Source organism: Pseudomonas sp. Seg1, assembly GCF_018326005.1.
Lineage (GTDB): Bacteria > Pseudomonadota > Gammaproteobacteria > Pseudomonadales > Pseudomonadaceae > Aquipseudomonas.
Genome location: NZ_AP021903.1, coordinates 114,216 through 171,886, shown reverse-complemented (window position 1 = coordinate 171,886; position 57,671 = coordinate 114,216). Strand labels below are relative to the sequence as shown.

The following is a 57,671-nucleotide window of genomic DNA, read 5'->3' as shown; positions in this document are numbered from 1 at the left end:
TCAGCGTGCCGTGGTTGACGTCGAATTTGTGTTGCGGCTGGGCGAAGAAGACTTTGCCGGTGTAATCGTCGGCCAGCAGTTCGCGGCTGACCACGGACTCGCCACCATCGCTTTCGCTGAGCAGCACCCGCGCTTCGTTTTCACCTTGCCAGCCCAACAGGACGGCACTGCGACCATCCTTGAGCAGCAACAGCGCCGGCATCGCAATCGGCGGAATCTCCTCCAGCTTGCGCTGCAGCACCCGACCTTGCAGGCCGGCGCGAGCCGCCGCGCGGGGCAGCAACTCGACACTCAAACGTTGTTTGGGCAGCGGCAGGCCGGTGGTCAGCATCGCCGCGCTGGCGGGTTTCTGGTGCAGCATGCAAAGGGCGAGCAGACCATCCAGTAACGGATCGTCGTGCAACGCGCGTGGATCATGACTGAGATGAACTCGACTGACTTCTGATTCCACGCTCGACACTCTTTGACAGTTGAAAAGGGATAACTCAATTCATCCCAGGCAGCTGGACCTTGGGCTTCACGTCGTTCTGCACAACGGATGCCAACGGTGCGACCACTCCCTGGCTTCTGAGCAACTCGCCCATGGTCGCCTTGATTCGATACTGAGTAAATAACTGAATGTTTTTGATTTCAGCCAGACGCCGCGAAGCGGTGAACAACTCGTTTTCGCTGTCGAGCAAATCGAGCAGGGTGCGCTCGCCGAGGCTGAACTGGCGCTGGTACGCGGTGCGCACCGAGGTGCTGTGATCGACGTACTGCTGAGCGATCGGCACTTGCGCATTGGCGTTGTTCAAGGCGTTCCAGGCCAGACCCAGCTCTTCGTTCAACTGACGCAGGGCGTTGTTGCGGATGTCCAGCGCCTGGTTCGACAGGTACGACTTGGATTCCAGATCGGCCTTGTTGCTGCCGCCGGAATACAGGTTGAAGCGCATGCGCAGCATGGCCTGCCATTCGTTGTTGTGACCGTTCTGGCCGTCGAGATCGTTATCGGCGGTGCGGCCCAATTCAGCATCGAAACGCGGGTAGAAGGTCGACTTGGCGGTTTCGTACTGCTTTTCGGCAGCGGCGATGTCGGACTCGGCCGAACGCAGGATCGGGCTGTTTTCCAGCATCTGCTGGCGCGCTTCATTGAGGTTGGCCGGCATCATCGCCATGAACGGCGCCGGACGCTCGAGCTGGTCAGGCATCTGGCCAACAGCGCTGAGGAAGTTGGTTTCCGAGTCGGCCAGATTGGTCTGTTCGGTGATCAGATTGTTGCGGGCCTGGGCCATCCGCGCTTCGGCCTGATCGAGGTCGGCACCGCTGCCGACGCCGCGCTGGGTGCGCAACTGGATCTGGTCGTAGATGCGCTGGTGGCTCTTGAGGTTTTCTTCGGCCAGACGCACGAATTCACGGCGAGTCAGCACGTCGAGGTACACCTGGGCGACGGTCAGCGCGGTGCGCTCGGAAGTGCCGAGCAGCGAGTAGGCGCGGGAGTTAACGGTGGCTTGTTGACGCCCGACCTCGCTGGACGTCGCAAAACCGTCAAAGACCATTTGCGAGAGACGTAAACTTGACTCGCTGCGGTTCAGGGTTTCCCAGTGATTGCCGCCGCCATTGGCGCGGGTGGTCACGCTGTCGGTGCCTTCACGGCCGTAACCGCCGAGCAGATCGACCTTGGGCAGGTATCCACCTTTTGCAGCCTTTAACTGATAATCCGCGGCCAAACGACTGTTGACCCCTGCCTGGATTTCCGGATGGACATCCAAGGCCTGTTGCATGGCTTCTGGTAAGGATTGTGCTTGTGCGAATGAAGCGGCGAGAGCGAAAGGTAGAGCCTTGAACAAATACGAACGCATGGTAACGATTTCCCAGAACTACTTGTCTTGAATCACAGCAAAACGTGGTGCTGCGGCGGATGATGGCAACCGGAATGACCGTATGTCGGAAAGTTCAAAACAGGAACTGGATCACACGCTGAAGGACAGGTCGCCGCGGAAATATCAATGTGACATTAGTGGGGCGATTGTTTAGGATGGCACCCAGAAGGTCAATAGTTTGGCATAAAGTTAATAGCGAAAGAATCTAGCCAAATTATTGACGAAGAGACGCGTCAAACTTGATTCGCAAATTTTTAAAGTACGTCCAGACTGAATCGGCGCCGAGCCATCAGGCAATGGAAGTCAACTGAACGTAACACCCGGAGAGTCTTCAATGAGCAGTGTTGTTGCCATCGTCAAAAGCATTGTCGGTCAGGTATTCGTGGTCTCCCCTGAGGGTGTACGCCGCGTGCTCGTTGAAGGCGATCGTCTGTTCGTCGGCGACCAGATCGACACCGGCCTCTCCGGCGCCGTGTCGCTGGAACTGGCTGATGGCCGCACTCTGGATCTGGGTCGCGAAACTCAGTGGAGCGCCAACGCGCCCGACTCCAGCACTGACCTGGCCGAAGCCACCGCGCAGGCTGCGCCGTCGGTAGCAGAATTGCAGCAAGCGATTGCCGCGGGTGTCGACCCGACTACTGCTCTTGAAGCCACCGCTGCCGGCCCTTCAGCTGCGGGTACTGGCGGTGCGGCTGGCGGCGGCCACAGCTTCGTGATGCTCGATGCCACGGCGGGTCGCGTTGATCCGACCATTGGCTTCCCGACGGAGGGGATCAACTCCGGCGCGCAAGCGGCGCAAAACATCACTGGTGGACAGACCACCGACACCACCACCAACGCCCTGCGTGAGTCGACCCTGAGCCTCAGTGCTACGCCGACCATCACCGAGGCCGGCGGCGTGCTGGTGTACACCGCGACCCTGACCCAGGCGCCGCTGACCGACCTGACCATCACCCTGTCCAACGGCGCGGTGATCGTGATTCCGGCCGGTTCCACCACCGGCACCGTCAACGTGCCGCTGGCACCGAACGACACCGTTTATAACGACCCGACCCAGATTGACGTGACCGTCACCGGTACCACCGGCGGCAACGGCATCACCGTGACCACTCCGACCACTCCGGCCACGACTCAGGTCACCGACACCATCGACACCACCACCGTCACCCTGACGGCGGGCCCGAGCGTCACCGAAGGCGGCCAGATCACCTACACCGCGACCCTGACCAACCCGGCGCAAACCCCGGTGACCGTCACCCTGTCGAACGGCTCGACCATCACCATCGGCGCCGGCCAGACCACTGGCACCGTCAACGTGCCGACGCCGGCCAACGACGTCTATAACAACGGCAGCACGGTCACCACGACCATCACCGGTGCCACCGGCGGCAACTTCGAAAACCTGGTGCCGAACCCGACTCCGGCGGTGACCACCATCACCGATTCGATCGATAACACCGGCCTGACCCTGACCGCCACCGGCACCGTGGTCGAAGGTGGCCAGATCACCTACACCGCGACCCTGACCAACCCGGCGCAGACGCCGGTCACCGTCACCCTGTCGAACGGTTCGACCATCACCATTGAAGCCGGCCAGACCACCGGCACCGTCAACGTGCCGACCGCACCGAACGACGTCTACAACAATGGCGGCACCGTCAGCACCACCATTACCGGTGCAACCGGCGGCAACTTCGAGAACCTGGTTCCGAACACGACGCCAGCGACCACCACCGTGACCGACTCGATCGACACCACCAGCGTGAGCCTCACCGCCACCGGCACTGTTGTCGAAGGCGGGCAGATCACTTACACCGCGACCCTGACCAACCCGGCGCAAACCCCGGTGACCGTCACCCTGTCGAACGGTTCGACCATCACCATTGAAGCCGGCCAGACCACTGGCACCGTCAACGTGCCGACGGCGGCCAACGACGTCTATAACAACGGCAGCACCGTCAGCACCACGATTACTGACGCTACCGGCGGTAATTTCGAAAACCTGGTGCCAAACCCGACGCCCGCGACTACTACCATTACCGACTCGATCGACACCACCAATCTGTCGTTGAGCGCGACCGGTTCGGTGGCCGAAGGTGGTTCGATCGTTTACACCGCGACCCTGACCAACGCCGCGCAAACCCCCGTCACCGTGACCCTGAGCAACGGTTCGGTGATCACCATCGAAGCGGGCAAGACCACCGGCACCGTGACCGTTCCAGCGCCTGCCGATGACGTCTACAAAGACGCCGGCAAAGTCGAAGTCTCTATCACGGACGCCAGCGGCGGTAACTTCGAGAACCTCGTTCCGAGCACCACGCCAGCTGTGACCGAAGTGACCGACACCATCGACACTTCGACCGTGAAACTGAGCGCCGATACGTCGGTGGCTGAAGGTGGCACTGTTACCTACACCGCCACCGTTGGCGCGCCAGTGACCGGTTCGCCTGTCGTGGTAACGCTGGCCAATGGTCAGAACATCACCATCGAAGTCGGTAAAACCACCGGCAGCGTGACCTTCACCGCACCGAACGATGCGCTGACCGGTAACGCACCACTGACCAACTCGATCACTGGCGTGACTGGCGGCAACTACGAAGATCTCGTGGCCGACAAGACCGCGGTTTCAACCACCGTTACCGATACCGTCGACACCACCAACCTGTCGCTGAGCGCGACCGGCTCTGTGGCCGAGGGTGGCCAGATTACCTACACCGCCACGCTGACCAATGCGGCAGGCTCGCCAGTCACCGTAACGCTGAGCAACGGCTCAGTCATCACCATCGAAGCAGGCAAAACCACCGGCACCGTGACGGTTCCGGCGCCAGCCGATGATGTTTACAAAGACGCCGGCAAAGTCGAAGTGACCATCGACAAGGCCACGGGCGGCAATTTCGAGAACCTGGTGCCGAGCACCGTTCCAGCCGTGACCGACGTCACCGACACCATCGATACTTCGACCGTCAAACTGACGGCTGATATTTCGGTCGCTGAAGGTGGCACCGTCACTTACACCGCCACCGTCGGCGCCCCGGTGACCGGCTCGCCGGTTGTGGTGTCTTTGGCCAACGGCCAGAGCATCACCATCGAAGTGGGTCAAACCACCGGCACCGTGACCACCACTGCGCCGAACGATGCGCTGGTTGGCCAGGCCCCGCTGACCAACTCGATCACCAACGTCACGGGCGGCAATTACGAGAACCTCGTAGCGGACAAAACCCCGGTCAGCACCACGGTGACTGACACCACCGACACCACCAACCTGTCGCTCAGCGCGACCGGTTCCGTGGCCGAGGGTGGCCAGATCACTTACACCGCGACCCTGACCAACGCTGCCGGCTCGCCGGTCACCGTGACCCTGTCGAACGGTTCGGTGATCACCATCGAGGCTGGCAAAACCACAGGCACCGTGACCGTTGCTGCGCCAGCCGATGACGTCTATAAAGACGCCGGCAAAGTCGAAGTGAACATCGATAAGGCCACGGGCGGCAATTTCGAGAACCTGGTACCAAGCACCGTTCCGGCCGTTACCGACGTCACCGACACCATCGATACTTCGACCGTCAAACTGACGGCTGATACTTCGGTCGCTGAAGGTGGCACTGTCACCTACACCGCGACCGTTGGCGCTCCAGTGACGGGTTCGCCTGTTGTGGTGACTCTGGCAAACGGCCAGAACATCACCATCGAAGTCGGTAAAACCACGGGCACCGTAACCTTCACTGCACCGAACGATGCATTGGTTGGCCAAGCCCCGGTCACCAACTCGATCACCAACGTGACGGGTGGCAACTACGAAAATCTCGTAGCGGACAAAACCCCGGTCAGCACTACGGTGACCGACACCACCGACACCACCAACCTGTCGCTCAGCGCGACCGGTTCCGTGGCCGAGGGTGGCCAGATCACTTACACCGCGACCCTGACCAATGCCGCCGGTTCGCCAGTGACGGTGACCCTGAGCAACGGCTCGGTGATCACCATCGAGGCTGGCAAAACCACTGGCACCGTGACAGTTCCGGCGCCAGCCGATGATGTTTACAAAGACGCCGGCAAAGTCGAAGTGACCATCACGGACGCTACCGGCGGTAACTTCGAAAATCTCGTTCCGAGCACCGTCCCAGCGGTGACCGATGTCACTGACACCATCGACACCTCAACCGTGAAACTGACGGCTGACACTTCCGTGGCAGAGGGTGGCACCGTCACCTACACCGCCACTGTTGGTGCGCCAGTCACTGGTTCGCCGGTTGTCGTGTCCCTGGCCAACGGCCAGAGCATCACCATCGAAGTGGGCAAAACCACGGGCACCGTGACCTTCACCGCACCGAACGATGCGCTGACCGGTCACGCGCCGCTGAGTAACTCGATCACCGACGTGAGCGGCGGCAATTACGAGAATCTCGTTGCCGACAAAACCCCGGTCAGCACCACCGTGACCGACACCGTCGACACCACCAACCTGTCGCTGAGCGCGACCGGTTCCGTGGCTGAAGGCGGTTCGATCGTTTACACCGCGACCCTGACCAATGCGGCTGGCTCGCCGGTCACAGTGACCCTGAGCAACGGCGCAGTCATCACCATCGAGGCTGGCAAAACCAGCGGCACCGTGACCGTTCCGGCTCCGGCGGATGACGTTTACAAAGACGCGGGCAAGGTCGAAGCGACCATTTCCACTGCCACTGGCGGCAATTTCGAGAACCTGGTGCCGAGCACCGTTCCGGCCGTTACCGAAGTCAGCGATACCATCGACACTTCGACCGTGAAACTGACCGCCGACAGCACCGTGGCTGAAGGTGGCACCGTCACTTATACCGCCACCGTTGGTGCGCCAGTCACTGGTTCGTCGGTTGTCGTGACCCTGGCCAACGGCCAGAGCATCACCATCGAAGTGGGTAAAACCACTGGCACCGTAACCACCACTGCGCCGAACGACGCACTGGTCGGCCAGGCACCACTGAGCAACTCGATTACTGGCGTTACCGGCGGCAACTACGAAAACCTCGTCGCCGACAAAACCCCGGTCAGCACCAGCGTGACCGACACCACCGACACCACCAACCTGACGCTGAGTGCGACCGGAACTGTGGTTGAGGGCGGCTCGATCGTTTACACCGCGACCCTGACCAATCCGGCCGGCACGCCGGTGACCGTGACCCTGAGCAATGGCTCGGTGATCACCATCGAGGCGGGCAAAACCACCGGTACTGTGACTGTTCCGGCCCCCGCCGATGACGTCTACAAGGACGCCGGCAAAGTCGAAGTGACCATCCAGGATGCGTCCGGCGGCAACTTCGAGAATCTGGTGCCGAGCACCGTTCCGGCCGTCACCGATGTCACCGACACTATCGACACCTCGACCGTCAAACTGACCGCCGACACCACCGTGGCTGAAGGCGGCACCGTTACTTACACCGCTACCGTTGGTGCACCAGTCACCGGTTCGCCGGTTGTGGTGACGTTGGCCAACGGTCAGCAGATCACCATTGAAGTCGGCAAAACCACTGGCACCGTTACCACCACCGCGCCAAACGACGCTTTGGTTGGCCAGGCACCACTGAGCAACTCGATCACCGGTGTGACGGGCGGCAACTACGAAAATCTCGTAGCAGACAAAACCCCGGTCAGCACCAGCGTGACGGACACCACCGACACCACCAACCTGTCGCTCAGCGCCACCAACTCGGTCGCCGAGGGCGGTTCGATCACGTACACCGCGACACTGACCAACGCCGCTGGCTCGCCAGTGACCGTAACCCTGTCGAACGGCGCCGTGATCACCATCGAAGCTGGCAAAACCACCGGCACCGTGACCGTTCCAGCCCCGGCTGATGACGTTTACAAAGACGCAGGCAAAGTCGAAGCGACCATTTCGACTGCCACGGGCGGCAATTTCGAGAACCTGGTGCCGAGCACCGTTCCGGCTGTCACCGAAGTCACCGATACCATCGACACCACCACCGTCAAACTGACCGCCACCGAATCGGCATCTGAAGGTGGCACCGTTACTTACACCGCGACCGTTGGCGCGCCAGTGACCGGTTCGCCTGTGGTTGTGACCCTGGCCAATGGTCAGAACATCACCATCGAAGTCGGCAAAACCACTGGCACCGTCACCACCACCGCACCGAACGACGCGTTGACCGGCCACGCGCCGCTGACCAACGCGATCACTGACGTGAGCGGCGGCAATTACGAAAATCTGGTTGCCGACAAGACGCCGGTTTCGACCAACGTCACCGACACTGTCGACACCACCAACCTGTCGCTGACGGCGACCGGTACTGTGGCTGAAGGCGGCTCGATTGTTTACACCGCGACGCTGACCAACGCGGCAGGTTCGCCGGTCACCGTAACGCTTTCGAATGGTTCGGTAATCACCATCGAGGCAGGCAAAACAACGGGCACCCTGACCGTTCCGGCACCTGCCGATGACGTCTACAAAGACGCCGGCAAAGTCGAAGTGACGATCAAGGAGGCAACCGGCGGCAACTTCGAGAACCTCGTTCCGAGCACCACGCCAGCGGTGACTGACGTCACCGACACCATCGACACCTCGACCGTCAAACTGACGGCCACCGAGTCGGCAGCCGAGGGTGGCACTGTCACCTACACCGCCACCGTTGGCGCGCCAGTCACTGGCTCGCCGGTTGTCGTAACGTTGGCCAACGGCCAGAACATCACCATCGAAGTGGGTAAAACCACCGGTACCGTCACCACCACCGCGCCAAACGACGCGTTGACCGGTCACGCGCCGCTGACCAACTCGATCACTGACGTCACCGGCGGCAACTACGAAAACCTCGTGGCCGACAAAACCCCAGTCAGCACCACCGTGACCGACACCGTCGACACCACCAACCTGTCGCTCAGCGCCACTGGCACGGTGAACGAAGGTGGCCAGATCACCTACACCGCCACCTTGACCAACGCGGCCGGCAGCCCGGTCACCGTGACGTTGAGCAATGGCGCGACCATCACCATCGAGGCCGGCAAAACCACCGGCACCGTGACCGTCGACGCACCGAAGGACGACGTCTACAAAGACGCCGGCACTGTTGAAGCGACCATCAAGGGCGCGACCGGTGGCGACTTCGAAAACCTCGTCACCAATACGACTCCGGCGGTCACCACCGTCAACGACACCATCGACACGTCCACCGTGTCGCTGACCGCCACGGCCAACGTCGCCGAAGGCGAAACCGTGGTCTACACCGCGACCGTCACTGCGCCTGTGACCGGTTCGCCGGTTGTCGTGACCCTGTCCAACGGCCAGACCATCACCATCGCTGTCGGTGAAACCAGCGGTACCGTGAATTTCGTTGCGCCGAACAGCCCATTGGCGGGCGGCAGCTCGTTGAGCGTGACCATCGACGGCGCGACTGGCGGCAACTACGAAAAACTGGTGACCGACGGCAAGTCGGCCGACACCACGGTTACGGACACCACCGACACCACTAATCTGAACCTGACCGCGACCGATTCGGTGGCTGAGGGCGGTTCGATCGTTTACACCGCAACGCTGACCAACCCGGCCGGCACACCGGTGACTGTGACCCTGTCAAACGGCGCCGTAATCACCATCGACGCGGGTAAAACCACTGGCACCGTCACTGTCCCGGCTCCGGCTGATGACGTTTACAAAGACGCGGGCAAAGTTGAAGCGACCATTTCGACTGCCACCGGCGGCAACTTCGAAAACCTGGTGCCGAGCACTGTTCCGGCCGTGACCAACGTCACCGACACCATCGACACCACCACCGTCAAACTGACCGCGACCGAGTCGGCGGCTGAGGGTGGCACCGTTACTTACACCGCAACTGTCGGTGCTCCTGTGACCGGTTCGCCGGTCACCGTGACCCTGGCCAATGGTCAGAACATCACCATCGAAGTGGGTAAAACCACCGGCACCGTGACCTTCACTGCGCCGAACGATGCGTTGACCGGCCACGCGCCGCTGACCAACGCGATCACCGACGTGAGCGGCGGCAATTACGAGAACCTGGTCGCCGACAAGACGCCGGTTTCGACCACAGTTACCGATACCGTCGACACCACCAACCTGTCGCTGAGTGCGACCGGCACCGTGGCCGAAGGTGGCCAGATCATCTACACCGCGACCCTGACCAACGCTGCTGGCTCGCCAGTGACCGTGACCTTGTCGAACGGCGCCGTGATCACCATCGAAGCGGGCAAAACCACTGGCACCGTGACCGTTCCAGCTCCGGCTGACGACGTTTACAAAGACGCCGGCAAAGTCGAAGCGACCATTTCCACCGCGACGGGCGGCAACTTCGAGAATCTGGTGCCGAGCACCGCTCCAGCCGTTACCGAAGTGACTGACACCATCGACACTTCGACCGTGAAACTCACGGCGACCGAGACCGCCGCTGAAGGTGGCGCGGTTGTTTACACCGCGACCGTGGGTGCGCCAGTCACTGGCTCTCCAGTTGTGGTGACGCTGGCCAATGGTCAGAACATCACCATCGAAGTGGGTAAAACCACTGGCACCGTGACCTTCACTGCACCGAACGATGCATTGACCGGCCACGCACCGATTACCAACTCGATCACCGGTGTAACCGGCGGCAACTACGAGAATCTGGTTGCCGACAAGACCCCGGTTTCGACCAACGTCACCGATACCGTCGACACCACCAATCTGTCGTTGAGCGCCACCGGTTCTGTCGCTGAGGGCGGTTCGATTGTTTACACCGCGACCCTGACCAACGCTGCTGGCTCGCCAGTGACCGTGACCTTGTCGAACGGCGCTGTAATCACCATCGAGGCGGGTAAAACCACTGGCACTGTGACCGTTCCGGCACCGGCCGATGACGTCTACAAAGATGCAGGAAAAGTCGAAGCGACCATTTCGACCGCTACTGGCGGTAACTTCGAAAACCTGGTGCCGAGCACTGTTCCGGCCGTGACCGAAGTGACCGACACCATCGACACTTCGACGGTGAAACTGACTGCCGATACGTCCGTGGCTGAAGGCGGCACTGTCACTTACACCGCCACTGTTGGCGCTCCCGTGACCGGTTCTCCGGTCGTGGTGACATTGGCCAACGGTCAGCAGATCACCATTGAGGTCGGCAAAACCACTGGCACCGTGGCCACCACTGCGCCAAACGATGCATTGACCGGCCATGCGCCGCTGACCAACTCGATCACCAACGTAGACGGCGGCAACTACGAGAACCTCGTTGCCGACAAGACCCCGGTCAGCACCACCGTGACCGATACCGTCGACACCACCAATCTGTCGTTGAGCGCTACCAACTCGGTCGCCGAAGGTGGCTCGATCGTTTACACCGCCACGCTGACCAACGCCGCTGGCTCGCCAGTGACCGTGACGTTGTCGAACGGTGCTGTGATCACCATCGAGGCTGGCAAAACCACTGGCACCGTCACTGTTCCGGCTCCGGCTGATGACGTTTACAAAGACGCGGGCAAGGTTGAAGCGACCATTTCCACCGCGACTGGCGGCAACTTCGAAAATCTGGTGCCGAGCACTGTTCCGGCAGTCACCAGCGTCACCGACACCATCGACACCACCACGGTCAAACTGACCGCGACCGAGTCGGCTGCTGAGGGTGGCACCGTTACCTACACCGCGACGGTTGGTGCCCCTGTTACCGGTTCGCCGGTGGTCGTGACGCTGGCCAATGGTCAGAACATCACCATCGAGATGGGTAAAACCACCGGCACCGTGACCACGACTGCGCCTAACGATGCGTTGACCGGTCACGCACCGCTGACCAACGCCATTACCGACGTAACCGGCGGCAACTACGAGAACCTCGTCGCCGACAAGACCCCGGTCAGCACCACCGTGACCGACACTGTCGACACCACCAACCTGTCGTTGAGCGCTACCCCATCGGTCGCTGAAGGCGGTTCGATTGTTTACACCGCCACGCTGACCAACGCCGCTGGCTCGCCAGTGACCGTAACCCTGTCGAACGGCGCCGTCATTACGATTGAGGCGGGCAAAACGACTGGCACCGTGACCGTTCCAGCTCCGGCTGATGACGTTTACAAAGACGCGGGCAAGGTCGAAGCGACCATTTCCACCGCGACTGGCGGCAACTTCGAAAATCTGGTGCCGAGCACTGTTCCGGCAGTCACCAACGTGACCGACACCATCGATACCACCACCGTCAAACTGACCGCGACCGAGTCGGCGGCTGAGGGTGGCACCGTTACCTACACCGCGACGGTTGGTGCTCCTGTCACCGGTTCACCGGTTGTCGTGACCCTGGCCAACGGTCAGAACATCACCATCGAAGTGGGCAAAACCACCGGCGCCGTGACCACCACCGCACCGAACGATGCGTTGACCGGCCACGCGCCGATTACCAACTCGATCACCGACGTGAGCGGCGGCAATTACGAGAATCTGGTTGCCGACAAAACGCCGGTTTCGACCACTGTCACTGACACCGTCGACACCACCAATCTGTCGCTGTCCGCAACCGGCACCGTGGCCGAAGGTGGCCAGATCACCTACACCGCGACCCTGACCAACGCAGCTGGTTCGCCAGTGACCGTTAATCTGTCGAACGGCTCGGTGATCACCATCGAAGCCGGCAAAACCACCGGCACCGTGACCGTCCCGGCTCCGGCTGACGACGTCTACAAAGACGCCGGCACCGTGCAGGCTACGATCAGCAACGCCACCGGCGGCAGCTTCGAGAAACTGGTGACCAGCAACACCCCAGCGGTCACCAGCGTCACCGACACCATCGACACCACCACCGTCAAACTGACCGCGACCGAGTCGGCGGCTGAGGGTGGCACCGTTACTTACACCGCAACTGTCGGTGCTCCTGTGACCGGTTCGCCGGTCACCGTGACCCTGGCCAATGGTCAGAACATCACCATCGAGGTGGGTAAAACCACCGGCACCGTGACCACGACTGCGCCTAACGATGCGTTGACCGGTCACGCACCGCTGACCAACGCCATTACCGACGTAACCGGCGGCAACTACGAGAACCTCGTCGCCGACAAGACCCCGGTCAGCACCACCGTGACCGACACTGTCGACACCACCAACCTGTCGTTGAGCGCTACCCCATCGGTCGCTGAAGGCGGTTCGATTGTCTACACCGCCACGCTGACCAACGCCGCTGGCTCGCCAGTCACCGTGACCCTGTCGAACGGCGCCGTTATCACCATCGACGCTGGTAAAACCACCGGCACCGTGACCGTTCCTGCACCAGCGGACGACGTCTACAAAGACGCCGGCACCGTGCAGGCAACCATCAGCAACGCCACCGGTGGCAACTTCGAGAACCTGGTGCCGAGCACTGTGCCGGCAGTCACCAGCGTCACCGACACCATCGACACCACCACCGTCAAACTGACCGCGACCGAGTCGGCTGCTGAGGGTGGCACCGTTACCTACACCGCGACGGTTGGTGCTCCTGTTACCGGTTCACCGGTCACCGTGACACTGGCCAACGGTCAGAACATCACCATCGAAGTGGGTAAAACCACTGGCACCGTGACCACCACCGCGCCGAACGACGTGTTGACCGGCCACGCGCCGTTGACCAACGCGATCACCAACGTCAGCGGCGGTAACTACGAGAATCTGGTTGCCGACAAAACGCCGGTTTCGACCACTGTCACTGACACCGTCGACACCACCAATCTGTCGCTGTCCGCAACCGGCACCGTGGCCGAAGGTGGCCAGATCACCTACACCGCGACCCTGACCAACGCCGCTGGTTCGCCAGTGACCGTTACTCTGTCGAACGGCTCGGTGATCACCATCGAAGCCGGCAAAACCACCGGCACCGTGACCGTCCCGGCTCCGGCTGACGACGTCTACAAAGACGCCGGCACCGTGCAGGCTACGATCAGCAACGCCACCGGCGGCAGCTTCGAGAAACTGGTGACCAGCAACACCCCAGCGGTCACCAGCGTCACTGACACCATCGACACCACCACGGTCAAACTGACCGCCACCGGCACGGCGGCTGAGGGCGGTACCGTCACCTATACCGCCACGGTCGGTGCGCCAGTCACCGGCTCGCCGGTCACCGTGACCCTGGCCAACGGTCAGAACATCACCATCGAAGTGGGCAAAACCACTGGCACCGTGACCACCACCGCGCCGAACGACGTGTTGACCGGCCACGCACCGCTGACCAATTCGATCACCGGCGTAACCGGTGGCAACTACGAAAACCTCGTTGCGGACAAGACTCCGGTCAGCACCACCGTGACCGACACCGTCGACACCACCAACCTGTCCCTGAGTGCCACCAACTCGGTCGCCGAGGGCGGTTCGATCGTTTACACCGCCACGCTGACCAACGCTGCTGGCTCGCCAGTCACCGTGACCCTGTCGAACGGTGCAGTCATCACCATCGAAGCCGGCAAAACCACCGGCACCGTCACCGTTCCAGCGCCAGCCGACGACGTCTACAAAGACGCCGGTACCGTGCAGGCGACGATCAGCAACGCCACCGGTGGCAACTTCGAAAACCTGGTGCCGAGCACGACGCCGGCCGTGACCAGCGTGACCGACACCATCGACACCACCACCGTGAAGCTGAGCGCAACCGGCACAGCGGCCGAGGGCGGCAATGTCGTCTACACCGCCACCGTCGGCGCACCTGTGACCGGCTCGCCTGTCGTCGTGACCCTGGCCAACGGTCAGAACATCACCATCGAAGTGGGCAAAACCACTGGCACCGTGACCACCACCGCGCCGAACGACGTGTTGACCGGCCACGCGCCGTTGACCAACGCGATCACCAACGTCAGCGGCGGTAACTACGAGAATCTGGTTGCCGACAAAACGCCGGTTTCGACCACTGTCACCGATACCGTCGACACCACCAACCTGTCGCTGTCCGCGAGCGGCACCGTGGCCGAAGGTGGCCAGATCACCTACACCGCGACCCTGACCAACGCCGCTGGTTCGCCAGTCACCGTAACGCTGTCGAACGGCTCGGTGATCACCATCGAAGCCGGCAAAACCACTGGCACCGTGACCGTTCCGGCACCGGCTGACGACGTCTACAAAGACGCCGGCACCGTGCAGGCAACCATCAGCAACGCCACCGGTGGCAACTTCGAAAACCTGGTGCCAAGCACAACACCGGCCGTGACCAGCGTGACCGACACCATCGACACCACCACCGTGAAGCTGAGCGCAACCGGCACAGCGGCCGAGGGCGGCAACGTCGTCTACACCGCCACCGTCGGCGCGCCAGTGACCGGCTCGCCTGTCGTCGTGACCCTGGCCAACGGTCAGAACATCACCATCGACATCGGCAAAACCACCGGCACCGTGACCACCACCGCACCGAACGATGCGCTGACTGGCCATGCTCCGCTGACCAACTCGATCACCAACGTCACCGGCGGCAACTACGAAAACCTCGTAGCCGACAAGACTCCGGTCAGCACCACCGTGACCGACACCATCGACACCACCAACCTTTCGCTCAGCGCGACCGGCACCGTGGCCGAAGGTGGCCAGATCACTTACACCGCGACCCTGACCAACGCCGCTGGCTCGCCAGTGACCGTAACTCTGTCGAACGGCTCGGTGATCACCATCGAAGCCGGCAAAACCACCGGCACCGTGACTGTTCCTGCTCCGGCTGACGACGTCTACAAAGACGCCGGCACCGTGCAGGCCACCATCACTGGCACCAGCGGCGGCAGCTTCGAGAACCTGGTGACCAACAACACACCAGCGGTGACCAACGTCACTGACACCATCGACACCACCACGGTCAGCATCACCGGCAGCACCTCGGTGACCGAAGGCCAGACCGCCAGCTATACCGTCAGCCTGAACCACCCGGCGCAAACCGAAGTGACCCTGAAAATCGTCTACAGCGGCACTGCCGCCGACGGTTCCGACTTCACCGGTGTGTACACCGTGAAGATCCCGGCAGGTGCGAGCAGCGCGCAGTTCAACGTCGCCACCATCGATGACAAGATCACCGAAGGCACCGAGAACTTCGTGGTCAAGATCGACTCGGCCACGGGCGGCAACTTCGAGAACCTCGCGGTCAGCAGCACCAACGGCAGCGTCAGCACCTCGATCATCGACAACGATGCGCCGCCGGTCATCGACCTCGATGCCAACAACTCCAGCGGGGCGACCGGTGCCGACTACAAGGTGACCTTCACCGAAAACACCCCGGGTGCCGGCGTGTCGATTGCTGATACCGACATCAGCATCACTGACCCGGACAGCACCATGCTGACCGGCGCCACCGTGGTGCTGACCAACCGTCAGGACGGCGATGCGTTGAACCTGGGCAACAGCGTCAACGGCATCACCATCAATGCCAACAGCACCAACGGCACCGTGACGCTGACCCTGTCGGGCAATGCAACGCTGGCCGACTACATGCAGGCCATCAAGAACATCAGCTTCACCAACGGCAGTGAAAACCCGAGCACCGTGCCGCGGATCATCACCGTGACTGTGACCGATGGCGGCAACTACTCCAACACCGCGACCACCACGGTCAACGTGGTGGCGGTCAACGACGCACCGGTCGCCGCACCGAGCAACGTCACTGGCACCGAAGACACCCCGCTGGTACTCGGCTGGTCGACCTTCGGTGTGACCGACGTGGACAGCCCGGCCAGCAGCCTGGGCATCAAAATCACCCAGCTGCCGGGCGAAGGCAAACTGCAGTACCTCGACGGTTCGACCTGGAAAGACGTCGCCAACAACCAGACCTTCACCAAGGCAGATATCGACGCCGGCAAACTGCGCTTCATGCCGGATGCCAACGAGTCGGGCGTGAACGGTTACGGCGGTACTGGCATGGGCAACAACCAGGCTGACTACGCGCAGATCAAATTCCAGCCAACCGACGGCCAACTGCTGGGCAACACCGGCACGGTGAAGATCGACATCACGCCAGTGGCGGATGCCCCGACCGTGAGCGTGGCCGACAACAGCGTGAAGTCCACCGGCCTGATCAAGGAAGTCTGGACCGGCCTGTCGGGCCTGGGCACCAGTGGCAACGGCGCAGATTCGACCACGTTGAAAAACGTGATCGACGGTGCCGGTACGCCGAACTCCAGCGGTAGCGTGACCAACGTGCAATCCGACGGCAGCGTGGCAGCAGGCACAGCGTCGAAGACGTCCGGCCTGATCTATCTGGAAGCCGGCAAGACCTACACCTTCAGCGGCGTCGCCGATGACAGTCTGCTGATCACCATCGGCGGTAAAAACGTGGCGTCGGGTACCTGGGGCGCGGGCGGCGCGATCAATGGATCGTTCACCCCGACCACCAGCGGCTACTACACCCTGGACATCTACCACCACAACCAGAGCGGCCCGGGCAGCTACGACGTCAACCTGTCGGTCAACGGCAGCGCGCCGATCGACCTGAGCAGCGCTGGCGTACCGATCTACACCGGTGTGCAAGATCTGGTGAACTCCGGCGTGACTGTCTCCGATCTGCACGGCACTAATGGCGAAGGCTATTACGACGGCTACAAACTCAACACCGGCGCCGAAGGCACCACGGTGAAACTGTCGGCGATCAGCACCGCGCTGACCGACACCGACGGCTCGGAAACCCTGAGCGTGAAGATCAGCGGCGCGCCGGTCGGCTCGGTGCTGAGCGACGGCGCAGGCCACACATTCACCGTCACCGCGAGCAATGGCGAAGCCAACGTCACCGGCTGGAACCTCGGCAGCCTGACCGTGACCCCGCCGACCTACTACAACGGCCAGTTCAACCTGACCGTGACCTCGACCTCCACCGAATACGTGGGCGGTTCGGCCAGCAGCACCGCGACCATTCCGGTCACCGTGGTGCCGGCGGTCTATACCGCTTCGGTCGCCACTTCCGGCGATGACACCTTCAACGGCACCGATGGCAACGACATCATGGTCGCCGACATTGGCGGTCTGACCGTGGTGCCGGGCACCAACTACAACATCGCGTTCATGGTCGACAGCTCGGGCAGTATGAGCACTTCGTCGCTGAACGCCGCGAAAGACTCGCTGACCTCGGTGTTCAACACCCTCAAGCAGAGTCTGGGCGGCAGCAACTCGGGCACGGTGAACATCTTCCTGGTGGACTTCGATACTCAGGTCAAACAGTCGGTGTCGGTGAACCTCAACGACCCGAACGCGCTGACCAAGCTCAAGGCTGTGCTGGACTCCATGACGTCCGGGGGCGGCACCAACTACGAGGACGTGTTCAAAACCACCGCCAACTTCTTCCAGAGCGCTGAAGCGGTGGCCAACACCGGTGCGAAGAACCTCACGTACTTCATCACCGACGGCCAGCCGACCTACTATCAGACCGGCGAGTCGACCAACCCGTACCTGTACGGCAACAAAACCCTCGATAGCCTGATCACCACCACCAACTACAAGTTGGGGACAGCCGTCAGCCTGTATCCGGACAGCTCGCACCAGATCGATATCAGCGCGAACGGCTCGGTGACGGTCTGGACCAAATCGGGCGGTAACTGGACGTACCAGAACTTCGGCACGCTGCACGCCCAGGGCGACGGTACCTACGAGTTCTCTGGCCTGGCGGGCAGCGGTAGCAGCACCGATTACTACACCACCACCAACGCCAACAGCAGCTTCGCATTGCTCAGCGGTCTGTCGAACGTGGAAGCCATCGGCCTCAACAGCGGCGTCAGCCTCAACGACCTGAAGCCGTACGACTCGGACAAGACGCCGCAGACCAACATCGATCCGAAGGATCTGGCCAACTCGATCATCGGCCACACCGAAGCAACGATGCCGGGCAACGATATCGTCAGCGGTGGCGACGGCAACGACATCCTGTTCGGCGACCTGGTGAGCTTCAACGGTATTGCCGGCGAGGGTTACCAGGCGATGCAGGCGTTCGTTGCGCAGCAGACCGGCGTCGACGTCAGCAAAGTCACCACCAGCAACGTGCACCAGTACATCACCGAGCACTATCAGGCGTTCGATGTCTCCGGTGCACATGACGGCAACGACACACTGTTGGGCGGTGCGGGCAATGACATCCTGTTCGGCTCCGGCGGCAATGACTTGCTCGATGGCGGCAAAGGTAATGACATCCTGCTCGGCGGCACCGGCAACGACACGCTGATCGGCGGTCAGGGCAACGACATCCTGATTGGCGGCTCGGGTGCCGACACCTTCGTCTGGAAGTCGGGCGACACCGGCAACGATGTGATCAAGGACTTCAATGCCAGCCAGGGTGATCGCATCGACCTGCGTGACCTGTTGCAGGGCGAGACCGGCAGCACCATCGACAACTTCCTGAAGATCACCACGGTCGACGGCGTGTCGTCGCTGCAAGTCAGCTCGGGCGGCAAGTTCAACTCCGGCGACGCCGCCGCTGCCACGCCTGACGTGACGATCAAACTGGAAGGCAACAACTGGTCGAGCGCCAACATCCACAACCTGATCGCCGGCAGCGACCCGACCATCAAGGTTGACCACAACAACAGCTGATCCGTGAACAAACGGCCGCCCCTCTGGGGCGGTCGTCACATTCAGCGCCAGCGCACCGGTGACGATTGCGTCACCGCACCGCATACTTGCGCGCAGTTGGCTATGCTGCTGACAGCATGACGCTGGTTCATTTCCGAGGGATGCTCAATGTTTTACGTGCAACGCGATGCGCAAGGCCAGTTGATTCGCGTGGAAGCTGCGGCGTACGCCGAGGCCACGGAAACGCTGCCGGCCGACCACCACGAAATCCAGGCGTGGTACGCCAACGAAGCCGTGGAAAACAGCCTCAAACAGCTCAAGCAGAGCGACTTTGAAATGATTCGGGTACTCGACGACCTGATTCAGGTGCTGACCCAGAAAGGCGTGATCCGCGTCACCGACCTGCCGCCGGCAGCGCAGGCCAAGCTGATGGACCGTACCCAGGCACGGGAAGCGTTGGGCGGGTTGAGTCAGTTGATTGATGATGAAGAGACCGGGTTGATCTGATGTTCCAGGGCTGATCGCTCCCACGCTCCGCGTGGGAATGCATCAAGGGACGCTCTGCGTTCCGGCCGCACCGCTCAACTACCTTTGTGACGCAGAGCGTCACGGGCTGCATTCCCACGCGGAGCGTGGGAACGATCAGTTCCAGGGCTTCGGCTCACCGAACAACTGCCCCTGAACCCCATACAAGCCCATCTCGCGAATCACCGACAACTCCCCTTCCGTCTCCACCCGCTCGGCAATCAGCGGCAGGTCAATGCTGTGCGCCGCGCGCTGGATCGCTTCGATGAACAGACGCTTGTCGCTCTCCTGATCAATCGCGCGAATATAGCTGCCGTCGATCTTCAGGTAAGCCAGCCCCAGTCGCGCCAGATTGCCGATCATGCTGAAGCGTCCGCCAAAGCGTTGCAGGCTCAGCGAGAAACCCAGTTCACGCAGACGTCGGGTCAACTGCTCCAGCACCGCTTGCTCCGGCAATTGCTCTTCGCCGATTTCCAGGGTCAGGCGTGGGCCAAGGTTGGAATGCGCGCGCAGGATCTCGAAGACTTTGTTCAGCGCCTGCGTATCGGCCAGGGTCGCCGAGGACAGGTTCAGCGCCAGCGAATCCTCATGCGCTTTCATCTGCTCCAGTACACGTTCGAGCATCAAGCGATCCAGGCGCGCGGTCCAGCCGAAACGCTCCAGCCATGGCAGAAAACGCCCGGCCGGAATGGTCTGGCCCTGCTCATCGAGCAAACGCGACAGCACTTTGTAATGCAGCACCAGTTGCGTGTCCTGTGCGGCCACCACCGGCTGGAAATACAGCTCGAAACGTTGCTGACTCAACGCCTGATCCAGCAGGCGATGCCAGGCATGGTGATCGTCACCGACATCCGCCGTCAGGCTCTGATCGATGCACGCCCAGTTCTGCTCGCCCTGCCCCTCGGCCTGCGCCAGCGCTTGATCGCCAAGGGTCAGCACGGCTTGCGGCGAGTCGCCGTGGGCGAACGGCGCGAGGCCGATGGAGGCGACCGCCGGCACATCCGTCGCGCCCGTTGCGTGCAAGCTGCCCAGCGCGCTGTCGAGGTTCTGCGCCAGTTGCAGCGCTTCCTCACGTACCAGCCCCGGCGCCAGCACGGCGAATTCACCGCCGCGAATACGGGTGACGAGGTTTTGCGTTTCCGGGTATTTGGCGCATTCGCGCGACAGTTGCTCGCCGACCGCTTTCAACAATTCGTCGGTGCGCTGACCACCGAGACGCTGGTTGAGCCCGGCCAGGTCCTTGACCCGCAACAGCAGCAGATAACCGGAACTGGCCTGCTCCGGGTTGCTCACCCGATTGTTCAACTGCATCTCGAAATAGCGTCGGTTAGCCAGACCGGTAAGGTTGTCCTGATAGGACTCGGTGCGCAGTTTTTCACTGCGCTCGGCCTGCTCCTGGAACAGCGCCTTGAGCTTCTCGACCATCTGATTCATCGCTTGCACCACGCGACGCAACTCAGGGGTGCGCGGCAATTCCGGCAGGCTGAGGAATTCGCGACGGGCGATGGCGTGGGACTGTTTGACCATGTAATCCAGCGGCTTCAATTGCCGGCGTAGCAACAACGCACCGAGCACCGCACTTACCGCGCCGCAGATCAGCAGCCAGCCAAGGCTGCCCAACGCGCTCTGCCAGAGCTTGGCCACGGCGAACATCGGATGGCTGACCACCTCGACCCGGGCTGCCTGCTCCCAGCCACGGCTGACCAGCGCGTCGCCACCGGCCGGCTCCAGACCAATCAACTTGACGAACCAGTCCGGCACATTGGTGACGGCCGGGATGCCGTTGCGCTCAACAATCGTCTGGTCAGTCTTCAGATCGACCACACGGATGCTCGCATAATAACCGCTGTCGAAGATCGAGCTGACCAGCAATTCGACCATCGCCGGATCGTCGATATTCGGCGTCAGCGACAACGCCAGCGCCGTGGCAGCGTCCTGGGCGTGGGAGCGCAACTGGTTGACGTACTGGGTGCGCGAGCTCTCCAGACTGACCATGAAGCTGCCGGTGAAGGCGACCACCAGGAACAGACAGATAGCGATCAACAGCTGTTTGAACAAAGACATCTGAGCGCGTGCTCCTAGTTAATCGTTTCGACCGGAAAACCTTCGGCCTGCATTTTCTTCAACACATCCTGCCAGCGCGACAGGCGTTTGGTATCGCCAACCTTTTTGTTGCCCTTGGCCCCCGGCAGATACAGACCCTCTGCATTGAAAGAGTAGACCGGCAGCAAATCGGTTCGCTGGGAGGCAGGCTGGATCGGATCAATCAGGCTGTCGAGCACCAGCGGCATGGCATCGGCAGTGGCATAGTACGTCAGCACCATGTGCGCGCGGTTCTGGCGCAGGGCCTTGACGTAGGTGATGCGCAGCTTGTCACTGGAAACCCCGAGATGGCGCAGGCTGAAATACTTGGCGATCGCATAGTCTTCGCAGTCGCCGGCGCCCTTCCATAGCGCTTCGATGGGGGTTTCCCAATAGTCGACCTCGTGCCACAGGTCGATGTCCTCGACGTAGCGCATCTGTTTGTTGAAAAACAGGTTCACCACTTTGAGCTTTTCCATTTCGCTGACTTGTTTCTGCGTGGCCAACAGATTTTGCCAGGCGTCGATCCGCTGCTGGCCGGCGCCCAGCGGTCCATAGAGGGTCGTGGCCTTGCGGCTGATGGCGGAAAAATCCCAATCGGCATGCAGACCGCCCAGCATGAGGCTGGCCAGCAGCAGTGCGCAGCCTAGCCAGCGCAGAGTCCGGGGGATCGCGAAACGTACCGCCACAGCAGGTTTCCGGGGGGCAGGAAGGAAAGCGTTTGATGGTGAAGCTTAGCCCGCCAAAAAACAATGGCACCATGAGATCATCGCCAGCGCGCTAAACTGTTTTCAGGCACACAACCTTTACACGGTTTGACAACTTGTAGAGCAATCACTAGTGTCCTTTGGATCCAAATTCCGCCGACATACAGGGTGCGTAGTCGTGACACAGAAGCCCAAACCGCTACAGAGCATCAAAGTCGATGGGCCGATTCCCGCGCACCTGGCCCGCTCGATCATCGAAGAAACCTTGCGTGCTGCCATCCTCGATGGTCGTTTGCCGTGCGGCACCGCCCTGCGCCAGCAGGATCTGGCCGATCTGTTCGGTGTCAGTCGCATGCCTGTGCGCGAAGCCTTGCGCCAGCTCGAAGCGCAGGAACTGCTGAGCGTTACCGCACACAAGGGCGCCGTGGTTGCGCCGTTGATTCAGGGTGACGCCACGGAAACCTACGAATTGCGGATCCTGCTAGAGACCGAAGCCATGCGCCAGTCCATTGCGCTGCTGACGCCAGCCGATCACGCTCGCGCCGCCGGTTATATCGAAGAACTCGAAACGCAACACGACTACACGGAAATCGGCCGTCTCAACCGCTTGTTCCACATGGCGCTGTATTGCAAAGCTCCCAACCAGCGCCTGTTGCGCCTGGTCGAAGACGGACTCAACGAGGAAGAACGTTTCCTGCGCTTCAACCTTGAAGCGATGGGCCTGGGCAAACTCTCTCAGGACGATCACCGTGCCATGCTGCAAGCGGTGGTCGAGCGCGATATCGATCACGCCGTCGCACTGCTCAAACAACACCTCAACCGCGGTGTCGAGGTTATCACCCGCTATCTCGCAAGCCCCGCCGGACAACAGCGCAAAGCCGCGCGCTGAACCCTGCACGCCGGGCCCGGACCAGTGCGTCTGCCCGGCGAATAACCCGCTTACAAATCCCTCCTGCCGACAGCCACGAATCTGCTGGCATATCCCCGTCTTCGCTCTACCCTCCCTGCGCCGATCAGCCCGGAAATTGCACTCCTGCAATGAAAAATCGGTAATAGCCGTGGCGGCCATTTACCCGCACTCTTGAACAGCCAACCCAAAAAAGAACGGGCGACGCACCGCACCGCCGGCGCAGTCCCCGCAACAGGAACCTACGGAAGGAGCCTTGTCACGGGAAAAGGAAAGAATCGGCGTCGTTGCGGGCCAACTTTCATCCCCTCAAAAAACTTCATTCTTTTAATTAAAAAGTTGCTTCGAGTGAGGCATTCACTCTGTTTATTCGATTTTGGCCTTTATTAGCCGAAAGGAGTAACTACGCCCAAATAAAACTTATTCAAATAGTTTTATCGGACACTCTCATATTTGAAAAAACGACAACTAAAAATAATCAAAATTACACTTGTTAAGTTGTTTGGCGATGTATTAGTTTTTCTCCGCCGAGCTTGAACTCCACGACCCAGGCAAGCACCGGCCAACAGCCAGGGTACCAACGGGCAGTAAAGTGCCTGAGCCGCCCTGCAGTAGCGCCCATACATTTAATGCAACTTCAATGATTTGTATGCGGCCGTCGCTCGCCTGGAAAAAAGAATAACAAGCCGCTGTTCCATTGATTGCGAAGTTGAAATAACACAGCCATTTCATATCAAGGATAAAGGCCCCGTCATGTCTCCAACAAAGCAACAACTCGCCCTGAAGAAAGCCGAACTCAGCGCTCACCCGATATTCGCCGAGATCAATTCAATGACTGTTTTGCGCCGTTTCATGGAAACCCACGTGTTTGCCGTGTGGGATTTCATGTCGCTGACCAAGCGCTTGCAACAGGAACTGACCTGCACCCGCCTGCCTTGGCTGCCGCCGCGTGATCCGCATGCAGCCCGACTGATCAACGAGATTGTTCTCGGCGAGGAATCCGACGACCGCTTGAGCCACGGTCATTACAGCCATTTCGAGTTGTACCTGGACGCGATGCGCGAAGTCGGTGCGAGCACCGCGGCGGCGGAGCGCTTCGTCGCGCTGCAGCAGGAAGGCGTGAGTTATGACGTAGCGCTGCAAAGCGTCGAGGTCGACCCGGCCGCCGCGCAATTTGTCCGCGACACCTTGCGTATTGCCCTGCATGCACCGGGGCACAGCGTTGCTGCCGCGTTTCTGCATGGCCGCGAAAGTGTGATTCCGACCATGTTCCAGCGCATCCTCGACGACTGGGGCATCGGCATCGAACAGGCGCCGACCTTTCGCTATTACCTGGAACGGCACATCGAGGTCGACTCCGAGGATCACGGTCCGGCGGCGGAGCAACTGCTGGAGCGTCTGGTCGATGGCGATCCGCAGCGCGAAGCCGAGGTTTACGCCAGCGCCATCGCCGCCGTGGAAAGCCGCATCGCCTTGTGGGATGGCCTGCGGGTGAGCATGCGCGAGCCATTGGCGGAGGTGGCCCAATGAACGCCGCCGACTATCAATCCTTCGCCGAGGCCTGGGAAGGCCGCGCGACCATCCGTACCCGCCCGCGGCGGATGCTGGAAAACGACGAACGCCTGATCTATCCGCTCAGTCGCCAACCGTTGGTGCTCAGCGACACCTTCCTGCGTGAGTGCCCGCAGCAGCGTGATTTCGCTCTGGTGCAGACGCTGTACAAGTTCATCAATGACGTGGTGATTTTCGAGACTGAAATCGTCGACAAGACCGCACGCAGCATCGCCAAGAACCGCTTCGCCGTGGCGTTCCCTTTCGCTTGCCGTTACGACGCGATGACCGTGGTGGTCGACGAGGACTACCACGCGCTGGTGGCCATGGATTTCATGCAGCAAACGGTGGCCATGACCGGCATCGAGCCAATCGAACTGCCCGACGAAATCGAGCTGAGCCGGGCCATCCCCGCCGCAATTGCATTGGCACCGGAACACCTGCGCAGCGCCGTCGAGCTGATCTGCGTGGCCATCGCCGAGAACACCGTGACCGGCGATGTCGCGGCGTTCGCCCGGGACGACACGGTCAAGCCGTCGATCAAGGGCCTGATGGCCGACCACTTGCTCGATGAGGGCCGCCATTCGAGCTTCTGGGCGCGGATGGTGCGCATCTATTGGCACACCGCAAGCACAGCGGATCGCGAAGCCATTGCGCAGATCCTGCCGGTGTTCATCGGCCATTACCTGACCAACGACATCCAGAAAGCCTTCGACCTGCGCCTGATCGATGCCCTGCCGGTCAGCGAGGCCACACGCCATTCGCTGAAGGAGGAAATGACCGGACTGGCCTTCCCGATCAATCGCCACCATCCGCTGGTGGGCAACATCGTCAAGTTCTTCCACAGCAGTTCGCTGCTCGACACACCGTGCGTGCAGCACGCCCTGCGCGATTACCTGGTTTGATGAGGAGGCCGACATGAAACGTCTCGACATTTTGCTGATTGGCGTCAGCCAGGCCATGACCGACCTGGCGCATGAACTTGAACAACACGGTCATTCATTGGCGCGTAGCGGCGCCGCGCAACCGACGATGGATTTGATCATCGACGAAGGCTTCATCGGCGCCGGCGATTTCTGCGCCATCCCCCACCTGCATCTGCGTTTGGGTGTCGGGGCGCAGAGCCTTGCCGGTCTGCCGTCACTCGACCTGCTGTGCTTCCTGGGTTCGTCACTGATCAGCCGCGTGCCGATTGCCGATGAGCCGTCCGGCAACGGCCAGGCACTGCGGCAAAGAGTGCTGGCGCAAGTGGTGGACGAAGTGTCGTTGCTGGTCAGCCGCTATTCCCGCGACCCGGAATATTTCCAGCAAGCCACTGCGGTGACTGCGCCGGATTTCGAACGGATGGAAAACCTGCTGTTCCTCGACAGCCTGGCTTACGTCCATCGCCTCAACGACACGACGAATGTGCCACTGCTGCAACAAGCGCAGATTCCACTGATCGAGCGTCTGCAACAGAGCCTGATCCGTCATGCTGATCGTCCAGCGCTGCACCTCGCCGAGCAGTCGATCAGCTATCGCCAGTTGCATGCGCACAGTCGGGCGATTCAACAGCGCTTGCAGCCCCTGCTCGACCAGCATCCGCAACCCTGGGTCGTCGGCATCTGCCTGCGGAAAAGCCCGGCGCTGTTCGCCTCGATTCTGGCGATCCTCGGCAGCGGCGCGGTGTACCTGCCGCTGGAGCCGAGCCATCCGTTGCAGCGCCAGCAATACATCCTGCAAAACGCCGGCGCGTTGCTGTTGCTGCACGACGGTTCGCATCCGCTCAGCGAGTCGATCCCGGGGCTGGATGTCAGCCGCATCGACAGCCTCGATGCCGACCTTTCGCAACCGTTGATGCGCCAGCGCCCCGAACTCGATGCGCCGTGCATGGCGCTCTACACCTCGGGCACCACCGGGCATCCAAAAGGAGTGCTGCTCAGCCAGACCAACCTTGCGCACTTCACCGCGTGGTACGCCGACTACGTGCAGTTGCACGCTGAGAGTCGGGTGTTGCAGTTCTCTTCGCTGAGCTTCGATTCGTCACTGATCGACATCTTCCCGACCCTGCTCACAGGCGCCGAACTGGTGGTGCCCGACGACACGCAGCGGCGCGATCCACTGCAACTGGTGGCGCTGGTCCGCCGCCGACAGTTGACCCATGCCTTCTTGCCGCCGGCACTGTTGAGCATCCTGCCGCTGGAGCAACTGCAAGGCGTGCAACAGGTGATGACCGGCGGCGATGTTTGCGAACCGTTCGTCATCGAGCAACTGACTCGACAAGGCGAACTGCACAACCTCTATGGCCCCACGGAAGCCACGGTGCTGATCACCGCCCGACAGCTCAAACCCGGCGACAGCAACCGCAGCCTCGGCGCGCCGATCGCCAACAGCCAGGTGCTGATTCTCGATGACGACCTGCAACCGGTGACGCAGCACACCGTCGGCGAATTGTTCATCGTCGGCCCCGGTGTCTGCCTCGGCTATCTGAACAATCCACAGCAGACTGCCGAGCGCTATCTGAAGTTGAATCTGCCGGACGGCCAACAGCTGCGCGCCTACCGCAGTGGCGACATGGCCAAGTGGGGCGAGCACGGCATCGAGCTGTGCGGGCGGCGCGACAATCAGGTGAAGATCCGCGGTTTCCGGGTCGAGCCGGAAGAGATCGAACGCTGCCTGCGCGAGAGCCAGCTGTACCGGCAAATCGCCGTGGTGATCGATAGTCAGCGACGGATTCTGGCGTTCCTCGCCCGGCCGCAATCGGACGCTGCCCGCGATGCGCTGAAAGCCCACGCCCAGCAATTTTTGCCGGACTACATGCAGCCGGTAGCGTGGACTGAATTGCCGCACCTGCCATTCGCCAGCAACGGCAAAGTCGACCGAAAAGCGCTGCTGGCATTGCCGGTAAGCGTGCAGGACAGCGGGCCGAAATGCCTGCCGGCAAACGAGGACGAAGCGCTGCTGCTGCAGATCTGGGCCGAGTTGCTGGAGCTGCCGACCAGCGACATTTCCACCGACGAAAGCTTCTTCAATCTCGGTGGTCACTCGATTCTGCTGTCGCGGATGTTGCTGCGCCTGCGTGAAGAGTTCGGTCGCAGCATCTCGATCAATCGCTTCATCGAACTGCCGACCATCATCAAACTCGCGACCCTGGTGCGCGGTACCGATGACAGCGCCGTGCTCAGCGCCCAGGCCATGGCCGACGCCGAACGCACGCTGGATATCGAGCCGCTGCCGATCAGTCGCATGGGCGATGTGCACAAGGTGATTGTCACGGGTGCCAACAGCTTTGTCGGCGTGCACATCGTCGAGGCGCTGCTCGGTTGGGGCGCCAGCGAAGTGGCGTGTCTGGTGCGCGACGGTGGTGGGCAAACGGCGGCGCAACGCTTCGCCCAGGCGTTGCGCGAGAACCGCCTCGAACATCTGGACCTGAGTCGGGTGCGGGTTTACGCGGCTGACATCTGCCGCCCGCAACTGGGGCTGACTGACGGCGATTATCAGCGGCTGGATCGCGAGTTCGGCGCACTGGTGCACAACGCCGCCAACGTCAATCACGTCCTCGATTACGAGTCGTTGGCAGCGGACAACGTCGAACCTATTTTCGAACTGCTGCGCCTGTGCGAAGGGCGCAGCAAAAAGGTCTTCAATTTCGTCTCGACGCTGTCGGCTTCAAGCACCGTTGATGCCGAGGGTCGCGTGCTGGAATTGCCCGCTGCAACGACGCCACCGATCTACATTCGCAACGGCTACAACCTGTCGAAATGGGTGGGCGAGCGCATCCTTGAACGGGCGCGCGAACGCGGTGTGCGCGTCAACCTGTATCGCCCCGGCAACATCAGCTTCAACAGCCTCAGTGGCGTCTGCCAGCCGCACAAAAACCGTTTGATGCTGATGCTCAAAGGCTCGATCCAGCTCGGTCAGGTGCCGGCCTTCGCATTGAATTTCGACCTGATGCCGGTGGACTTTCTCGCCCGTTTCATCGCTTTCCATGCCAGCCGTTATTCGCCCGAGCGGGCGGTGTTCAACCTGCACAACCCCGAGCCCTTGAGCTGGGACGCCTATGTCGCCTCGTTCCGCGAAACCGGCAGCGAATTCTCGCTGGTCAGCGTCGCCGACTGGCAGCAACAGCTCGGGCGAGTCGATGCCGACAACGCGCTGTTCGGCGTGCTCGGTTTCTACCTCAACGGTTTCGAGGAAGACATCGGCGACATCTCCCTCATCGGTCACGCCAATGCGCAAGCCGGCGTGCAGCAGATGGGCGCGCACTACCCGCAGAAATCCCCGGCGCTGCTGCGTCGCGGCTGCGATTACCTGAAAGAAATCAACTTCATCTAGTTCATCCAAAAGGAGCAACACCATGAGCACTCTGCAACCTGACACCCTGATCAAAAACCCTCACGGCTGCCACGTGGTTTCTTCGGTAGACGTGCCGGCAGACGCGGCACAGGTCTGGGCGGTGGTCGGCAACTTCGGCGGCTTCGACCAGTTCATTCCGGCGCTGTCGCACATCGAAATGACCGGCGAAGGCGTGTCCTCGCTACGCAAGAAATTTTTCAAGGATGGCAACGTGGTGGTCGAGCAACTCAACTCCCGCGACGAGCAGGCGCGGAGCATGACCTGGACAACGATCTACAACACCTTGGGCGTGGCCAATCTGTGGGCGGCGATGAATGTGGAATCGCTGGGGGCGGGGAAGTCGCGGGCGACCTGGACGATTATTGCCGAACCGGCTTCTGGCGGCGAGGAGGCGCTGCCGGGGTTCAAGGACTTCGTGCAGGGGTTTGCCGATGATGCGATGGGGAATGTTTTAAAGCTGTTTGTTTAAAGCTTTAGTTCAGCGGTGATTGCACCACCGCTATCGCTGGCAAGCCAGCTCCCACAGGTTCCAGGTCGGTCACACATGCTGTGTTCGCCAGAAATCCTGTGGGAGCGGGCTTGCCCGCGATGAACGATAACGCGGTCAGATTTTGAAGCTGTCGACCAACTGCTTCAGGCGATTGGCCTGCTGCGACAACGCATCACAATCCTTCAACGTCTCGTTGAGGTTGGCCACGCTCTGCTGGTTCAACAAGTTGATCTGGTTGACGTCGACGTTGAGGGTTTCCACCACCGCCGTCTGCTCTTCCGTTGCGGCAGCGACCGACTGGTTCATGCCGTCGATTTCGCCAATGCGCTGGGTCACGCTGACCAGACGCAAACCGGCCTGGTTGGCCACTTCAACGCTCTGCTCGCTGGACGCCTGGCTGGCGTTCATGGTGCTGACCGCTTCACGCGAACCGACCTGCAACGAAGTGATCATCTTGTGGATCTCTTCCGCCGATTCCTGGGTGCGGTGAGCAAGGTTACGCACCTCGTCCGCCACCACCGCAAAACCACGACCCGCTTCACCGGCACGCGCCGCTTCGATGGCCGCGTTGAGCGCCAACAGGTTGGTCTGCTGCGAGATGCCTTTGATCACATCGAGGATGTGGCCGATGTTGTCGGTGCTGGCATTCAGGGTTTCGATCTGGGTGCACGACAGGCTGATCTTCTGCGACAGCTCGGTCATCGCCAGAATGGTTTGCTCAACCACCTGACGGCCGTCATCGGCCTGCTCGCTGGCACCGCTGGCGTGTTGCGATGCGTCGGCGGCGTTGCGGGCGATTTCCTGCGTGGCGGCGCCCAGTTCGTTGATCGCGGCGGCGACGCTGTTGGTGCGCGCACTTTGCTCGTCGGAGCCGACGATGGAGGCGTTGGACGAGGCCATCACGCGTTGCGACAGGTCATGGACCTGACGGGTTGCCGACGACACTTCGGAAATCGACGCATGAATCCGTTCTACGAACTGGTTGAACGAGCTGCCCAGTTCACCGAATTCGTCTTTGCTTTCCACGACCAGACGACGAGTCAGATCGCCTTCGCCCTGAGCGATGTCCTGCATCGCGCGGCCCATGGTGATCAGGGGACGCATCAACACAGTGATCAACAGACTCAGGAACACGGCAATGGCGCCTACCGCCACGAACATCGCGATCAGCGCCGAGGTACGGAACTGGCTCAGTGCGGCGTAGGCTTTATCGCGATCAATCGACAGACCGATGTACCACTCGGCATTCGGCAGACCGGTGACCGGGGTGAACGACAGGATGCGCTCCTGACCGTTGAGCACCACGTTCTGATTGCCCTTCTCGATGCGCACGTTGGCGTTCGGATAGATGTCCTTCAGGTTCTTCATCACCTGATCTTTGTCCGGGCTGACGATCACCTGACCGTCGCCGCTGACCAGGAATGCATGGCCGAGGCCACCGAAGTCCACCGAGTTGATGATCTTCACCAGGGTTTCCAGGCTCAGGTCACCGCCGACCACACCGAGCAGTTCGCCGTTCTTTTTCACCGGCATGGCGATGGTCACCACCAAACCACCGACGGCGGCCATGTAAGGCGGCGTCAGCATGGTTTTGTCGGCGGCGACCGCTTGCTTGTACCAAGGACGCTGACGCGGGTCGTAACCGTCCGGCATCTTCGCATCAGGGCGCTGGGTGAATACACCGTTGGCCTGGCCGACGTAGGTGAACTGGAAGTTCGAAGTGAAGGCCGGTTGATCAACCAGTCCCGGGAAATCGGCGTCCTTACCCTGGTGGGCAACGTTCTGCGCGAGATTTTCCAGCACCAGGATCCGCCCGCTCATCCAGTTCTGCACGCTGCTGGCGGTCAGGTCGCCGGCCTGCTGTACAGACGACTGCAGATTCTGGCGAATGGTATTCCGCTGCAGATAGTCGTTGTAGAGGGTGAACAAAGCGAAAGCCAGGACCACGACGCCCGAGGCGGCCAACAGGATTTTATGGCTGAACTTGAGATTCATTTCATGGGACTTCTTATGCAAAAGTGGGGATGCGTTCGGGGATGCAACATTCCATGTAGCTCCAAATGTCCAATAGCTGGCAGGCAGCGTTCTGATGGCCGCTCTACTTTGGTGCACGCATGTCTCACCAGTCTGTCGGCACCATTCGCAGAAATCTTAGGGTTGTGAAGGAAATCGATGGCATTTATGGCAGATTCCCGCCGAACGGCGTGCTAGAGCGCCCGCCGAGAAGTTTTTTATAAGCGATGTTTGAGCAGCAGTTGCAAATTCTGTAACCCTTGATGACAATGCGACTAATTATCATTTGTGACGTTCGGGCTGTCGCGTTCATGTCCTCACCTGAGTTTGCAGTACAGGCGCTCTACAGTAGTCATCACGGCTGGCTCAACGCTTGGTTGCGCGCTCGGTTGGGCAACGCCGCCGATGCGGCAGATCTGGCGCAGGACACGTTCGTGCGCCTGCTGCAACGTACCGAACGCCTCGAACTCAAGGCACCCCGCGCCTTCCTGCGTACCATCGCTCGGGGTCTGGTAATCGACCATTGGCGCCGTGAAGAAATCGAACGCGCCTATCTGGAAACCATCGCCCATCTGCCTGAAGCAGAAACGCCGAGTGCCGAAGCCCGGGCGCTGGTCATCGAATTGCTGGAGAACATCGCGCGCATGCTTGAAGGACTGAAGCCGAAAGTGCGTCAGGCATTTCTGCTGGCGCAGTGCGAAGGATTGACCCACAAGCAGATCGCCGAGCACATGGGCTTGTCTCTGCGTTCGGTGGAGCGCTACGTCGCCGATGCGCTGTATCACTGCTATGTGCTGCGGTACGAAAGCTGATGCCTTCGGATAATTTCTCCCTCGGGCGCCGTGCCGAGCCGCAACCGCAAGTGGTCAAACAGGCCATTCACTGGCTGCTGCGCCTGCGCAACAACCACGGCAACTCGCAGTTGAACCGTCAGTGCGAACAGTGGCGTGCCGAACATCATGAGCATGAATTGGCGTGGCAACGGGTGCAGTCGCTGCAAGCCGAGCTGAGCAACAACCTGCGCACGGTGCCCGGCGCACAAGTGGCGTTCAATACGCTGGAAAACAGTGCGCAGGGGTTGGGTCGCCGGCAAGCCTTGAAGCTGTTGTCAGGCGCGTTGTTGATGGGCTCCGCGGCATGGCTGGCCAAGGACACTGCCGCATGGCAGCAGTGGAGCGCCGATTACGCTACAGCGACCGGCGAGCGGCGCGGCTTCCAGTTACCGGACGGTACGCGGATCGAACTCAACACCGCCAGTGCGGTAGATCTGGACTACACGGAGCAGCAAAGGCTAATCAGACTGACGCGTGGCGAAATCATCGTCACCTGTGGCGGCGCGGACGAAGGCGCGTCGGTCGAGCGGCCATTGCGCATACAAAGTCGCCATGGCGTTTATGAGCCGCAGGGTGCGCGGTTCATCCTGCGTCAGGACAGTGATTGCACGCGACTGAGCGTCACCAGTGGGCGCGTCGCCATTCACGCCGCTGGCAGCTCGATCGAAGCGCTCGCCGGGCAGAGTTATCTGATTGATCACCTTCAAGTGCGCCCGGCACCGGCGGTGGATATGGATGTCGGCGCCTGGGTCGATGGCTTGATCGTCACGCGCAATATGCGTCTGGGGGATTTCCTGAGCGAGGTCGGTCGCTATCGTCAGGGCTTTCTCAACTGCGCGTCGGACGCGGCCGATTTGCGCTTGTCCGGTGTGTTCCGCCTGGAGGACACGGACAAGCTGCTGGCCATTCTGCCGCAGACCCTGCCGGTGCAATTGCGCTACCGCACTCGCTGGTGGGTAACCCTGGAACGTGTAGCCTGAAATTATTTTGGCGGGTTTTCGCAGCAAGTCCGGCTTAGTCAGTAAGCACTTCAACTCAGCCTTCGCGACTTCCTACGGAAACCCACAATGACTGTCCGCGCTACCTGTAAGAACCCTCTGTATTTCACTGCCGAATCGGGCCTGCTGCGCCATGCCGTTCGGACTGCGCTGATTTCCACCGCATTGGGTGCTGGGATACTGCCGAGCGTTAGCCTGGCAGTGGGTATCAGTGCCGAAGAAGTCAGCCATCGCTACAACGTCGCCTCCGGGCCTTTGGGTGAAGCGTTGAATCAGTATGCGCGTCAGGCCGGCATCACCTTGGCGATGACGCCACAGCAGACCCAGGGTCGCCAATCTCCGGGCGTACAGGGTGAGTATTCCACCGATCAGGCACTGAGCCATTTGCTCGGCGGTTCGGGTCTGGAAGCGGTCAGCCAGGATGGCAGCAGTTATGTACTGCGTCCGGTAGCCGAAACCGAAGCGCTGGCTCTGCCGACCACGGACATCAAAGGCTTCGCCCTCGGCAACGCGCTGGGCAGCATGGACGGCTACAACGCGACCCACAGCCAGATCGCCACCAAAACCAGCACGGCGCTGCTGGAAACCTCGCAAAGCGTGTCCGTGGTCACTCGTGAGCAAATGGACGACCAGGGCTCGCAAACCGTCTCGCAAGCGATGCGCTACACACCGGGCGTGCTCACCAACCCGTATGGCGCCACGCACCGCTATGACTACGTGGCGATGCGCGGTTTCAACGACGGCTCGGTGGATAACATCTACCTCGATGGCCTCAAGTCGATGGGCGACAGCGGCACCTACAGCACCATGCAGGTGGATCCGTATTTTCTTGAGCGCGTGGACATTCTCAAAGGTCCGTCGTCGGTGCTGTATGGACGCAGTTCGCCGGGCGGTCTGGTGGCACTGACCAGCAAAAAACCTCTCTATGAGGCCTACCATCAGGTTCAAGCCACGATCGGCACTCAGGGCCAGCGCGGGGTCGGTTTCGACTTCAGCGGTCCGGTCGATGACGACAAGCGCATCGCCTATCGTCTGACCGGTTTGACCGATCAGTCCGACACGCAATTCGACCACAACAAGGAAAAACGCTACGCCCTCGCACCGACCCTCAGCATTGATTTCAGCGAGGACACTTCGCTGACACTACAGGCGTATCTGCAACATGACCCGGATGGCGGCTACCACGGTGGCGTACCGGCTGACGGCACGATCCATCAGCGCAATGGCCAGCGGATCTCTCCAAACTTCTTCGAAGGCGAGCCGGGAATCGATGGCTACTCGCGCGATCAGCAGTCGTTCGGTTATCAGTTCGAACACCGCTTCAACGATGTCTTCACCGCACGCCAGAATTTCCGTTACCTCGACTCGAAAGTAAACATGGATCAGGTCTACGCCTATGGCTGGACCACGCCGACCAGCAACGAGCTGAACCGCTACTACACCGGTGGTGACGAGCGCTTGCATGCGTTTATCGTCGACAACATGCTCCAGGCCGAATTCTTCACCGGCGCGACCAAGCACACGGTACTGATGGGTGCGGATTATCAGCGACGCAAGACCGTAGTCGACTGGACCAGCGGTGGCCTCGCGCCGATCAACGCGTTTAACCCGGTTTATGGCAACTCGGCGATCGACATGTACGGTGAGACCAGCTACCTGCGTCGCCTGGAGCAGACCGGCGTTTACCTGCAAGACCTGATCGAGATGGACAAGTGGCGCTTCTCGCTGGGTCTGCGTCAGGACTGGGTCGAGACCTCTGACGAAAATCGCATCGCCGAAGCCGGGCGTCCGCTGGGCACCGAAATCAACGACCGACGCACCAAGCTGACAGGGCGTGCGGGCGCGCTGTATCTGTTCGATAACGGCCTGGCGCCGTATATCAGCTACTCCGAGTCGTTCAACCCCAATTCCTATGCTGACAGCGCGGGCAACCCGCTGGCTCCAACCGATGGCACCCAATGGGAAGTCGGTCTGAAGTATCAGCCACCAGGCACCGATAACCTGTTCACTGCGTCGCTGTTCCGCATCGATCAGGAAAACCTGGCGACCAAACTGCCGCAGGAAAACTTCTATCGCGCTGTAGGCGCTGTTCGCTCTCAGGGGCTGGAACTGGAAGCGCACATGCAGTTGACCGATAACCTGAAGTTACTCGGCAGCTATACCTTCACCGATATCGAATACTCGAAGTCGATGGTCAGCACCCTGAGCACGGCGACCGACGTGATCGAGAACAAAGGCAATTCGCCGACCCAAGCGCCGCGTCATATGGCCTCATTGTGGGCCGACTACAAGTTCGACAGCGCAGCGCTGGATGGCCTTCGTTTAGGCGGCGGTGTGCGTTATGTCGGCTATAGCTGGGCAGATGCCGAAAACACCTTGAAGGTGCCGTCCTACACCTTATTCGACGCATCGATCGGCTATGACTTGGGCAAAGTCGGCTTGAAGGGCGTTGACGTACGTCTCAATGCGAACAATCTGACAAACGAGTCCTACGTGGCTTCCTGCGCCAGTCTGAACTTCTGTTACATGGGTGAAGAGCGCAACGTCGCCGCGACCGTCAGCTACCAGTTCTAAACCATTGCCTTGTGCATAAAAAAGCCAGCCCCTGACCTTCAGGGGCTGGCTTTGTCGTCTCTGTGGGGAAATTTTTCGTGCGCGCATTTCTGGTTTTGTTGCATCGCTATATCGGATTGGCCACAGCAGTGTTTCTGCTGCTGGCCGGGATCACGGGAAGCATTCTGGCGTTCAATCATGAGCTGGATGAGTGGTTGAACCCGCAGTTTTATGCGGCGTCTGCCGAGGGTGAGCGACTGGCACCGGGGGCGCTGGTGGATGCGGTGCAAACGGCTCATCCGAAACTGCAGGTCTGGTACATGGAGTACCCGCATGAGGTCGGGCATACGGCGTTGCTGGCAGCAGTTCCACGCAATGATCCGGCGACCGGCAAGCCGTTCGATGAGCGTAATCAGGTGTTCTATCTGGACCCGGTCAGTGCCGAGCAGAAGGGGCAGCGTTACTGGGGAGAGTGTTGCTTTGCGCGAGAGAACTTTGTCCCGTTCATTCTCGAATTCCACTACAACCTGACGTTGCCGGGTAACTGGGGATTGCTGTTGATGGGGCTGGTCGCCATTGCCTGGGTGATCGATTGTTTTGTGGCGCTGTGGCTGACATTGCCGCGTGGAAAGCCGTTCTGGAAGAAGTGGTCGACCGCCTGGAAGGTGAAAGGCGGGCATGCCTATCGTCTCAACTTCGATCTGCACCGAGCCGGGGGACTATGGCTATGGCTGTTGTTGCTGCCGATCGCGATCAGCAGCGTGGCCATGAACTTGCCGAGTCAGGTGTTCAAGCCCGCAGTGTCGTTGTTTTCAGCAGTTGAACCGAGCGTCTATGAAGCTCGAGGACGAATGCCTCCCTCGGAATTGGGAGTGACTCAACTGAGTTATCAACAGGCTTACGACAGGGCATTGCAGGAGGGGAAAAGGTTGGGGCTGACAGCGGCGATCGGGGAGTTGTATTACAGCTTTGAGTACAACTTTTACGGTGCAGGGTTCGGACAACATGACACCGAGGCCCATGGCAAATCCTGGTTGTTCTTCCATGGTACGGACGGGCGATTATTAGGGCAGGAAATCGCGGGACAGGGAACGTTGGGAGAGCGGTTCTATCGGTTGCAGCTGCCGATACATGGGGGACGGATCATTGGTTTCACTGGGCAAGTAATGATCGCGGTATTAGGTATCTTGATTGCGACATTGTCAGTGACGGGCGTCTACATCTGGTGGCGCAAGTGGCAAGCGCGGCGTATCAGCAAGGCACGTAAAGCCGTTTGATCGTTTGATTTGATAGGCCCTGAAACGAGAAAACCCCTGTCTGGATTAGCAGACAGGGGTCTCGGAATTCAATCTTGACGATGACCTACTCTCACATGGGGAAACCCCACACTACCATCGGCGATGCATCGTTTCACTTCTGAGTTCGGGATGGGATCAGGTGGTTCCAACGCTCTATGGTCGTCAAGAAATTCTGTATCTGGCCCGTCAACACGGTAACAAGCCAGTAAAAAGGGGAACTTCTACTAAAACAAAACCCCAATTGCTTTCGCAATTGGGGTTTCGGAATTTAATCTTGACGATGACCTACTCTCACATGGGGAAACCCCACACTACCATCGGCGATGCATCGTTTCACTGCTGAGTTCGGGATGGGATCAGGTGGTTCCAACGCTCTATGGTCGTCAAGAAATTCGGGTACTGAGTCGTGGCCAGATGGCCTCGCTTCAGCAAATTGGGTATGTGACAGCTGTCGGTGTTTGTGAACATCGAACTTTCGGTTCGTTTCGTCTTCACACACCGCAATCTGGTCTCTTTTGAGTCTACAGATTGCTTGGGTGTTATATGGTCAAGCCTCACGGGCAATTAGTATTGGTTAGCTCAACGCCTCACAGCGCTTACACACCCAACCTATCAACGTCGTAGTCTTCGACGGCCCTTCAGGGAACTCAAGGTTCCAGTGAGATCTCATCTTGAGGCAAGTTTCCCGCTTAGATGCTTTCAGCGGTTATCTTTCCCGAACATAGCTACCCGGCAATGCCACTGGCGTGACAACCGGAACACCAGAGGTTCGTCCACTCCGGTCCTCTCGTACTAGGAGCAGCCCCTCTCAAATCTCAAACGTCCACGGCAGATAGGGACCGAACTGTCTCACGACGTTCTAAACCCAGCTCGCGTACCACTTTAAATGGCGAACAGCCATACCCTTGGGACCGGCTTCAGCCCCAGGATGTGATGAGCCGACATCGAGGTGCCAAACACCGCCGTCGATATGAACTCTTGGGCGGTATCAGCCTGTTATCCCCGGAGTACCTTTTATCCGTTGAGCGATGGCCCTTCCATACAGAACCACCGGATCACTAAGACCTACTTTCGTACCTGCTCGACGTGTCTGTCTCGCAGTCAAGCGCGCTTTTGCCTTTATACTCTACGACCGATTTCCGACCGGTCTGAGCGCACCTTCGTACTCCTCCGTTACTCTTTAGGAGGAGACCGCCCCAGTCAAACTACCCACCATACACTGTCCTCGATCCGGATAACGGACCTGAGTTAGAACCTCAAAGTTGCCAGGGTGGTATTTCAAGGATGGCTCCACGCGAACTGGCGTCCACGCTTCAAAGCCTCCCACCTATCCTACACAAGCAAATTCAAAGTCCAGTGCAAAGCTATAGTAAAGGTTCACGGGGTCTTTCCGTCTAGCCGCGGATACACTGCATCTTCACAGCGATTTCAATTTCACTGAGTCTCGGGTGGAGACAGCGCCGCCATCGTTACGCCATTCGTGCAGGTCGGAACTTACCCGACAAGGAATTTCGCTACCTTAGGACCGTTATAGTTACGGCCGCCGTTTACCGGGGCTTCGATCAAGAGCTTCGCGTTAGCTAACCCCATCAATTAACCTTCCGGCACCGGGCAGGCGTCACACCCTATACGTCCACTTTCGTGTTTGCAGAGTGCTGTGTTTTTAATAAACAGTCGCAGCGGCCTGGTATCTTCGACCGGCATGAGCTTACGGAGCAAGTCCTTCACCCTCACCGGCGCACCTTCTCCCGAAGTTACGGTGCCATTTTGCCTAGTTCCTTCACCCGAGTTCTCTCAAGCGCCTTGGTATTCTCTACCCAACCACCTGTGTCGGTTTGGGGTACGGTTCCTGGTTACCTGAAGCTTAGAAGCTTTTCTTGGAAGCATGGCATCAACCACTTCGTCATCTAAAAGACAACTCGTCATCAGCTCTCGGCCTTAAGATCCCGGATTTACCTAAGATCTCAGCCTACCACCTTAAACTTGGACAACCAACGCCAAGCTGGCCTAGCCTTCTCCGTCCCTCCATCGCAATAACCAGAAGTACAGGAATATTAACCTGTTTTCCATCGACTACGCTTTTCAGCCTCGCCTTAGGGACCGACTAACCCTGCGTCGATTAACGTTGCGCAGGAAACCTTGGTCTTTCGGCGTGGGTGTTTTTCACACCCATTGTCGTTACTCATGTCAGCATTCGCACTTCTGATACCTCCAGCAAGCTTCTCAACTCACCTTCACAGGCTTACAGAACGCTCCTCTACCGCATCATCCTAAGATGATACCCGTAGCTTCGGTGTATGGTTTGAGCCCCGTTACATCTTCCGCGCAGGCCGACTCGACTAGTGAGCTATTACGCTTTCTTTAAAGGGTGGCTGCTTCTAAGCCAACCTCCTAGCTGTCTAAGCCTTCCCACATCGTTTCCCACTTAACCATAACTTTGGGACCTTAGCTGACGGTCTGGGTTGTTTCCCTTTTCACGACGGACGTTAGCACCCGCCGTGTGTCTCCCATGCTCGGCACTTGTAGGTATTCGGAGTTTGCATCGGTTTGGTAAGTCGGGATGACCCCCTAGCCGAAACAGTGCTCTACCCCCTACAGTGATACATGAGGCGCTACCTAAATAGCTTTCGAGGAGAACCAGCTATCTCCGAGCTTGATTAGCCTTTCACTCCGATCCACAGGTCATCCGCTAACTTTTCAACGGTAGTCGGTTCGGTCCTCCAGTTAGTGTTACCCAACCTTCAACCTGCCCATGGATAGATCGCCCGGTTTCGGGTCTATTCCCAGCGACTAGACGCCCTATTAAGACTCGCTTTCGCTACGCCTCCCCTATTCGGTTAAGCTCGCCACTGAAAATAAGTCGCTGACCCATTATACAAAAGGTACGCAGTCACAGAACAAAGTCTGCTCCCACTGCTTGTACGCATACGGTTTCAGGATCTATTTCACTCCCCTCTCCGGGGTTCTTTTCGCCTTTCCCTCACGGTACTAGTTCACTATCGGTCAGTCAGTAGTATTTAGCCTTGGAGGATGGTCCCCCCATATTCAGACAAAGTTTCTCGTGCTCCGTCCTACTCGATTTCATGACCAAGAGATTTTCGCGTACAGGGCTATCACCCACTATGGCCGCACTTTCCAGAGCGTTCCGCTAATCTCAAAGCCACTTAAGGGCTAGTCCCCGTTCGCTCGCCACTACTAAGGGAATCTCGGTTGATTTCTTTTCCTCAGGGTACTTAGATGTTTCAGTTCCCCTGGTTCGCCTCTTGCACCTATGTATTCAGTACAAGATAACCATCTTATGATGGCTGGGTTCCCCCATTCAGACATCTCCGGATCAAAGTCTGTTTGCCGACTCCCCGAAGCTTTTCGCAGGCTACCACGTCTTTCATCGCCTCTGACTGCCAAGGCATCCACCGTATGCGCTTCTTCACTTGACCATATAACCCCAAGCAATCTGGTTATACTGTGAAGACGACATTCGCCGAAAATTCGAATTTCTCAACTAAGAGAACTCACAAATTTTACCTTAGCCTGATCCGTTACCAGTGAAAGTAACGTTCAGTCTATCTTTCTATCACATACCCAAATTTTTAAAGAACGAACTAGTCAAAGACTAGAAATCAACATTCATCATCTCAACGATGGAATGCTCATTTCTAAGCTTTCAAACTTCAGAAGCAGTAGTGGTGGAGCCAAGCGGGATCGAACCGCTGACCTCCTGCGTGCAAGGCAGGCGCTCTCCCAGCTGAGCTATGGCCCCGTATTTCTACAGGCGTTTCCCACACAAAATTGGTGGGTCTGGGCAGATTCGAACTGCCGACCTCACCCTTATCAGGGGTGCGCTCTAACCAACTGAGCTACAGACCCAATTTCGGGCTGCTTCTTTCGTCTTCTTCAATGAATCAAGCAATTCGTGTGGGAGCTCATGGAGCAGCTGATGTCGTCGATTAAGGAGGTGATCCAGCCGCAGGTTCCCCTACGGCTACCTTGTTACGACTTCACCCCAGTCATGAATCACACCGTGGTAACCGTCCTCCCGAAGGTTAGACTAGCTACTTCTGGTGCAACCCACTCCCATGGTGTGACGGGCGGTGTGTACAAGGCCCGGGAACGTATTCACCGCGACATTCTGATTCGCGATTACTAGCGATTCCGACTTCACGCAGTCGAGTTGCAGACTGCGATCCGGACTACGATCGGTTTTATGGGATTAGCTCCACCTCGCGGCTTGGCAACCCTTTGTACCGACCATTGTAGCACGTGTGTAGCCCAGGCCGTAAGGGCCATGATGACTTGACGTCATCCCCACCTTCCTCCGGTTTGTCACCGGCAGTCTCCTTAGAGTGCCCACCATTACGTGCTGGTAACTAAGGACAAGGGTTGCGCTCGTTACGGGACTTAACCCAACATCTCACGACACGAGCTGACGACAGCCATGCAGCACCTGTCTCAATGTTCCCGAAGGCACCAATCCATCTCTGGAAAGTTCATTGGATGTCAAGGCCTGGTAAGGTTCTTCGCGTTGCTTCGAATTAAACCACATGCTCCACCGCTTGTGCGGGCCCCCGTCAATTCATTTGAGTTTTAACCTTGCGGCCGTACTCCCCAGGCGGTCAACTTAATGCGTTAGCTGCGCCACTAAGAGCTCAAGGCTCCCAACGGCTAGTTGACATCGTTTACGGCGTGGACTACCAGGGTATCTAATCCTGTTTGCTCCCCACGCTTTCGCACCTCAGTGTCAGTATCAGTCCAGGTGGTCGCCTTCGCCACTGGTGTTCCTTCCTATATCTACGCATTTCACCGCTACACAGGAAATTCCACCACCCTCTACCATACTCTAGCTTGTCAGTTTTGAATGCAGTTCCCAGGTTGAGCCCGGGGATTTCACATCCAACTTAACAAACCACCTACGCGCGCTTTACGCCCAGTAATTCCGATTAACGCTTGCACCCTCTGTATTACCGCGGCTGCTGGCACAGAGTTAGCCGGTGCTTATTCTGTCGGTAACGTCAAAACAGCAAAGTATTAATTTACTGCCCTTCCTCCCAACTTAAAGTGCTTTACAATCCGAAGACCTTCTTCACACACGCGGCATGGCTGGATCAGGCTTTCGCCCATTGTCCAATATTCCCCACTGCTGCCTCCCGTAGGAGTCTGGACCGTGTCTCAGTTCCAGTGTGACTGATCATCCTCTCAGACCAGTTACGGATCGTCGCCTTGGTGAGCCATTACCTCACCAACTAGCTAATCCGACCTAGGCTCATCTGATAGCGCAAGGCCCGAAGGTCCCCTGCTTTCTCCCGTAGGACGTATGCGGTATTAGCGTTCCTTTCGAAACGTTGTCCCCCACTACCAGGCAGATTCCTAGGCATTACTCACCCGTCCGCCGCTGAATCCAGGAGCAAGCTCCCTTCATCCGCTCGACTTGCATGTGTTAGGCCTGCCGCCAGCGTTCAATCTGAGCCATGATCAAACTCTTCAGTTCAAACATCTTTGAGTTTTTAAGAAACCCTAAACTTGGCTCAGCAATCGTTGGTTACATCTTTGATTTCTCGCGGAGTAACTTGTGATGCTGATAATCTTGTTGACTATCAGTCTGACTCCACAAGCACCCACACGAATTGCTTGATTCAGTTGTTAAAGAGCGGTTGGTTAAGATCTTTCGTCTCAACCGAGGCGCGCATTCTACAGCAGCCTCATTTGCTGTCAAGTGATTATTTTCAGAAGTTTTCGAAGAATTCTTCAACAACTTCAACCACTTGCGCTTCCGATCTCTCGTTAGCGGGAGGCGAATTCTACAGCGTTACTCGCTGTTGTCAACACCTCTTTTTCTCCGCTTTCGACCGAGAAGATCGAACCGTTAAAAGAGTCAAACATCACGACGCTTTCAACTCCTTCCAGGCTTCGATGAACTGAAGCGACCCACTCTCGAAAACCGTATAACTCATTGAATCTCAAGGAGTTTTCCGTTTCGACTGCGCCGGAAGTGGGGCGAATTATAGACCTCTGGAATCTGCCGTCAACCGTTAATTTCGCTTTTCTTTCAATAACTTGCAGATCGATTAAAAAACATCCAAAAGGGCTCTATATAAGGAAGGAAATACGCTCCTTCTATATAGAAGGAGAAGTCAGAGCACCCCTTCTGCCTTCAACGCTGCCACTGTACCGGCGCCCAAACCCAGCACTCGCTGCAAAACCTCCAACGTATGCTCACCCAATAAAGGAGGAGCGCGCCGATATTCGACCGGCGTCTGCGACATCCGAATAGGACTCGCCACCTGAGGCACCATCCCCGCCAGCGCATGGGGCAACTCGATCGCCAGCCCGCGCGCCTTCACCTGCGGATCCTCAAACACCTGGGAAAGATCATTGATCGGCCCACAAGGCACTCCCGCCTGCTCCAATTGAGCCACCCACTCAGCAGTAGTCTTGAAAACCGTCGCCTGACGAATCAGCGGTATCAACACCGCCCGGTTCGCTACCCGCAACTTATTAGTCGCAAAACGCGGATCGTCAGCCCACTGCGGCTGCCCCGCCACTTCTGCGAACTTGCGGAACTGACCATCGTTACCCACGGTAAGGATGAAATCCCCATCCGCCGTAGGAAAGTCCTGATAAGGCACGATGTTCGGATGCGCATTGCCCAGACGCTTGGGTGCATTGCCGGTAGTCAGGTAGTTCATCGCCTGATTAGCCAGGCAGGCCACCTGTACATCCAGCAACGCCATGTCGATATGCTGACCACCACCGTCATGATCGCGATGAGCCAGTGCCGCCAATATCGCTACCGTCGAATACAGACCGGTGAGAATATCCGTCAGCGCCACACCCACCTTTACAGGCCCGGCACCCTCATCACCCTCAGGCCGGCCGGTCAGACTCATCAACCCGCCCAGCCCCTGGATCATGAAGTCATAACCCGCACGTTTGGCATACGGCCCGGTCTGGCCGAACCCTGTAATCGAGCAATAGATCAGATCCGGATTGATCGTCTTCAGTGACTCATAATCCAGACCATAAGCGGCGAGCCCACCGACCTTGAAGTTCTCGATCAGAATGTCCGACTTGGCCGCAAGCTCCCGCACCAGCTTCTGCCCTTCAGGGCGGGTGAAGTCGATGGTCACCGATTGCTTGTTGCGGTTGGCCGACAGGTAGTAAGCCGCCTCCGACGTATTCTCGCCAAACGCGTCTTTAAGGAAGGGTGGCCCCCAGGCGCGCGTGTCGTCGCCATTGCCCGGGCGCTCGACCTTGATCACCTCGGCGCCAAGGTCGGCGAGAATCTGCCCGGCCCATGGCCCGGCCAACACTCGCGATAAATCCAGTACCCGCAGATGCGACAGCGCGCCCATGGTCGCTCTCCTATTAATAGAACGCCTGCAGACCGGTTTGCGCACGCCCGAGGATCAGCGCGTGAACGTCATGAGTACCTTCATAGGTATTCACCACTTCCAGGTTGACCAGATGACGGGCCACGCCGAATTCATCGGAGATACCATTGCCGCCCAGCATGTCGCGGGCCATACGAGCAATATCCAGCGACTTGCCGCACGAGTTGCGCTTCATGATCGAAGTAATTTCTACCGCAGCGGTGCCTTCATCCTTCATACGACCCAGACGCAGGCAGCCTTGCAGGGCCAGAGTGATCTCGGTCTGCATGTCGGCCAGCTTCTTCTGGATCAGCTGAGTAGCGGCCAATGGGCGACCGAACTGCTGACGATCCAGGGTGTATTGGCGAGCGGTGTGCCAGCAGAACTCGGCGGCGCCCAGTGCGCCCCAAGAGATACCGTAGCGTGCGGAGTTGAGGCAGGTGAACGGGCCTTTCAGACCGCGCACGTCCGGGAAGATGTTCTCTTCCGGCACAAACACGTTGTCCATGACGATTTCACCGGTGATCGATGCACGCAGGCCGACCTTGCCGTGAATCGCCGGAGCACTCAGGCCTTTCCAGCCTTTCTCCAGCACGAAGCCACGGATATCGCCGGCATCGTCTTTGGCCCAGACCACGAATACATCGGCGATCGGACTGTTGGTGATCCACATCTTCGCGCCGGTCAGGCTGTAGCCGCCGTCGACTTTGCGCGCACGAGTAATCATCGCGCCTGGATCGGAACCATGGTTAGGCTCGGTCAGACCGAAGCAGCCGATCCATTCGCCGGATGCCAGTTTCGGCAGGTATTTCTGTTTCTGCGCTTCGGTGCCGAACTCATTGATCGGCACCATCACCAACGAAGACTGCACGCTCATCATCGAGCGGTAGCCGGAGTCGACGCGCTCGACTTCACGAGCGATCAGACCGTAGCTGACATAGTTGAGGCCGCTGCCACCGTATTGCTCCGGGATGGTAGCGCCCAACAGGCCGACTTCGCCCATTTCGCGGAAGATCGCCGGGTCAGTTTTCTCATGGCGGAAAGCTTCGAGAACACGCGGTGCGAGGCTCTGTTGAGCGAACTGCTCGGCGGTGTCGCGGATCATGCGCTCTTCTTCGGTGAGCTGTTGATCCAGCAGCAGGGGATCGATCCAGTTGAAGCTAGCTTTACCGCCCATGAGTATGTCCTCGCAAATCGGGTGAATTAACGTGGCATTGATCCTAGGCGCGGTTCGCCGTCGCGGCAAACGAGGTTTTCGCATTCTGTTGTGCTAATTTCTCACTCCGAAACGTCGCGAGATGCCTTTTATGCGGCGCATTAGTGAGGTTGACGTACATGCGCAGGAAGATTCCCAGCACCACCGCCCTGATCAGCTTCGAAGCTGCCGCTCGCCACGAGAGCTTTACCAAGGCCGCCGAAGAACTTTCCCTCACCCAAGGCGCCATTTGCCGACAGATCGCCAGCCTGGAGGACTTCCTGAGCGTGGAGCTGTTCCGACGCTCGCGGCGGGGCGTGAAGCTGACCGAAGCAGGACTTTCCTACAGCCGCCGCGTCGCCACGCAACTTGATGCAGTCGAACGCGACACCCTCTCAGTGATGGGCCAGCAAGGCACCAATGTGATCGAACTGGCGGTGGTGCCGACCTTCGGCACCCAATGGCTGCTGCCGCGTCTCAAGGATTTTCAACTCAAGCATCCGGAAGTCACGGTCAACCTGACCAACCGCACCCGCCCCTTTCTGTTTGCCGATACCGAATTCGACGCAGCGATTTACTTCGGCGACGCCGATTGGTCGGGTACCGAATCTCACAGGCTGATGGGCGAAAATCCGATGCCAGTGTGCAGCCCCGCCCTACTCGGCGGCAGGACGCATCTGACACCCGACGAGATTGCCGAGTTGCCGCTACTGCAACAGACCACCCGCCCCTACGCCTGGCGCCAATGGTTCAACTCTCAGCACCTGAACATCCCCCGCGACATGACAGGCCCACGCTACGAGCTATTCTCCATGCTGGCCCAGGCGGCCATGCACGACATGGGGATCGCGCTGATTCCACCGTTCCTGATTCAGCGCGAACTGACTGAGAAACGCCTGGTGATCGCCAACCCGAATGCGCTCTCCAGTATCAAGGCGTATTACTTGATGATTCCGGAGCGGAAAGTCGAATCGGCGTCGCTCAAGGCTTTTCGCGATTGGTTGGTAAATCAGGCAAACAGCTACAGCCTAGAAGGATAGAGGCTTTCAACGATTACTAACTCGGTAGTCAGGAAAACCAAAGCCCTACAGATATAAGTATTTGTCGCAAAATCGCAGACTGTATCCGAAAGTCGTACAGACGTCCCACAAGCGCCTGCGGACATGGCTTTGAGCCTCCATGCACGACTCATTACGGCCTATTCACGCCGCCGATGAGAAAATTTTTCAAATTCAGCCAGAATCCTTACAAGGCACGGCCTGCAAGGGATTCAGCTGGCCATCTGCGACATTCGGTCACGGGATGACTTGTAGTTAATTTTCCGTCACCCGTCATAATCCCTTGAAGGGCATAAAGTTCGCCTGCAAAATGCCGCGCCCCGCCCTGATTTGGCGGGATCGTGCTGATCGGCCGCCCCAGTCGCACCATCCGCAGTGCCTGGGTTTACTCAATAAGATCACGCAGGAGATTTGACGTGCACATTGGTGTTCCTCTCGAAACCCAGACCGGTGAAACACGGGTTGCTGCAACCCCGGAAACCATTAAAAAGCTGATCAGCCAAGGTCATAAGGTCACTGTGCAAACCGGCGCCGGCGTTAAAGCCAGTGTTGTCGACAGTGCTTATGAAGCGGCAGGTGCAACCATTGGCAGTGCCAATGACGCGTTTGGCGCCGAGCTGATTCTCAAAGTGGTCGCCCCGAGCGATGCCGAGCTGACGCTGATCAAGCGCGGTACGGTGCTGGTTGGCATGCTCAACCCGTTCAACAACGAAACCATCACCAAAATGGCCGAGTGCGGGATTACCGCGTTTGCCCTGGAAGCGGCGCCGCGCACCTCGCGGGCGCAGAGTCTCGATGTGTTGTCGTCCCAGGCGAACATTGCCGGCTATAAAGCTGTGTTGCTGGCCGCTCACTACTATCCGCGCTTCATGCCAATGCTCATGACGGCTGCTGGCACCGTGAAAGCGGCGCGCGTGCTGATTCTTGGCGCGGGCGTGGCCGGGTTGCAGGCGATTGCCACGGCGAAACGTCTGGGTGCGGTTATCGAAGCGTCTGACGTCCGCCCGGCCGTGAAGGAACAGATCGAATCCCTCGGTGCCAAGTTCGTCGACGTGCCTTACGAGACCGATGAAGAGCGCGAATGCGCGGTCGGTGTCGGCGGTTACGCGCGTCCGATGCCAGCGAGCTGGATGCAGCGTCAGGCCCAGGCTGTGCACGAACGCGCCAAACAGGCCGACATCGTCATCACCACCGCACTGATTCCGGGTCGCAAGGCACCAACACTGTTGAGCGCGGAAACCGTGGCACAGATGAAGCCAGGTTCGGTGGTCATCGACCTCGCGGCCGCTCAGGGCGGCAACTGCCCGCTGACCGTGGCCGATCAGGTCGTCGTCGAAAACGGCGTGACCATTTGCGGCCCGACCAACCTGGCCGGTGAAGTCGCTGCAGACGCCTCGGCGCTGTACGCCCGCAACCTGCTGGACTTCCTCAAGCTGGTGTTCACCAAAGAAGGCCAGTTCGACGTCAACCTCGAAGACGACATCGTCGCCGCGTGCCTGATGTGCCGCGACGGCCAAGTCATCCGCAAAAACGCCTAAGCAGGGATTCAGACGATGGAAGAGCTTATCTCCCCCGGTATCTACAACCTGATCATCTTCGTGCTGGCGATTTATGTCGGTTACCACGTGGTCTGGAACGTTACGCCTGCGCTGCACACGCCATTGATGGCAGTGACCAACGCCATCTCGGCAATCGTGATCGTCGGCGCCATGCTCGCTGCAGCGCTGACCGTTACACCGCTGGGCAAAACCATGGGCACCCTCGCCGTGGCGCTGGCTGCGGTCAACGTGTTCGGTGGCTTCCTGGTCACCCGCCGCATGCTTGAGATGTTCAAGAAGAAAGCCCCGAAAGTAAAAGAAGAGGCGCCGAAGTAATGAGCATGAATCTCGTCACGACGCTCTACCTGATTGCGTCGATCTGCTTCATCCAGGCCCTCAAAGGCCTGTCGCACCCGACCACTTCTCGGCGTGGCAACCTGTTCGGCATGCTCGGCATGGCATTGGCCATCCTCACCACCGTCGGCCTCATCTATAAGCTGGGCGCTGAGCTGGCGACTGCGGGTATCGGTTATGTGATCGTCGGCCTGCTGATCGGCGGCACCGCCGGTTCGATCATGGCCAAGCGCGTTGAAATGACCAAGATGCCGGAACTGGTTGCCTTCATGCACAGCATGATTGGTCTGGCAGCGGTGTTCATTGCCATTGCCGCGGTGGTCGAGCCGCAATCGCTGGGCATCGTCAAGCAACTGGGCGACTCGATCCCGGCGGGCAACCGATTGGAGCTGTTCCTTGGTGCCGCGATCGGTGCAATCACCTTCTCCGGTTCGGTGATTGCGTTCGGCAAGCTGTCGGGCAAGTACAAGTTCCGTCTGTTCCAGGGCGCACCAGTACAGTTTGCCGGTCAGCACAAGTTGAACGCAGTGCTGGGCCTGGCAACGCTGGCACTCGGCCTGACCTTCATGTTCACTGGCAACCTCACCGCGTTCGCGCTGATGCTGGCGCTGGCGTTCGTGATGGGCGTGCTGATCATCATCCCGATCGGCGGTGCCGACATGCCGGTGGTGGTGTCGATGCTCAACAGCTATTCAGGCTGGGCGGCGGCGGGTATCGGCTTCTCGCTGAACAACTCGATGCTGATCATTGCCGGCTCGCTGGTGGGTTCGAGCGGTGCGATCCTCTCGTACATCATGTGCAAGGCGATGAACCGTTCCTTCTTTAATGTACTGCTCGGCGGCTTCGGCAATACGGCCGATGCTGGCCCGGCCGGTGCGAAAGAAGCGCGTCCGGTGAAATCCGGTTCGGCTGACGACGCAACCTTCCTGCTGACCAACGCCGACACCGTGATCATTGTCCCGGGCTACGGTCTGGCGGTGGCCCGCGCACAGCATGCCTTGAAGGAGCTGACCGAAAAGCTGACCCACCGTGGCGTGACCGTGAAGTACGCGATCCACCCGGTGGCCGGTCGGATGCCAGGGCATATGAACGTATTGCTCGCCGAGGCCGAAGTGCCTTACGACCAGGTGTTCGAGATGGAAGACATCAACTCCGAGTTCGGCCAGGCCGACGTGGTGCTGGTGCTCGGCGCCAACGACGTGGTCAACCCGGCCGCCAAGAACGATCCGAAATCGCCGATTGCCGGCATGCCGATTCTCGAAGCGTTCAAGGCCAAGACCATCATCGTCAACAAGCGCTCGATGGCCAGCGGCTATGCCGGTCTGGACAACGAACTGTTCTACCTGGACAAGACCATGATGGTGTTCGGCGACGCGAAAAAAGTCATCGAAGACATGGTCAAAGCGGTCGAGTAATTCATCGCCGCTGTACCGAACGCCCCGACTTGTCGGGGCGTTTTCGTTTACGCAAAGCGTCGGACAATTTGCCGCGTTGTTGCGGATCCGGTAACGGTGTTTTACTTCAAACCCGCTAAATAGACGCCTCGTTTGCGACCTTGGTAGCGGGACAGGCGCCCGTCAAATTCACTAGACTGCGCATCCTGCTACTCGCTTCCCGAGAAAATAATCCATGTACCGTGACCGTATTCGCCTGCCTTCGTTGTTGGATAAAGTGATGAGCGCCGCCGACGCCGCCGCTCTGATTGAAGACGGCATGACCGTCGGCATGAGCGGTTTCACCCGCGCCGGCGAAGCCAAGGCTGTCCCTCACGCACTGGCCGAGCGAGCCAAGGTCACGCCGCTGAAGATCAGCCTGATGACCGGCGCCAGCCTGGGCAACGATCTCGACAAGCAACTGACCGAGGCCGGCGTGCTGTCGCGGCGCATGCCGTTTCAAGTCGACAGCACCTTGCGCAAGGCGATCAACGCCGGCGAAGTGATGTTCATCGACCAGCACCTGTCGGAAACCGTCGAGCAACTGCGCAACCAGCAACTGAAGTTGCCGGACATTGCCGTCATCGAAGCCGTGGCTATTACCGAACAGGGTCACATCGTACCGACCACTTCGGTGGGCAACTCGGCGAGCTTCGCGATTTTCGCCAAACAGGTGATCGTCGAGATCAACCTGGCGCACAACGCCAACCTCGAAGGCCTGCACGACATCTATATCCCGACGTATCGTCCGACGCGCACGCCGATCCCACTGGTAAAAGTCGACGACCGTATCGGTAGCACCGCGATTCCGATTCCGCCGGAGAAGATTGTCGCCATTGTTATCACTCAGCAGACGGATTCGCCGTCCACTGTATCGACGCCGGATGTCGACACCAACGCCATCGCCGAACATCTGATCACCTTCTTCAAGCAGGAAGTAGACGCCGGGCGCATGACCAACAAGCTTGGCCCGTTGCAGGCAGGCATCGGCAACATCGCCAACGCGGTAATGTGCGGCCTGATTGATTCGCCATTCGAAGACCTGACCATGTACTCCGAAGTGCTGCAGGACTCGACCTTCGACCTGATCGATGCCGGCAAGCTGAGCTTTGCTTCAGGCAGCTCGATCACCCTGTCGGAACGCCGTAACAGCGACGTATTCGGCAACCTGGAGAAGTACAAGGACAAACTGGTCCTGCGTCCGCAGGAAATCTCTAACCACCCGGAAGTGGTGCGCCGGCTGGGCATCATCGGCATCAACACGGCGTTGGAGTTCGACATCTACGGCAACGTCAACTCTACCCACGTCTGCGGCACGCGGATGATGAACGGCATCGGCGGCTCAGGCGACTTCGCTCGCAACGCGCATCTGGCGGTGTTCGTGACCAAGTCGATTGCCAAGGGTGGCGCGATTTCCAGCGTGGTGCCGATGGTCAGCCATGTCGACCACACCGAGCATGATGTCGACATTCTGGTGACCGAGGTGGGTCTGGCGGACTTGCGTGGCCTGGCGCCACGCGAACGCGCACGGGTGATTATCGACAACTGTGTGCACCCGGACTTCCGCCAGGCGCTGAACGATTACTTCACAGCAGCCTGTGCAATCGGTGGTCACACCCCGCACATCCTGCGTGAAGCCTTGAGCTGGCACATCAATCTGGAAGAAACCGGACGCATGCTGACGGTGTAATTCGCACAGATAAACCGCTGACGCAAACACAGTTTTCGTCAGCGGTCTTCGGCAAGCCCTCCATCTGACAAAAACTGTACTGCTGTACCGGTCTTTTCCTACAGTAAATACCTACCTTATTCATCGAATCGAGCAAAAACGCACCACTTAAGTGCAGACAGGTACAGTTTGCTCAATTTTGACCCGTACACCCCCTATAAACAGTTAACTGGTCACTCACAATACAGTTGAACTGTATCTAGAGAGACTGGCCAAACGAGAGGATCATGGGCACCAGTCAAACCACTACCTGATCCCGCCACAAGCGGAAGGATGTCAACCATGGAACGTACACTCAGTTCCGAGCTGTTTTTCGAAGACAAAGCTGTAAAATCCCAGGCTTCCCTGCCTTTGCGCGTTATCGCCAACCTGATGTTGTGGCAGCGCCGCATCTCCAGCCGCCATCAACTGGCTCGTCTGGATTCGCGTCTGCTGGCTGACGCCGGTATCAGCGAAGCACAACGCTACGAAGAACTGAGCAAGCCGTTCTGGCGCTAAGTAGCGTCGCTGGCTCTGGTCGTTAGACCCACCGCCAGCAACCCGAATTGAACAAACAAAACCCGTCGTGGGAAACCACGACGGGTTTTGTCGTTTTGGGGCTGTGGAAACCACCCGTACAGGTATGTGCACCCCGGACAGGTACAGTTTCATAAAACAGATATCTGAACCAGTACAATTTAACCTTGGTGTATCTGCCCGACAATCTGTTCCAGGTTCAACATGACCTTCCGCCTTCTATGGCTAAAGGAATACGTCATGAATGACTTACAGGATGTTTCAGTAATTCCATTCCACGCCACTCACCGTCCCAACGCTCTGCGACGCCTGCTACGCGGCCTCTGGCAAGGCCTGGAGCGCGCCAGAACAAGGCGTCTGCTGGCCCAATTCAGCGGTCGGGATCTGGCCGACCTCGGCCTCAGCCATGCCGAACGGCTGAATGAAATGGAGAAACCGTTCTGGCGCTAGCATTCTGCCCCCTGTGCGAACCGCGTCCACGGGCCTAATATCCACGCAGAACGTGGCGAATGATGCGCAACTGGCGTCTGACTCCTCAGATACCGAGCCACCTCTCAAAACGGTTTATCCACAGGAGTTACATCATGTCCCGTCTTCGTCTGCTCAGCGCTGCCGCCCTGCTGGCCGTGGCTGCCAACGCCAGCGCCTCCAGCTTCATCGTCACCACCGACGCCGTTGTCGGCGCCCTGAAGTCCTCGTCCGACGCCACTTCCGATGTCACTTCGTCCTTTCGCGACGACAAGATCGTCCTTGCCGCCCGTGACGACGCTGCCAGCTTCGTCGCCAGCGAAGGCGAAATCCGTGGGGTGAAACTGGAAAGCGCGCTGGATCACATCCGCCATCAGGCGCCACAGTTGCAAGCCACTGACGCCCAACTGGCTCAGGCCATCCTGACGATCTGAACGTTCGCAGCACTGCGGGACACGCCGGGCGTGTCCCGATGTTTCGGCGCTGGCTCTGGCCCGGGCGTTGCGCTAGCCTTGGGACTCGCTAACCGTTAACGAGTCTTATGCGTTTTCTTCAAAATCTGCTTATCCCTTCCGTACTGTTAACTGCTGGCTGGATGACGTCGGCCAATGCCTTTGATGTCTCCACGCAAAACACCGTGGTGAGCGTTTGGGCGACCGGCATGGTGTCTTCCGCGCCGTTCGACCGTAAACTGCTGCTCGCCGCTCACGATGATGCGGCGATGTTTGTTGCCAGTGATGGAGAACTGCGAGGCGCTCGACTGGAATCCGCACTGCATTACTTGCGCAAAACCCGGCCGAAACTTCATGTCAGCGACCTTGAACTGGCACAGGCAATTCTCGTCCAATAGCTAACCCAGTCCCTGATCAACCTTGTCCCTCCGGAGTCGTTCCATGCGTAGCCCGCTGATTGCTGCCGCCCTTGGCCTGTTTTTGTTGGCCGATGTGGCCCAGGCGCACACCCTGGTAGCCACCAGTAACATCATCGTCCGTGCCTCCCAGCGCACTATCGATTTCACATCCGACACGACTACGTCGATCCGCGACTCGAAAATCATCCGCGAAGCCCACGACGACGCTGCCAGTTTCGTCGCCAGCAACGGTGATATCCGTGGCGCGCACCTGGAAGCCGCGCTCAACACCTTGCGCACTCGCGTGCCGGAAGCACGCGACGCCAGTGATCAGGTGCTCGCCGAAGCCATCCTCGCACTGTGAAGTCACTCGGCGCCTGGCTGCTGGCCGGGGCGTTGTTGCTGCTTGGCAACAGCGCCCACGCCGGCCTGCAATTGCGGCTCAAGACCGAGGGTCTTACGCCCGCCCAACAACAGGCCAGCCAGGCGCTGATCGATGAAGCCATGCAGAAATTGCCGCCAGGCTTCATCGAGCGGCTGGATCGGCGCATCGACGTTGGCTGGACCGACGACATGCCCGCCAATGCCTATGGCCAGGCGACGCTTGTCTCTGAACTCGATCTGAACCGCAAACTGCTCGCCAGCCTCACCGACGGCAGTGCAGCCAAAGAAAAAACCAATCGCCCCCACGGCACTGTGCGCCAGGAAATGCTCGCCACGGTGCTGCATGAAATCACCCACATTTATGATCGTGCGCGCCTGTGGCCGAGTGCCGAACGCACTTTGATACAGCGCTGCACCCGGCGCTTCAACAGCGCCGGGCTGATCGGTATTCCGGATGAGTGCCGTGGCCAGAACGGCCGGCGCTTTACCCTCAGCGATGATCCGCGCCTGCTGGACTTGGCCGGTTGGCAGCAATACGTCGGCCGCCGCGGCGAGCGTGAGCAGCACAACCGGCAAATCGCCCGCAGCCCGGATCTGTACGAAATCTCCAGCCCCAAGGAATTCGTCGCGGTCAACATGGAGTATTTCCTCCTCGACCCGAGTTACGCCTGTCGCCGCCCGGCCTTGTACAGCTATTACAAGGATCACTTCGGTTGGGCACCGCCGGCCAAAGACACCTGCGCCAAGACCTTCGCATTCCTCAATGCCGGCAACGATTTCGCCAAGCAACCCTTGGGACAAGTCGATCCAGAACGTGTCTACGCCGTCGATTACCTGCTGGCCGAAGCCAATCAGAATTGGGTCAGCCGTTGGGGCCACAGCATGCTGCGTCTGGTGATCTGCGCGCCGGGACGGCCGCGTGGCCCGGATTGCCGGCTCGACCTGGATCAGCATCTGGTGCTGTCGTATCGCGCCTTCGTTGGCGATGTGCAGCTCTCCAGCTGGGACGGACTGGTGGGCAAGTACCCGTCGCGATTGTTCGTCCTGCCACTGGCGCAAGTGATCGACGAGTACACCAAGACCGAACTGCGCAGCCTCGCCTCGGTGCCGTTGAATCTGTCGCGCAGCGAGATCGAGGGCGTGGTTGAACACGCCGCCGAAATGCACTGGAGCTACGACGGCAACTACTTCTTCCTGTCCAACAACTGCGCGGTGGAAGGCTTGAAACTATTGCGTAGCGGTAGCAATAACGCGCAGCTCACCGGTCTGGACAGCATCATGCCCAACGGTTTGCTCGAAGTGCTCAAGGGCCGAGGTCTGGCCGATACCAGCGTGCTGGACGACCCGAAAGAGGCGCTGCGTCTGGGTTACCGCTTCGATTCGTTCCGCGATCGCTATCAGGCGATGTTCGATGTATTGAAGAAGCAATTACCCATCAAACAGAACACCGTTGAGGAATGGCTTTCGCTGACCGCTGAAGAGCGCCGTGAATGGTTCGAGCGCGCTGATCTGCGCACCAGCGCCGCGTTGCTGCTGCTGGAACAGGCGAGCTATCGCCGCCAATTGCTGCTGGCACAGGACGAGGTCAAACAGCGTTACCTCGGCGCGCGCGAGCTGGAAAACGGCGGAATGGACAAGGCCAACGCGACCCTGCAAGAAATCCTCGCCAACAGCGGCTTCCTCAGCCGTCCGGCAGAACTGCTGGACTCCAAGGGCTACGGGTTGCCGCAGCCGAGCGAGTTCAGCCGACTGGAAGCGGAAAGCAGCCAGCGTCAAAAAAAGCTGCTGGCGCTGTCCGGTGATCTGGACGCAGAGGTGCGTAAATTGCTGGAGCCAAAACGAGCCGCTGAGATTGCAGCCAGCGAGGAAAATGTGAAGCAGATTGGCGCGCACTTGCGCAAATTGCACAGAGCCTCTGGCGGACTGGAACTGCCCTGATCCTGAAGTTACCCCCCACACCTTTGTGGTGAGGGGATTTATCCCCGACCGGCTGCGCAGCAGTCGCAATCCCAACGAACACGGTATGCCTGGTCATCTGTGTTTGCCGGATTCGGGGCTGCTTCGCAGCCCATCGGGGATAAATCCCCTCACCACAGTTGATGGACCGCCAGTTAGATCAGACGATCAATTCAAAACCCCATCGAGAATTTCATAGACGATCCCGGTACCCACCGCGATCAGCACGATGTCGCCCCCAGCTCGGCGCCACTCGTAGCCTGGATACACCGGCAAACGTCCCAACGCCCGACCATCCAGACGCTCGCCGTAATAACCGTGAGGCAACGGCCGGCCACGCTCCAGATGAATCCCCGGCGGTGGTGGCGCACCGCGCACGAAGTAGCCGTGATTGTCGCGAATGGTCTGGCGCACGGGGCCGAAGTCGCGTGGAGGCGGGCCGCCTCGGTGGTCGTTCTGCGGACCACGGTGGTCATTACCGCGATTGTCACCGCGATTATCGTAATGGCCCTGCTGCGGGCCGCCGTGGTCATGATCATCGCGCTGATCGGCGCTGGCCAGCAGCGGTGTCGCGCTGATAATCAGCACGCCCAGTCCGGCAATCAGACGTTTCGGCATTTTCATCGGGTTTTTCCTCACGGCACAAACAGCAAAAAGGGATTCAGAACGTGGTTCTGAATCCCTCGGTCTTGCTCAATTAGTCTGTGCCGTGAGGCGCTAATTCCTCTGTATCAGGAACTTTACCTTTAGCTGACGCGGGCCTTACGCACGCCTTCGGACAGGGCTGAGCAAAGGCTCAGTACGCCGTCGATAGCCTGATCCGGCGTGGTCGCGTTGGCGATGTGATCGATCAACGCCGAACCGACCACAACACCGTCGGCCAGACGCGCGATGGCGGCCGCTTGCTCCGGAGTACGGATGCCGAAACCGATGCTGATCGGCAGGTCGGTGTGACGACGCAGACGGGTGACCGCTTCTTCGACGTGTTCCAGTGTTGCCGCACCGGCGCCGGTCACACCGGCCACCGAAACGTAGTAAACAAAACCGGAGCTGCCGTTGAGCACTTTCGGCAGACGTGCGTCGTCGGTGGTCGGCGTGGTCAGGCGGATGAAGTCCAGACCAGCGGCCTGCGCCGGATCGCACAGCTCGGCGTTGTGCTCAGGCGGCATGTCGACCACGATCAGACCGTCGACGCCTGCCTCTTTGGCCTCAGCAATGAAGCG

At 59.3% G+C, this 57,671-nt stretch carries 31 protein-coding genes, 2 tRNA genes, 4 rRNA genes and 1 pseudogene (2 of these 38 cut by a window edge); 22 read left to right on the top strand and 16 right to left on the bottom strand.

Going from position 1 to position 57,671, the window contains the following annotated elements; all coding sequences use genetic code 11:
* Together KI231_RS00725 and KI231_RS00720 are read right to left on the bottom strand one after the other, a co-directional pair.
* Positions 1 to 451, bottom strand: the beginning of a protein-coding gene (locus tag KI231_RS00725) for a type I secretion system permease/ATPase (RefSeq protein WP_213027163.1). It extends 1,706 nt beyond the left edge of the window; 451 of the gene's 2,157 nt are visible here — the first part of the coding sequence; it begins with the start codon at positions 449 to 451; its stop codon lies off the left edge, out of view.
* Between the two features lie 34 nt (positions 452 to 485).
* Positions 486 to 1,838: a TolC family outer membrane protein gene (locus KI231_RS00720; protein WP_103306855.1), complete on the bottom strand. Its 1,353-nt coding sequence runs from the start codon at positions 1,836 to 1,838 to the stop codon at positions 486 to 488.
* A 355-nt stretch (positions 1,839 to 2,193) separates the two neighbouring features.
* Between KI231_RS00720 and KI231_RS00715 the strand changes: the two genes are divergently transcribed.
* Complete coding sequence (locus tag KI231_RS00715; protein ID WP_213027162.1) at positions 2,194 to 19,329, top strand: immunoglobulin-like domain-containing protein; 17,136 nt, start codon at positions 2,194 to 2,196, stop codon at positions 19,327 to 19,329.
* Between the two features lie 147 nt (positions 19,330 to 19,476).
* Positions 19,477 to 19,815 (top strand): tryptophan synthase subunit beta, encoded by a 339-nt coding sequence (locus KI231_RS00710; protein WP_103306853.1) that lies wholly within the window; start codon positions 19,477 to 19,479, stop codon positions 19,813 to 19,815.
* 135 nt (positions 19,816 to 19,950) lie between these two features.
* On the opposite strand, the gene lapD is transcribed toward KI231_RS00710, so the two are convergent.
* On the bottom strand, positions 19,951 to 21,897 hold the full coding sequence (lapD, locus tag KI231_RS00705; protein ID WP_213027161.1) for a cyclic di-GMP receptor LapD: 1,947 nt from the start codon (positions 21,895 to 21,897) through the stop codon (positions 19,951 to 19,953).
* Between the two features lie 14 nt (positions 21,898 to 21,911).
* Positions 21,912 to 22,604: a cysteine protease LapG gene (gene lapG, locus KI231_RS00700; RefSeq protein WP_213027160.1), complete on the bottom strand. Its 693-nt coding sequence runs from the start codon at positions 22,602 to 22,604 to the stop codon at positions 21,912 to 21,914.
* A gap of 196 nt (positions 22,605 to 22,800) precedes the next feature.
* On the opposite strand from lapG, the gene KI231_RS00695 reads away from it, so the two are divergent.
* The 5 genes from KI231_RS00695 (at position 22,801) to KI231_RS00675 (ending at position 29,884) form a co-directional block, all read left to right on the top strand.
* The gene (locus tag KI231_RS00695) at positions 22,801 to 23,511 is read left to right on the top strand and encodes a GntR family transcriptional regulator (RefSeq protein ID WP_213027159.1); all 711 of its coding nucleotides are present in this window, start codon (positions 22,801 to 22,803) and stop codon (positions 23,509 to 23,511) included.
* A 771-nt stretch (positions 23,512 to 24,282) separates the two neighbouring features.
* A complete protein-coding gene (locus tag KI231_RS00690; RefSeq protein ID WP_213027158.1) occupies positions 24,283 to 25,059 on the top strand; it encodes a DUF3050 domain-containing protein in 777 nt (258 codons plus the stop codon).
* Positions 25,056 to 25,985, top strand: coding sequence for a diiron oxygenase (locus tag KI231_RS00685; protein ID WP_213027157.1), 930 nt, complete (start codon positions 25,056 to 25,058; stop codon positions 25,983 to 25,985). Before KI231_RS00690 ends, KI231_RS00685 begins: the two co-directional genes overlap by 4 nt.
* A gap of 13 nt (positions 25,986 to 25,998) precedes the next feature.
* On the top strand, positions 25,999 to 29,394 hold the full coding sequence (locus KI231_RS00680) for a non-ribosomal peptide synthetase (RefSeq protein ID WP_213027156.1): 3,396 nt from the start codon (positions 25,999 to 26,001) through the stop codon (positions 29,392 to 29,394).
* Positions 29,395 to 29,416: 22 nt separating this feature from the next.
* Positions 29,417 to 29,884, top strand: coding sequence for an SRPBCC family protein (locus tag KI231_RS00675; RefSeq protein WP_213027155.1), 468 nt, complete (start codon positions 29,417 to 29,419; stop codon positions 29,882 to 29,884).
* Between the two features lie 135 nt (positions 29,885 to 30,019).
* Here the strand turns inward: KI231_RS00675 and KI231_RS30220 are convergent, their stop codons facing one another.
* On the bottom strand, positions 30,020 to 30,805 hold the full coding sequence (locus KI231_RS30220) for a methyl-accepting chemotaxis protein (protein WP_371857642.1): 786 nt from the start codon (positions 30,803 to 30,805) through the stop codon (positions 30,020 to 30,022).
* Between the two features lie 69 nt (positions 30,806 to 30,874).
* A pseudogene (locus tag KI231_RS30215) lies at positions 30,875 to 31,900 on the bottom strand (HAMP domain-containing protein); the annotation flags it as partial.
* 329 nt (positions 31,901 to 32,229) lie between these two features.
* Here KI231_RS30215 and KI231_RS00665 point away from each other — a divergent pair.
* From KI231_RS00665 to KI231_RS00650, 4 genes are all read left to right on the top strand, one after another.
* Entirely contained in the window at positions 32,230 to 32,730 is a 501-nt protein-coding gene (locus tag KI231_RS00665) for a sigma-70 family RNA polymerase sigma factor (RefSeq protein WP_103306844.1), read from the top strand.
* On the top strand, positions 32,730 to 33,731 hold the full coding sequence (locus KI231_RS00660) for a FecR domain-containing protein (protein WP_213027154.1): 1,002 nt from the start codon (positions 32,730 to 32,732) through the stop codon (positions 33,729 to 33,731). Before KI231_RS00665 ends, KI231_RS00660 begins: the two co-directional genes overlap by 1 nt.
* Before the next feature lie 87 nt (positions 33,732 to 33,818).
* Positions 33,819 to 36,323 carry a TonB-dependent siderophore receptor gene (locus tag KI231_RS00655; protein WP_213027153.1) on the top strand — a complete coding sequence of 835 codons (2,505 nt, stop codon included), beginning with the start codon at positions 33,819 to 33,821 and terminating at the stop codon, positions 36,321 to 36,323.
* 77 nt (positions 36,324 to 36,400) lie between these two features.
* A complete protein-coding gene (locus KI231_RS00650) occupies positions 36,401 to 37,579 on the top strand; it encodes a PepSY-associated TM helix domain-containing protein (RefSeq protein ID WP_103306841.1) in 1,179 nt (392 codons plus the stop codon).
* Between the two features lie 72 nt (positions 37,580 to 37,651).
* Here KI231_RS00650 and rrf (KI231_RS00645) read toward each other — a convergent pair.
* The 8 genes from rrf (KI231_RS00645) to KI231_RS00610 form a co-directional block, all read right to left on the bottom strand.
* Positions 37,652 to 37,767, bottom strand: a 5S ribosomal RNA gene (gene rrf / locus KI231_RS00645).
* 105 nt (positions 37,768 to 37,872) lie between these two features.
* A 5S ribosomal RNA gene (gene rrf / locus KI231_RS00640) occupies positions 37,873 to 37,988 on the bottom strand.
* A 155-nt stretch (positions 37,989 to 38,143) separates the two neighbouring features.
* Positions 38,144 to 41,037: ribosomal RNA gene (locus KI231_RS00635) — 23S ribosomal RNA — on the bottom strand.
* Positions 41,038 to 41,284: 247 nt separating this feature from the next.
* Positions 41,285 to 41,360 (bottom strand) — tRNA-Ala (locus tag KI231_RS00630).
* A 30-nt stretch (positions 41,361 to 41,390) separates the two neighbouring features.
* A tRNA-Ile gene (locus KI231_RS00625) sits at positions 41,391 to 41,467 on the bottom strand.
* Between the two features lie 81 nt (positions 41,468 to 41,548).
* Positions 41,549 to 43,085 (bottom strand): 16S ribosomal RNA (locus tag KI231_RS00620).
* Together the 16S, 23S and 5S rRNA genes with 2 tRNA genes alongside form the textbook arrangement of a ribosomal RNA operon.
* 643 nt (positions 43,086 to 43,728) lie before the next feature.
* Positions 43,729 to 44,949 carry a CaiB/BaiF CoA transferase family protein gene (locus tag KI231_RS00615; RefSeq protein ID WP_213027152.1) on the bottom strand — a complete coding sequence of 407 codons (1,221 nt, stop codon included), beginning with the start codon at positions 44,947 to 44,949 and terminating at the stop codon, positions 43,729 to 43,731.
* A 13-nt stretch (positions 44,950 to 44,962) separates the two neighbouring features.
* Positions 44,963 to 46,144, bottom strand: coding sequence for an acyl-CoA dehydrogenase (locus KI231_RS00610; RefSeq protein ID WP_007953903.1), 1,182 nt, complete (start codon positions 46,142 to 46,144; stop codon positions 44,963 to 44,965).
* 158 nt (positions 46,145 to 46,302) lie between these two features.
* On the opposite strand from KI231_RS00610, the gene KI231_RS00605 reads away from it, so the two are divergent.
* From KI231_RS00605 to KI231_RS00555, 11 genes are all read left to right on the top strand, one after another.
* Positions 46,303 to 47,202: a LysR family transcriptional regulator gene (locus tag KI231_RS00605; protein WP_213027151.1), complete on the top strand. Its 900-nt coding sequence runs from the start codon at positions 46,303 to 46,305 to the stop codon at positions 47,200 to 47,202.
* A 434-nt stretch (positions 47,203 to 47,636) separates the two neighbouring features.
* Entirely contained in the window at positions 47,637 to 48,758 is a 1,122-nt protein-coding gene (locus tag KI231_RS00600; protein ID WP_213027150.1) for a Re/Si-specific NAD(P)(+) transhydrogenase subunit alpha, read from the top strand.
* A 15-nt stretch (positions 48,759 to 48,773) separates the two neighbouring features.
* Positions 48,774 to 49,094 (top strand): NAD(P) transhydrogenase subunit alpha part 2, encoded by a 321-nt coding sequence (locus KI231_RS00595; RefSeq protein WP_003187417.1) that lies wholly within the window; start codon positions 48,774 to 48,776, stop codon positions 49,092 to 49,094.
* The gene (locus KI231_RS00590) at positions 49,094 to 50,527 is read left to right on the top strand and encodes an NAD(P)(+) transhydrogenase (Re/Si-specific) subunit beta (protein WP_103306483.1); all 1,434 of its coding nucleotides are present in this window, start codon (positions 49,094 to 49,096) and stop codon (positions 50,525 to 50,527) included. The genes KI231_RS00595 and KI231_RS00590 overlap by 1 nt, the downstream gene beginning before the upstream one ends.
* 214 nt (positions 50,528 to 50,741) lie before the next feature.
* The gene (gene scpC, locus KI231_RS00585) at positions 50,742 to 52,235 is read left to right on the top strand and encodes a succinyl-CoA:acetate CoA-transferase ScpC (protein WP_213027149.1); all 1,494 of its coding nucleotides are present in this window, start codon (positions 50,742 to 50,744) and stop codon (positions 52,233 to 52,235) included.
* A 321-nt stretch (positions 52,236 to 52,556) separates the two neighbouring features.
* The gene (locus KI231_RS00580) at positions 52,557 to 52,772 is read left to right on the top strand and encodes a DUF1127 domain-containing protein (RefSeq protein ID WP_103306481.1); all 216 of its coding nucleotides are present in this window, start codon (positions 52,557 to 52,559) and stop codon (positions 52,770 to 52,772) included.
* Between the two features lie 258 nt (positions 52,773 to 53,030).
* Positions 53,031 to 53,240 (top strand): DUF1127 domain-containing protein, encoded by a 210-nt coding sequence (locus KI231_RS00575; protein ID WP_103306480.1) that lies wholly within the window; start codon positions 53,031 to 53,033, stop codon positions 53,238 to 53,240.
* A gap of 134 nt (positions 53,241 to 53,374) precedes the next feature.
* Positions 53,375 to 53,692, top strand: a complete 318-nt coding sequence (locus tag KI231_RS00570; protein WP_103306479.1) for a DUF2388 domain-containing protein — start codon at positions 53,375 to 53,377, stop codon at positions 53,690 to 53,692.
* Positions 53,693 to 53,799: 107 nt separating this feature from the next.
* The gene (locus KI231_RS00565; RefSeq protein ID WP_213027148.1) at positions 53,800 to 54,108 is read left to right on the top strand and encodes a DUF2388 domain-containing protein; all 309 of its coding nucleotides are present in this window, start codon (positions 53,800 to 53,802) and stop codon (positions 54,106 to 54,108) included.
* A gap of 43 nt (positions 54,109 to 54,151) precedes the next feature.
* Positions 54,152 to 54,472, top strand: a complete 321-nt coding sequence (locus KI231_RS00560) for a DUF2388 domain-containing protein (protein WP_034152281.1) — start codon at positions 54,152 to 54,154, stop codon at positions 54,470 to 54,472.
* Complete coding sequence (locus KI231_RS00555; RefSeq protein ID WP_103306477.1) at positions 54,469 to 56,430, top strand: DUF7844 domain-containing protein; 1,962 nt, start codon at positions 54,469 to 54,471, stop codon at positions 56,428 to 56,430. The genes KI231_RS00560 and KI231_RS00555 overlap by 4 nt, the downstream gene beginning before the upstream one ends.
* Before the next feature lie 186 nt (positions 56,431 to 56,616).
* On the opposite strand, the gene KI231_RS00550 is transcribed toward KI231_RS00555, so the two are convergent.
* On the bottom strand, positions 56,617 to 57,072 hold the full coding sequence (locus KI231_RS00550) for an anti-virulence regulator CigR family protein (protein WP_103306476.1): 456 nt from the start codon (positions 57,070 to 57,072) through the stop codon (positions 56,617 to 56,619).
* A 122-nt stretch (positions 57,073 to 57,194) separates the two neighbouring features.
* Positions 57,195 to 57,671, bottom strand: partial view of a tryptophan synthase subunit alpha gene (gene trpA / locus KI231_RS00545; protein ID WP_103306475.1) — the 3' portion only. Its footprint extends 336 nt past the window's final position; only the last 477 of its 813 coding nucleotides appear in the window; its start codon lies off the right edge, out of view — the gene reads right to left on this strand; the stop codon is at positions 57,195 to 57,197.

Coding starts and splice junctions, on each gene's coding strand:
- KI231_RS00615 (WP_213027152.1), bottom strand. CDS start 44,949: ATGGGCGCGCTGTCGCATCTGCGGGTACTGGATTTATCGCGAGTGTTG.
- KI231_RS00720 (WP_103306855.1), bottom strand. CDS start 1,838: ATGCGTTCGTATTTGTTCAAGGCTCTACCTTTCGCTCTCGCCGCTTCA.
- KI231_RS00590 (WP_103306483.1), top strand. CDS start 49,094: ATGAGCATGAATCTCGTCACGACGCTCTACCTGATTGCGTCGATCTGC.
- KI231_RS00655 (WP_213027153.1), top strand. CDS start 33,819: ATGACTGTCCGCGCTACCTGTAAGAACCCTCTGTATTTCACTGCCGAA.
- KI231_RS00595 (WP_003187417.1), top strand. CDS start 48,774: ATGGAAGAGCTTATCTCCCCCGGTATCTACAACCTGATCATCTTCGTG.
- KI231_RS00605 (WP_213027151.1), top strand. CDS start 46,303: ATGCGCAGGAAGATTCCCAGCACCACCGCCCTGATCAGCTTCGAAGCT.
- KI231_RS00715 (WP_213027162.1), top strand. CDS start 2,194: ATGAGCAGTGTTGTTGCCATCGTCAAAAGCATTGTCGGTCAGGTATTC.
- KI231_RS00660 (WP_213027154.1), top strand. CDS start 32,730: ATGCCTTCGGATAATTTCTCCCTCGGGCGCCGTGCCGAGCCGCAACCG.
- KI231_RS00690 (WP_213027158.1), top strand. CDS start 24,283: ATGTCTCCAACAAAGCAACAACTCGCCCTGAAGAAAGCCGAACTCAGC.
- KI231_RS00575 (WP_103306480.1), top strand. CDS start 53,031: ATGAATGACTTACAGGATGTTTCAGTAATTCCATTCCACGCCACTCAC.
- KI231_RS00710 (WP_103306853.1), top strand. CDS start 19,477: ATGTTTTACGTGCAACGCGATGCGCAAGGCCAGTTGATTCGCGTGGAA.
- scpC (WP_213027149.1), top strand. CDS start 50,742: ATGTACCGTGACCGTATTCGCCTGCCTTCGTTGTTGGATAAAGTGATG.
- KI231_RS30220 (WP_371857642.1), bottom strand. CDS start 30,805: ATGGCCTCGTCCAACGCCTCCATCGTCGGCTCCGACGAGCAAAGTGCG.
- KI231_RS00550 (WP_103306476.1), bottom strand. CDS start 57,072: ATGAAAATGCCGAAACGTCTGATTGCCGGACTGGGCGTGCTGATTATC.
- KI231_RS00675 (WP_213027155.1), top strand. CDS start 29,417: ATGAGCACTCTGCAACCTGACACCCTGATCAAAAACCCTCACGGCTGC.
- KI231_RS00665 (WP_103306844.1), top strand. CDS start 32,230: ATGTCCTCACCTGAGTTTGCAGTACAGGCGCTCTACAGTAGTCATCAC.
- KI231_RS00565 (WP_213027148.1), top strand. CDS start 53,800: ATGCGTTTTCTTCAAAATCTGCTTATCCCTTCCGTACTGTTAACTGCT.
- KI231_RS00560 (WP_034152281.1), top strand. CDS start 54,152: ATGCGTAGCCCGCTGATTGCTGCCGCCCTTGGCCTGTTTTTGTTGGCC.
- KI231_RS00580 (WP_103306481.1), top strand. CDS start 52,557: ATGGAACGTACACTCAGTTCCGAGCTGTTTTTCGAAGACAAAGCTGTA.
- lapD (WP_213027161.1), bottom strand. CDS start 21,897: ATGTCTTTGTTCAAACAGCTGTTGATCGCTATCTGTCTGTTCCTGGTG.
- KI231_RS00680 (WP_213027156.1), top strand. CDS start 25,999: ATGAAACGTCTCGACATTTTGCTGATTGGCGTCAGCCAGGCCATGACC.
- KI231_RS00685 (WP_213027157.1), top strand. CDS start 25,056: ATGAACGCCGCCGACTATCAATCCTTCGCCGAGGCCTGGGAAGGCCGC.
- KI231_RS00570 (WP_103306479.1), top strand. CDS start 53,375: ATGTCCCGTCTTCGTCTGCTCAGCGCTGCCGCCCTGCTGGCCGTGGCT.
- KI231_RS00610 (WP_007953903.1), bottom strand. CDS start 46,144: ATGGGCGGTAAAGCTAGCTTCAACTGGATCGATCCCCTGCTGCTGGAT.